Source organism: Blastococcus sp. CT_GayMR20 (assembly GCF_004570345.1).
Genome location: NZ_SPQM01000027.1, coordinates 1 through 41,992, shown reverse-complemented (window position 1 = coordinate 41,992; position 41,992 = coordinate 1). Strand labels below are relative to the sequence as shown.

At 73.4% G+C, this 41,992-nt stretch carries 44 protein-coding genes, 1 tRNA gene and 2 pseudogenes; 12 read left to right on the top strand and 35 right to left on the bottom strand.

The annotated features are described in order from the left end of the window. From E4P40_RS09180 to E4P40_RS09165, 4 genes are all read right to left on the bottom strand, one after another. Nucleotides 1-970: glycine--tRNA ligase (locus tag E4P40_RS09180; protein WP_245160224.1), on the bottom strand; the 970-nt coding region annotated here is incomplete at its 3' end. Nucleotides 971-1,052: 82 nt separating this feature from the next. Then, nucleotides 1,053-1,406: an HNH endonuclease signature motif containing protein gene (locus E4P40_RS09175; protein ID WP_245160223.1), complete on the bottom strand. Its 354-nt coding sequence runs from the start codon at nucleotides 1,404-1,406 to the stop codon at nucleotides 1,053-1,055. Between the two features lie 59 nt (nucleotides 1,407-1,465). Beyond that, a complete protein-coding gene (locus E4P40_RS09170) occupies nucleotides 1,466-1,912 on the bottom strand; it encodes a hypothetical protein (protein ID WP_167762163.1) in 447 nt (148 codons plus the stop codon). A 60-nt stretch (nucleotides 1,913-1,972) separates the two neighbouring features. Beyond that, nucleotides 1,973-2,278, bottom strand: coding sequence for an antibiotic biosynthesis monooxygenase (locus E4P40_RS09165; RefSeq protein ID WP_245160222.1), 306 nt, complete (start codon nucleotides 2,276-2,278; stop codon nucleotides 1,973-1,975). Between the two features lie 66 nt (nucleotides 2,279-2,344). Here E4P40_RS09165 and E4P40_RS09160 point away from each other — a divergent pair, with 66 nt between their 5' ends. Beyond that, nucleotides 2,345-2,776 carry a Fur family transcriptional regulator gene (locus tag E4P40_RS09160; protein WP_135158362.1) on the top strand — a complete coding sequence of 144 codons (432 nt, stop codon included), beginning with the start codon at nucleotides 2,345-2,347 and terminating at the stop codon, nucleotides 2,774-2,776. A 10-nt stretch (nucleotides 2,777-2,786) separates the two neighbouring features. Here the strand turns inward: E4P40_RS09160 and E4P40_RS09155 are convergent, their stop codons facing one another. The 4 genes from E4P40_RS09155 to era all read right to left on the bottom strand — a co-directional run bounded on the left by E4P40_RS09155 (nucleotide 2,787) and on the right by era (nucleotide 6,221). Further along, on the bottom strand, nucleotides 2,787-3,581 hold the full coding sequence (locus E4P40_RS09155) for a hypothetical protein (protein ID WP_135158361.1): 795 nt from the start codon (nucleotides 3,579-3,581) through the stop codon (nucleotides 2,787-2,789). A 105-nt stretch (nucleotides 3,582-3,686) separates the two neighbouring features. Continuing rightward, nucleotides 3,687-4,451, bottom strand: coding sequence for an isoprenyl transferase (locus tag E4P40_RS09150; RefSeq protein ID WP_135158360.1), 765 nt, complete (start codon nucleotides 4,449-4,451; stop codon nucleotides 3,687-3,689). 103 nt (nucleotides 4,452-4,554) lie between these two features. Beyond that, nucleotides 4,555-5,301, bottom strand: a complete 747-nt coding sequence (gene recO / locus E4P40_RS09145) for a DNA repair protein RecO (protein WP_135158359.1) — start codon at nucleotides 5,299-5,301, stop codon at nucleotides 4,555-4,557. Further along, nucleotides 5,301-6,221, bottom strand: coding sequence for a GTPase Era (gene era / locus E4P40_RS09140; RefSeq protein WP_135158358.1), 921 nt, complete (start codon nucleotides 6,219-6,221; stop codon nucleotides 5,301-5,303). The genes recO and era overlap by 1 nt, the downstream gene beginning before the upstream one ends. A gap of 69 nt (nucleotides 6,222-6,290) precedes the next feature. Between era and E4P40_RS09135 the strand changes: the two genes are divergently transcribed. Further along, a complete protein-coding gene (locus tag E4P40_RS09135) occupies nucleotides 6,291-6,881 on the top strand; it encodes a hypothetical protein (protein WP_135158357.1) in 591 nt (196 codons plus the stop codon). Between the two features lie 113 nt (nucleotides 6,882-6,994). On the opposite strand, the gene E4P40_RS09130 is transcribed toward E4P40_RS09135, so the two are convergent. The 6 genes from E4P40_RS09130 to E4P40_RS09105 all read right to left on the bottom strand — a co-directional run bounded on the left by E4P40_RS09130 (nucleotide 6,995) and on the right by E4P40_RS09105 (nucleotide 11,689). Next, nucleotides 6,995-7,327 (bottom strand): cytidine deaminase, encoded by a 333-nt coding sequence (locus tag E4P40_RS09130; RefSeq protein WP_135158356.1) that lies wholly within the window; start codon nucleotides 7,325-7,327, stop codon nucleotides 6,995-6,997. Nucleotides 7,328-7,333: 6 nt separating this feature from the next. Next, complete coding sequence (locus tag E4P40_RS09125) at nucleotides 7,334-8,692, bottom strand: hemolysin family protein (RefSeq protein WP_135158355.1); 1,359 nt, start codon at nucleotides 8,690-8,692, stop codon at nucleotides 7,334-7,336. After that, the gene (gene ybeY, locus E4P40_RS09120) at nucleotides 8,692-9,192 is read right to left on the bottom strand and encodes an rRNA maturation RNase YbeY (protein ID WP_135158354.1); all 501 of its coding nucleotides are present in this window, start codon (nucleotides 9,190-9,192) and stop codon (nucleotides 8,692-8,694) included. Before ybeY ends, E4P40_RS09125 begins: the two co-directional genes overlap by 1 nt. A gap of 5 nt (nucleotides 9,193-9,197) precedes the next feature. After that, nucleotides 9,198-10,304, bottom strand: a complete 1,107-nt coding sequence (locus E4P40_RS09115; RefSeq protein ID WP_209305234.1) for a PhoH family protein — start codon at nucleotides 10,302-10,304, stop codon at nucleotides 9,198-9,200. 173 nt (nucleotides 10,305-10,477) lie between these two features. Then, nucleotides 10,478-11,299 (bottom strand): enoyl-CoA hydratase/isomerase family protein, encoded by an 822-nt coding sequence (locus E4P40_RS09110; protein WP_135158353.1) that lies wholly within the window; start codon nucleotides 11,297-11,299, stop codon nucleotides 10,478-10,480. 30 nt (nucleotides 11,300-11,329) lie between these two features. Beyond that, the gene (locus E4P40_RS09105; RefSeq protein ID WP_245160220.1) at nucleotides 11,330-11,689 is read right to left on the bottom strand and encodes a histidine triad nucleotide-binding protein; all 360 of its coding nucleotides are present in this window, start codon (nucleotides 11,687-11,689) and stop codon (nucleotides 11,330-11,332) included. A 141-nt stretch (nucleotides 11,690-11,830) separates the two neighbouring features. Here E4P40_RS09105 and E4P40_RS09100 point away from each other — a divergent pair, with 141 nt between their 5' ends. Together E4P40_RS09100 and E4P40_RS09095 are read left to right on the top strand one after the other, a co-directional pair. Continuing rightward, a complete protein-coding gene (locus E4P40_RS09100; protein WP_135158351.1) occupies nucleotides 11,831-14,047 on the top strand; it encodes a carbon starvation CstA family protein in 2,217 nt (738 codons plus the stop codon). Further along, a complete protein-coding gene (locus E4P40_RS09095) occupies nucleotides 14,044-14,232 on the top strand; it encodes a YbdD/YjiX family protein (protein ID WP_135158350.1) in 189 nt (62 codons plus the stop codon). Before E4P40_RS09100 ends, E4P40_RS09095 begins: the two co-directional genes overlap by 4 nt. Before the next feature lie 95 nt (nucleotides 14,233-14,327). Here E4P40_RS09095 and E4P40_RS09090 read toward each other — a convergent pair whose 3' ends face one another. From E4P40_RS09090 to hrcA, 3 genes are read right to left on the bottom strand one after another with little or no spacing between them, the layout of a single operon-like run. Further along, complete coding sequence (locus E4P40_RS09090) at nucleotides 14,328-15,092, bottom strand: 16S rRNA (uracil(1498)-N(3))-methyltransferase (protein WP_209305233.1); 765 nt, start codon at nucleotides 15,090-15,092, stop codon at nucleotides 14,328-14,330. A gap of 1 nt (nucleotide 15,093) precedes the next feature. Further along, nucleotides 15,094-16,227 carry a molecular chaperone DnaJ gene (gene dnaJ / locus E4P40_RS09085; RefSeq protein WP_135158349.1) on the bottom strand — a complete coding sequence of 378 codons (1,134 nt, stop codon included), beginning with the start codon at nucleotides 16,225-16,227 and terminating at the stop codon, nucleotides 15,094-15,096. Nucleotides 16,228-16,242: 15 nt separating this feature from the next. Then, nucleotides 16,243-17,265 carry a heat-inducible transcriptional repressor HrcA gene (gene hrcA / locus E4P40_RS09080; RefSeq protein WP_135158348.1) on the bottom strand — a complete coding sequence of 341 codons (1,023 nt, stop codon included), beginning with the start codon at nucleotides 17,263-17,265 and terminating at the stop codon, nucleotides 16,243-16,245. 331 nt (nucleotides 17,266-17,596) lie between these two features. Here hrcA and E4P40_RS09075 point away from each other — a divergent pair. Further along, nucleotides 17,597-17,887 (top strand): annotated as a pseudogene (locus E4P40_RS09075) (type II toxin-antitoxin system VapB family antitoxin); the annotation flags it as partial. A gap of 184 nt (nucleotides 17,888-18,071) precedes the next feature. Beyond that, nucleotides 18,072-18,452 carry a DUF4267 domain-containing protein gene (locus tag E4P40_RS09070; RefSeq protein ID WP_135158346.1) on the top strand — a complete coding sequence of 127 codons (381 nt, stop codon included), beginning with the start codon at nucleotides 18,072-18,074 and terminating at the stop codon, nucleotides 18,450-18,452. A 20-nt stretch (nucleotides 18,453-18,472) separates the two neighbouring features. Here the strand turns inward: E4P40_RS09070 and E4P40_RS09065 are convergent, their stop codons facing one another. The 8 genes from E4P40_RS09065 to hemW form a co-directional block, all read right to left on the bottom strand. Next, nucleotides 18,473-19,078 carry a response regulator transcription factor gene (locus E4P40_RS09065; protein WP_135158345.1) on the bottom strand — a complete coding sequence of 202 codons (606 nt, stop codon included), beginning with the start codon at nucleotides 19,076-19,078 and terminating at the stop codon, nucleotides 18,473-18,475. After that, nucleotides 19,075-20,184: a histidine kinase gene (locus tag E4P40_RS09060; protein WP_135158344.1), complete on the bottom strand. Its 1,110-nt coding sequence runs from the start codon at nucleotides 20,182-20,184 to the stop codon at nucleotides 19,075-19,077. The genes E4P40_RS09065 and E4P40_RS09060 overlap by 4 nt, the downstream gene beginning before the upstream one ends. A gap of 20 nt (nucleotides 20,185-20,204) precedes the next feature. Further along, a complete protein-coding gene (locus E4P40_RS09055; protein ID WP_135158343.1) occupies nucleotides 20,205-20,951 on the bottom strand; it encodes an ABC transporter permease in 747 nt (248 codons plus the stop codon). Continuing rightward, complete coding sequence (locus E4P40_RS09050) at nucleotides 20,948-21,856, bottom strand: ABC transporter ATP-binding protein (RefSeq protein WP_135158342.1); 909 nt, start codon at nucleotides 21,854-21,856, stop codon at nucleotides 20,948-20,950. Before E4P40_RS09050 ends, E4P40_RS09055 begins: the two co-directional genes overlap by 4 nt. A gap of 82 nt (nucleotides 21,857-21,938) precedes the next feature. Beyond that, the gene (locus E4P40_RS09045) at nucleotides 21,939-22,238 is read right to left on the bottom strand and encodes a TraR/DksA C4-type zinc finger protein (protein ID WP_135158341.1); all 300 of its coding nucleotides are present in this window, start codon (nucleotides 22,236-22,238) and stop codon (nucleotides 21,939-21,941) included. Nucleotides 22,239-22,322: 84 nt separating this feature from the next. Next, nucleotides 22,323-22,496: a hypothetical protein gene (locus tag E4P40_RS28010; protein WP_167762162.1), complete on the bottom strand. Its 174-nt coding sequence runs from the start codon at nucleotides 22,494-22,496 to the stop codon at nucleotides 22,323-22,325. Between the two features lie 55 nt (nucleotides 22,497-22,551). Beyond that, nucleotides 22,552-23,487 (bottom strand): oxygenase MpaB family protein, encoded by a 936-nt coding sequence (locus tag E4P40_RS09040; protein ID WP_135158340.1) that lies wholly within the window; start codon nucleotides 23,485-23,487, stop codon nucleotides 22,552-22,554. Nucleotides 23,488-23,525: 38 nt separating this feature from the next. Further along, the gene (gene hemW, locus E4P40_RS09035) at nucleotides 23,526-24,764 is read right to left on the bottom strand and encodes a radical SAM family heme chaperone HemW (RefSeq protein ID WP_135158339.1); all 1,239 of its coding nucleotides are present in this window, start codon (nucleotides 24,762-24,764) and stop codon (nucleotides 23,526-23,528) included. 47 nt (nucleotides 24,765-24,811) lie between these two features. Between hemW and E4P40_RS09030 the strand changes: the two genes are divergently transcribed. Next, entirely contained in the window at nucleotides 24,812-25,582 is a 771-nt protein-coding gene (locus E4P40_RS09030; protein WP_135158338.1) for an enoyl-CoA hydratase-related protein, read from the top strand. 26 nt (nucleotides 25,583-25,608) lie between these two features. Here the strand turns inward: E4P40_RS09030 and E4P40_RS09025 are convergent, their stop codons facing one another. The 6 genes and pseudogenes from E4P40_RS09025 to E4P40_RS28005 form a co-directional block, all read right to left on the bottom strand. Beyond that, nucleotides 25,609-28,149 carry a bifunctional diguanylate cyclase/phosphodiesterase gene (locus E4P40_RS09025; RefSeq protein ID WP_135158337.1) on the bottom strand — a complete coding sequence of 847 codons (2,541 nt, stop codon included), beginning with the start codon at nucleotides 28,147-28,149 and terminating at the stop codon, nucleotides 25,609-25,611. A 124-nt stretch (nucleotides 28,150-28,273) separates the two neighbouring features. Further along, nucleotides 28,274-29,842 carry a S8 family serine peptidase gene (locus E4P40_RS09020; protein ID WP_167762161.1) on the bottom strand — a complete coding sequence of 523 codons (1,569 nt, stop codon included), beginning with the start codon at nucleotides 29,840-29,842 and terminating at the stop codon, nucleotides 28,274-28,276. 317 nt (nucleotides 29,843-30,159) lie between these two features. Continuing rightward, nucleotides 30,160-30,255, bottom strand: a pseudogene (locus tag E4P40_RS29520) (type II toxin-antitoxin system YoeB family toxin); the annotation flags it as partial. 97 nt (nucleotides 30,256-30,352) lie between these two features. Continuing rightward, nucleotides 30,353-32,098 (bottom strand): selenocysteine-specific translation elongation factor, encoded by a 1,746-nt coding sequence (gene selB, locus E4P40_RS09010; RefSeq protein ID WP_135158335.1) that lies wholly within the window; start codon nucleotides 32,096-32,098, stop codon nucleotides 30,353-30,355. Between the two features lie 5 nt (nucleotides 32,099-32,103). Continuing rightward, complete coding sequence (gene selA / locus E4P40_RS09005; RefSeq protein WP_135158334.1) at nucleotides 32,104-33,411, bottom strand: L-seryl-tRNA(Sec) selenium transferase; 1,308 nt, start codon at nucleotides 33,409-33,411, stop codon at nucleotides 32,104-32,106. Nucleotides 33,412-33,451: 40 nt separating this feature from the next. Further along, nucleotides 33,452-33,547, bottom strand: a tRNA-OTHER gene (locus E4P40_RS28005). 64 nt (nucleotides 33,548-33,611) lie between these two features. Here E4P40_RS28005 and E4P40_RS09000 point away from each other — a divergent pair. Beyond that, on the top strand, nucleotides 33,612-34,196 hold the full coding sequence (locus E4P40_RS09000) for a WYL domain-containing protein (RefSeq protein WP_135158333.1): 585 nt from the start codon (nucleotides 33,612-33,614) through the stop codon (nucleotides 34,194-34,196). A gap of 63 nt (nucleotides 34,197-34,259) precedes the next feature. Here E4P40_RS09000 and E4P40_RS08995 read toward each other — a convergent pair whose 3' ends face one another. Beyond that, nucleotides 34,260-34,844 (bottom strand): DUF6624 domain-containing protein, encoded by a 585-nt coding sequence (locus tag E4P40_RS08995; protein ID WP_135158332.1) that lies wholly within the window; start codon nucleotides 34,842-34,844, stop codon nucleotides 34,260-34,262. Between the two features lie 63 nt (nucleotides 34,845-34,907). Between E4P40_RS08995 and selD the strand changes: the two genes are divergently transcribed. From selD to E4P40_RS08975, 4 genes are all read left to right on the top strand, one after another. Next, on the top strand, nucleotides 34,908-35,915 hold the full coding sequence (gene selD / locus E4P40_RS08990) for a selenide, water dikinase SelD (RefSeq protein WP_209305232.1): 1,008 nt from the start codon (nucleotides 34,908-34,910) through the stop codon (nucleotides 35,913-35,915). Between the two features lie 9 nt (nucleotides 35,916-35,924). Then, nucleotides 35,925-36,890, top strand: a complete 966-nt coding sequence (locus tag E4P40_RS08985; protein ID WP_135158331.1) for a zinc-binding dehydrogenase — start codon at nucleotides 35,925-35,927, stop codon at nucleotides 36,888-36,890. 134 nt (nucleotides 36,891-37,024) lie between these two features. Further along, nucleotides 37,025-37,258: a helix-turn-helix domain-containing protein gene (locus tag E4P40_RS08980; RefSeq protein ID WP_135158330.1), complete on the top strand. Its 234-nt coding sequence runs from the start codon at nucleotides 37,025-37,027 to the stop codon at nucleotides 37,256-37,258. A gap of 1 nt (nucleotide 37,259) precedes the next feature. Then, nucleotides 37,260-37,799: a Clp protease N-terminal domain-containing protein gene (locus E4P40_RS08975; protein WP_135158329.1), complete on the top strand. Its 540-nt coding sequence runs from the start codon at nucleotides 37,260-37,262 to the stop codon at nucleotides 37,797-37,799. Nucleotides 37,800-37,808: 9 nt separating this feature from the next. On the opposite strand, the gene E4P40_RS08970 is transcribed toward E4P40_RS08975, so the two are convergent. The 3 genes from E4P40_RS08970 to E4P40_RS08960 all read right to left on the bottom strand — a co-directional run. Then, nucleotides 37,809-39,206 (bottom strand): FAD-binding oxidoreductase, encoded by a 1,398-nt coding sequence (locus E4P40_RS08970; protein ID WP_135158328.1) that lies wholly within the window; start codon nucleotides 39,204-39,206, stop codon nucleotides 37,809-37,811. A gap of 88 nt (nucleotides 39,207-39,294) precedes the next feature. After that, entirely contained in the window at nucleotides 39,295-40,701 is a 1,407-nt protein-coding gene (locus E4P40_RS08965) for an FAD-binding oxidoreductase (RefSeq protein ID WP_245160219.1), read from the bottom strand. Continuing rightward, the coding region (locus E4P40_RS08960; protein WP_167762160.1) for a helix-turn-helix domain-containing protein at nucleotides 40,698-41,992 on the bottom strand (1,295 nt) is incomplete at its 5' end. The genes E4P40_RS08965 and E4P40_RS08960, both read right to left, overlap by 4 nt.

Genomic DNA, 41,992 nt, shown 5'->3' with positions numbered 1-41,992 from the left:
GCGTCCAGCGGGTGTTGGTCGCCTGGTCGAAGTACGACAGGTCCGTGCCCGAGTGCTCGGAGTGCGTCGACAGGTCGAAGTCGGTGCGGTTGGCGATGCCCTCGAGCTCGCCCCACTCCGAGCCCTGGAAGCCGAAGCGGTACTCGATGTCGACGGTTCGCTTCGAGTAGTGCGACAGCTTCTCCTTCGGGTGCTCGAAGTGCCGCAGGTTCTCCCGGTCGATGCCGAGGTCGGTGTACCAGGACGTCCTCTGGTCGATCCAGTACTGGTGCCATTCCTCGTCGGTGCCGGGCTCGACGAAGAACTCCATCTCCATCTGCTCGAACTCGCGCGTGCGGAAGATGAAGTTGCCCGGCGTGATCTCGTTGCGGAACGACTTGCCGATCTGGCCGATGCCGAACGGCGGCTTCTTCCGCGCCGCACCCATGACGTTGGCGAAGTTCACGAAGATGCCCTGGGCGGTCTCGGGCCGCAGGTAGTGCAGACCCGACTCGTCCTCGACCGGGCCGAGATAGGTCTTCAGCATCATGTTGAAGTCGCGCGGCTCGGTCCACGCGCCCTTCGTGCCGCAGTTCGGGCAGGAGATGTCGGCCAGGCCGTTCTCCGGCGGCCGGCCCTTCCGCGCCTCGAACTCCTCCTCGAGGTGGTCGGCCCGGAAGCGCTTGTGGCAGCTCTGGCACTCCGTCAGCGGGTCGGTGAAGACCCCCACGTGCCCGGAGGCCACCCAGGTCTGGCGCGGCAGGATGACCGAGGAGTCCAGGCCGACGATGTCGTCCCGGCTCTGGACGACGGTGCGCCACCACTGCTTCTTGATGTTGTCCTTGAGCTCGACGCCGAGCGGCCCGTAGTCCCAGGCGGAGCGCGTACCGCCGTAGATCTCGCCGGACGGGAAGACGAACCCCCGGCGCTTGCAGAGGTTCACCACCTTGTCGAGGCGGGCGGGGTCGTGCTTGGCGGTGCTGTCGCTCACGGCGAGGGGCTCCATCCGGCTGGCGGTCGGCGGTCGAGGAGCCCACGGTAGTTGGCCTCGGCCGCGCGCCGGCCGGGCGGGCTCAGCCGGTGAGGAACCGATCGGCGAGCGCCGCCCTGATCTCGGCGTGCCGCACCAGGAAGGCGCGTTCGTCGAGCCGCTTGCGCCGCAGCCAGCCGGTCACCTCGTCGTTGCACTTGCTGGCGTTGCAGGAGCCGCAGGCCGGCGCGATGTTGTCGAGCGTGTACCGGCCGCCCCGGGAGATGGGGAGCACGCAGTCCCGCTGCAGCGGTGTGCCGGTCGCGCCGCAGTACGCGCAGCCACCCCAGGCCGATCGGAGCGCCGTCCACTGCTCAGAGCTGAGGTCGTGCTCGACCCGCTCCATCCGGCGCTTGCGCTTCCGAGCGCTCCTGGACCTCCGGGTTCCGCTGACCACGGCGGCAGCGTATGGCTGTCGCCGTGCGATCCGGCCGGGGCACGCGGACGGGCGACGGCTCAGCTGCGCAGCAGCAGGACGAGGGCGATGCCGGCTCCGGCGATGATCAGGATCGGCACGATGGTGAGGACGAACCAGGGCCACCGGCGCGGTGCCCGGCCGACGTGCACCGGGTCGACCGGCCGCCGGCCCATCTCCGGGGCGCTGAACGCCAGCGTCCGCTCGGGCGGCCGGACACGCAGGCGGGGCGAGCCCACCTTGTCCGTGGGCTGGTCGGGCAGCCGCGGGTCCTCCCCGGGAACGGCCCGCAGCGTCGGTGCGTCCGCAGCGGTCGCCCCGGCCGTCGGCGGGGCGGCGTCGGACGGCGCCGGCACGTCGGGACGCGGCGCCAGGTCCGCCCACTCCCTCGGCAGCGCCGGCGGCGGCCGGTCCGGCAGTGGCGGAAGCGTGATGTCACGTGTCCGGTCGTCGTGCAGGCGCGGGTCGTCCTGCGGACGATCGCTCATCTGTTCTCCTCCGGGCAGCGACTTCGGACAGCGGTGCAGGGGTGCCCGCCCGAGCCCGACCTACGCGTCGCGAGCGCCGAAAGCGACGTCCTCCTGCGGCAGGTAGACGCTCGGCTCGTCGACGGCGTGCACCCAGACGGGGGCGCCGGTGATCTTCACCTCGGCCGCGGAGAGGGCGCGGCGGTAGGAGCCGACGCCGTCCCAGCGGGTGATCAAGGCCCACAGTCCGGGGTCGTCGGCGGAGCGACCGAGCTCGCCGTCCCGGAATCCGGGTCGGGCGGCGAGGGCGGCCAGCAGCGGCGCCACGGCCGCGGCGAGCGCCTCGCCGTCCTCCCCCTGCGCCCGTAGGCGCGTCACTGCGAACACTGGGACCTCCCGGCGCGACCGACGACGTCCGCAGACGTTGCCATGCCGACCTGGGACCATGGAGGCATGGTCCGCATCACCCGCCAGCGCGCCGCCGTCCGTGCTGTGTTCCAGGACCTGGACGGTTTCCAGAGCGCGCAGGACGTGCACGCCCGGCTGCGCGACTCCGGCGATCCGATCGGGCTGTCCACGGTCTACCGGGCGGTCCAGTCGCTGGCCGACGACGGCGAGCTCGACTCGATCCGCACCGACACCGGCGAGGCGCTGTACCGGCGGTGCAGCCCGGCGCACCACCACCACCTCGTCTGCCGCGAGTGCGGGCTCACCGTCGAGGTGGCCGGCCCGGCGGTGGAGCGGTGGGCCGACCGGGTGGCCGACGAGCACGGCTTCGCCGACGTCAGTCACACCCTGGAGATCTTCGGCACCTGTGCCGGCTGCCGCGGCACGGTCCATTCGACGGATCAGGCGGACGTGCCGCCGGAGCGCACGTCCGCCTGACCGGGTCGGCTCAGAAGAAGTCGCAGACCGTCAGGTCCGGACCGACGTAGACCAGCAGCGTGAAGGTGTTGCCGTCGTCCAGATGCAGCGTGAACGAGGCCATGTCCTGGTTCGAGGCCTCCTGGTAGGTGACGCTGTCGAACGTCCCCTCGGTGAAGCCGACGCCGCCCAGGGTGTCCTCGTAGAAGTAGGTGGCCAGCTCCCAGGCGGGGTCCTCGGTGCCACCGACCGACGCAGCCGCGGCCGCATCCTGCACCTCGGCGCAGGACATGTCGTAGGCGTCCTGGAAGTTGCCGTCGGCCAGCGCCTGGACCCAGGCGAGGGCGACGTCACCGGAACCCTCGAACTGGCCGCCGCCGTCGTCCTCGGGCACGACGACCTGGGCGCCACCGGGCAGATCGCCGTGGGCGGAGTCGTGGCTGTTGTCCGCCGATTCCGAGGTGGCCGGTGACGACGAGCTGGAGGACGTCGAGGTGGCGGCCTGGTTGTCGGCCGGGCGCTCGTCGTCCTTGCCGGTCAGCAGGAACACGAGCGCCACACCGACCCCGGAGACGAGCACCGCGACCCCGACGATGATCCAGGGCAGCAGGCCCTTCTTCTTCTCCGGCGGCTGAGGCGGCCGGCCGTAGCCGCCGGGCGGGTAGCCGCCGGGCCCCTGCGGAGGCGGTCCGTAGGCGGGCGGCGGGCCGTACGGAGCGGGCCGGCCGTACGGACCGGGCTGGCTCTGCGGCGGGTACGGGTTGCTCGGGCGGTGGGGCTCGGCGGGCTGGCCGTAGGGACCGTACGGACCGGGGGGCTGGCTCATGACTCTCGGACTTCCTCGGAGGGCATCGTCGGGCCGTGCCGGCCCGGGCTGACGGCAACGTAGTGAGGAGGAGGCCTTCTGCCTACCGGATACGGCGCGGCCCGTTCAGGCGCTGCCGAAGCGCCGCTGCCGCGATGCGTACTCCTCGCACGCCGCCCACAGGTGCCGGCGGTCGAAGTCGGGCCAGAGCGTGTCGAGGAAGACGAACTCGGCGTAGGCCGACTGCCACAGCAGGAAGTTGCTGGTGCGGTGCTCCCCAGAACTCCGCACGAACAGGTCGACGTCGGCCATGTCCGGCTCGTCGAGGAACCGCGCGACGGTGGACTCGTCGATCTTGTCGGGATTCAGCCGGCCGGCCGCCACCTCGCGGCCGATGGCCGCGGCGGCGTCGGCGATCTCGGCCCGGCCGCCGTAGTTCACGCACATGGTCAGCGTGAGGACGTCGTTGTCGCGGGTCAGCTCCTCGGCGATCTCGAGCTCCTTGATCACCGACCGCCACAGCCGGGGACGACGACCCGCCCACCGCACCCGCACCCCCAGCTCGTGCATCTCGTCGCGCCGCCGGCGGATGACGTCGCGGTTGAAGCCCATCAGGAAGCGGACCTCGTCGGGGCTGCGCCGCCAGTTCTCCGTGGAGAACGCGTAGGCGCTGATCGCCCCGATGCCGAGCTCGATGGCTCCCTCGACGCAGTCGAACAGCGAGGACTCCCCCGCCTCGTGCCCGGCGGTGCGGGGCAGGCCGCGCGACTTCGCCCAGCGGCCGTTGCCGTCCATGACGATCGCGACGTGCTTCGGCACCTTGTCGGCGGGGATCCGCGGCGGGCGGGCGCCGGACGGGTGGGGGTTCGGCGCCTTGACCTCCCGCCTCACGAACGGCTCCCGGGGCGGATCCGCGCCGAGATGCGCACGGCGGCGGTATCAGCGGCCCCGATGACCGCCGGGATGCGCATCCCGGCGTGAACCAGCGACGGGATCACGAGCGGTCCACCAGGGCCAGCGATCGCAGTCCGCGCTCCAGGTGCCACTGCAGCAGCGCCGCCACCAGCCCGCTCGCCTCCCGGCGGTTGGTGCCCTGGCTCGCCTCGGCGAGGTCCCACTCACCGGTCAGCAGGGCGTCGAGCAACTCGATGGTGACCGGGTTCGGCATCGCCGACCCGGTGGGGCGGCAGGCGGGGCAGACGCTGCCACCGGCCGGCACCGAGAAGTGCCGGTGCGGCCCGGGCTCGGCGCAGCGTGCGCAGTCCGACAGCGCCGGCTCCCAGCCGGCCACCGACATGGCCCGCAACAGGAAGGCGTCGAGCACGAGCCCCGCCGGATGGGTGCGGTCGGCCAGGGACCGGAGCGCGCCGACGACCAGGAGGAACAGCCGCAGCGACGGCTCCTTCTCCTCCGACGTCAGCCGGTCGGCGGTCTCGAGGACCGCGGTGCCGGCGGTGTAGGCCGGGTAGTCGTCGACGACGTCGTTGCCGTAGGACCGGATCGACTCCGCCTGGTTGACGATGTCGAGGTTGCGGCCGGTGTAGAGCTGCAGGTCGACGTGGCTGAACGGTTCGAGCCGCGAGCCGAACTTGCTCTTCGTCCGGCGCACGCCCTTGGCGACCGCGCGCACCTTGCCGTGCCGCCGGGTGAGCACGGTGATGATGCGGTCGGCCTCGCCCAGCTTCTGGGTGCGCAGGACGATGCCCTCGTCCCGGTACAGCGACTTGGGCGTGAGGCTCATCAGTAGCCCAGCCGGTTGAGCTTCTTCGGGTCGTCCTGCCACTCGCCGAGCACCGTGACGTGCAGCTCCAGGTGCACGCGTGCACCGAGCAGCGTCTCCATGCCGACCCGCGCCTCGCTGCCGATGGCCTTGATGATCTGCCCGCCCTTGCCCAGCAGCATCGGCTTCTGGCTCTGCCGCTCGACGTGCAGCAGCGCGTGCACCTCGACGAGCTCGCCCCCGCCGCGCTTGGAGTCCGGGCGGCGGATCATCTCCTCGATGGTGACCGCGAGGGAGTGCGGAACCTCCTGGCGCACCTTCTCCAGCGCCGCCTCGCGGATCAGCTCCGCGATCTGGCGCTCGGTGTCCTCGTCGGTGGTCTGCTCCTCCGGGTACAGCGGCGGGCCCTCGGGCAGGAGCTTGATCAGCAGGTCCTCGAGCAGCTCGACCTGGTCGCCGCTGACCGCGCTCACCGGCACCACCTCGGCGGCTCCCTCGATCAGCTTGCTCACGGCGACCAGCTGCTCGAAGACCTGCTTCTTCGAGGCGGCGTCGGTCTTGGTGACGACGACGACGATCGGCGCCTTCACCTCCCGCAACTGCCGGGCGATGAACGCGTCGCCCGTGCCGACCGGCTGGTCGGCCGGGATGCAGAACACGATCACGTCGACGTCGGAGAGCGTGTCCCGGACGACGTCGTTGAGCCGCTTGCCCAGCAGGCTCTTCGGCTTGTGCAGGCCGGGGGTGTCGACGAGGACGATCTGGCCCGACGGCTTGTGCACCACCCCACGGATCGCGTGCCGCGTGGTCTGGGGGCGGTTGCTGACGATGCCGACCTTCTCGCCGACCAGGGCGTTGGTCAGCGTCGTCTTGCCGGCGTTGGGGCGGCCCACCAGCGCGACGAAGCCGCTGCGGTGCGGCGACTGCTCGGGGAGGCTCACGCCGCCAGTCTCCCACCGGGTGCCGACGTCGCCCGCCACCACTCGCGAAGCGGCTGGGATGATCGGGACATGGCGCGGCATCCGGGACTCGCAGGGCGTGCGGCCAAGGAGCGCACCCTGCACCAGCAGCAGCTCCGCGGCTACGCCTTCCTGGCCGGCCACGGTCCCCGCCGCTCCGCCACTCCCGTGCCGGCACCGTTGCGGTACTGGCAGTACGACCCGCCGCGCCCGACGCCGATCGCCGTCGTCGTCGTCATCGTCGGGCTCTGGCTAGGGGCCTTCGCATGGGGCGGCGGCTGGACGGCCGTGGTCGACGAGGCGCCCCTCGCGCTCGGCCTCGGGCTCCTCGTGCTGCTGTTCAACATCGGCCGCTTCACCGTGACCGACCACGGCCTGTCCGCCGACGTACCGGCGACGCGTACCCGGACGTCAGCCATCGTCCCGCTCGCGTTCGTCCGCGAGGTGCAGGTGGGCGACGTCCCGGCGGACTGGCCCCGGCCCGCACGACGCGGTGGATGGCTGCCGGGTCGCAGGCGGGTCGCCGTCCGGCACCTGGCCGACGACGCCGTGACCGAGCTGGCGTTCACCCGCTGGATCCGCGACCCCGCGGCTTTCGCGGCCGCGCTCGACACTCCCCTCCATCGGCAGTCGCGGAGCTAGCTCCCCCGCTGTACGCGGCCTCGACAGGGCGCCTCGGGCGCCACGGCGTCGATGCAGCGGCTGTAGCGAGCTGCTCAGCACTCAGGGCCGAGGGCGGGGCCCGGTGATGGTGATCAGGCCGAGGTCCGCAGGGCTCCGTCGGGGCCGGCGAGGTGCACGGGGGCGGACGGCGTGAGGTCGTGGACGGCAGCGAGGCCCTCCTGCTCCACCGCGTCGGCGGCCGAGACGATCGCGGCGGCCTCCAGCCCCTCGACCCCGCTGGAGACGGCGGCGGCGACCGCTGCCTGCAGAGCGGAGAGTTTCAGTGACGGCAGCGAGACCGTGGCCGCGACGTACGTGCGGCCGTCGGTGTCCCGCACCGCCGCCCCCTCCGGCGCACCGGTGCGGCCACGGGCCGAGCGGGCGAGGGTGATGAGCTTGGCGTCCTCGGGCTGGAGTTCAGACACGGGACGTCAGCTTTCCACCGGGGCCGGCTCCTCGTAGCGGGTGGCCCCCTTGCCCGACGATCCGCGCGGCTCCTCGGCGGCGTCGGCCTCGGGCATCTGCTCGACGCGGCACACGAGCAGGGTGTCGATCCGGTTGCGTCGTCCGCCGGTGCTCTCGGCGACCAGCCGCAGCCCGCCGACCTCGGCCGACGCGCCCTCGATCGGCACCCGGCCCAGTTCGCGGGCGAGCAGGCCGCCGACTGTCTCGACGTCGTCGTCCTCCGGCAGCTCGACGTCGAACAGCTCGGCGAGGTCCTCGACCGGCAGCCGGGCGGTGACCCGCATCGAGCCGTCGGCCAGCTCCTCGACGGGGGGCCGCTGGAACGCGTCGTGCTCGTCGGCGATCTCGCCGACGATCTCCTCGAGGATGTCCTCGATGGTGACCAGTCCCGCGAACCCGCCGTACTCGTCGACCACGATCGCGATGTGCACGCGCTGCGCCTGCATGTCGCGCAGCAGCTCGTCGACCGGCTTGGACTCCGGGACGAACGTCGGCGGGCGCATCAGTTCGTCGACCCGCGGACCGCGCTGGTCCGTGGAGTTCTGCGACCGGCGCACCAGGTCCTTGAGGTAGACGACGCCGACGACGTCGTCGACGTTCTCGCCGATCACCGGCAGCCGGCTGAAGCCGCTGCGCAGGGCCAGCGCCAGTGCCTGGCGGACGGTCTTGGTGCGCTCGATCCAGACGACGTCGGTGCGCGGCACCATGACCTCGCGGGCGATGGTGTCGCCCAGCTCGAAGACCGAGTGGATCATCTGGCGCTCGCCGGACTCCACGACGCCGCGTTCCTCGGCCAGGTCGACCAGCTCGCGCAGCTCGACCTCGGAGGAGAACGGGCCGTCCCGGAAGCCGCGCCCGGGCGTGATCATGTTGCCGATCAGGATCAGCAGGGTGGCCACGGGGCCGAGCACCCGGCCGAGCAGGCGCACGACACCCGCGGTGGCCAGCGCCGTCCCGTAGGCGTGCTGCCGGCCGAGGGTCCGCGGACCGACGCCCACGAGCACGTAGCTGACCACGATCATCACGCCGGCCGCCGTGAGGACGGTCTTCCAGCTGTTGCCCCACAGGTCGTAGAAAAGGACGGTCACCAGGACCGCGGCGAGCATCTCGCAGACGATCCGCAGCAGGAGCAGCAGGGCGACGTGCCGGGCCCGCTCCTCCACGACCTCCTCGAGCGCGCCGGCCCGCTTCACGCCGTCCCGGCGCATCTCCTCCACGCGCGCCTTGGACACCCGCTGGATCGCCGCGTCCATGGCCCCGAAGAGGCCGGCCAGCGGCACCAGGAGGATGGCGACCACGAGCATCGTGATCTCACCGGAGCTCATCAGGCGCGGGGCTCCCGGTTCGCGGGTTCGCCGGTCACCGGCTCACGCGGTGCCGAGCGCCAGCCCTCGAGAAGCTTCTGCTGGAGACCGAACATCTCCTTCTCCTCGTCGGGCTCCATGTGGTCGTAGCCGAGGAGGTGCAGCACCCCGTGCGTGGCGAGAAGGACGAGCTCGTCGTCCATGGAGTGGCCGGCGGCCCGCGCCTGCCGGACGGCGACGGCCGGGCACAGGACGACGTCCCCGAGCAGCGCGGGTCCGGGATCGGGGTCGTCCGGGCGGCCGGAATCGAGCTCGTCCATGGGGAAGGCCAGCACGTCGGTCGGGCCCTTCTCGCCCATCCACCGCTCGTGCAGCGTGCTCATGTACTCGACGTCGACGCACAGCACCGACAACTCGGCCAGCGGGTTGACCTGCATCTCGCCGAGCACGAACCGGCACACGCCGGCCAACTCGGCCTCGTCGACGGCGATCTCGGACTCGTTGGCGACCTCGACGGGCACGCCGTTCAGCTCCCCTGCCGGCGCGGCCGGGCGCCCCGGGACGGCGCACCCGTGGCCGATCGCGACCCCGCGGGCTGCCGGGTGGCGTCCCAGCGCTCGTAGGCGTCGACGATGTCGCCGACCAGGCGATGGCGGACGACGTCGGAGCTGGTCAGGTTGGCGAAGTGCACGTCCTCGACGCCGTCCAGGATCTCTCGGACGATCTTCAGCCCGCTCTGCGCACCGCCGGGCAGGTCGATCTGCGTGACGTCGCCGGTGACCACGATCTTCGAGCCGAACCCGAGCCGGGTGAGGAACATCTTCATCTGCTCGGCCGTCGTGTTCTGCGCCTCGTCGAGGATCACGAACGCGTCGTTGAGCGTGCGGCCGCGCATGTAGGCCAGCGGCGCGACCTCGATCGTGCCGGCCGCCATCAGACGTGGAATGGACTCCGGGTCCACCATGTCGTGCAGGGCGTCGTAGAGCGGCCGCAGGTAGGGGTCGATCTTCTCCGACAGCGTTCCGGGCAGGTAGCCCAGGCGCTCGCCGGCCTCGACGGCAGGCCGGGTCAGGATGATGCGGTTGACCTGCTTGGTCTGCAGCGCCTGCACCGCCTTGGCCATGGCCAGGTACGTCTTCCCGGTACCGGCGGGGCCGATGCCGAAGACGATCGTGTGCTGGTCGATCGCGTCGACGTAGCGCTTCTGGTTCAGCGTCTTGGGCCGGATCGTGCGGCCGCGGCGACTGATGATGTCGAGGCTCAGGACGTCGGCGGGACGCTCGGAGCCACCGCTCTTCAGCATCGCGATGACCCGGCGGACCGAGTCCGGCCGGAGTCCCTGGCCGGTGCCGAGCAGCGCGATGAGCTCGTCGAAGACCCGGACGGCGAAGGCGTTGTCGGCCGGCTGCCCGGTCACGGCGATCTCGTTGCCGCGCACGTGGACGTCGGCGTCGACCTCGGCCTCGACCAGGCGGAGGAGCTCGTCGGCCGACCCCAGGAGGGCGACCATCGAGACGGAGTCGGGAACGGTGATGGTGGTCCGGACGGGCGGAGCCGATCCGGCTGAGCGAGCGGGCGTTCCGGCCGAGGCGCTGTCCGCGGCGGCGGCTTGCGCCGAGGCCTCACGGGACATGTGGGCGCCCGGCGCGGATGCGCCTGGGGAGGTGTCGGGCAAGAACCCTCGACCCTGCCTTCCTGCTACGGGCTGGATGCCCTGTGGGTGCACTGCGGACCGGTCGAGTCTACCCGCGTCCGCACCCACGAATCCCGGCTTCGCGCCCTCACCTCCCCCCACCCTCCCGGGGGTCACCGTCCCGAGAACGTCGCCTTCCCCGGCCCGTCGGAGAGGAACGACGCCACCGCCCCGCGGAGATCGGCGGTCGCGAACAGCGCTCCGGAGACCTCGGGGACCAGGACGTCGGCAGCGCGGGCGCCGTCCCGGACGGACGTGGCCACCAGCCGCTTGGTCGCGGCGTGCGCGAGGGTGGGCCCCGCGGCGACCTGGTGCGCGTACGCGCGGGCCGCCTCGGCGAAGCCCTCGTCCGGCAGGACGCGGTTGACCACGTTCCACCGCTCGAGGACGGCGGCCGGGTAGCGCTGCCCGCTGAAGACCAGCTCCCGGGCCCGCGCCGGACCGGCGCGCTCGGCCAGCCGCTGCGGCCCGCCTATCGACGGCGTGAGCCCGACGACGATCTCGACCAGGCCGAACGACGCCTTCTCCGCCGCCAGCAGGATGTCGCAGCACAACGAGATTTCGAACGCGACGGTCAGCGCGAGCCCGTGGGCGGCGAACACGGTGGGCACCGGGAGGTCCTCGATCGCCTGACCGACCCGCAGCAGCTGCGCCCAGAGCTCGCCGCCCCGGGCGACGGGATCGGGGCCCTCGGCGATGTCGCGGAAGAAGGTGACGTCGACCCCCGCGGACACGACCTTGCCGCGGGCCTCGAACAGCACTGCACGGGCACGGTCGTCCCGCCCGGGGTCGGTCAGGGCGACGAGTTCGCGCACCGCGGTGTCCAGCGCCGTGAACACCGCCGGCGTGAACAGGTTCAGCGGCGGGTTGTCGAGGACGACGACGGCCACGTCGCCGTCCCGCTCGATGCGGACGGGGGCTCGGGCCTCGCTCATGGGCGCCAGCCTCGCATCCCGCCGTCCCGGTCAGCCGGGCGGCCAGCCCAGGCCGCGGCCACCGAGGACGTGCAGGTGGATGTGGTCGACCGACTGCCCTGCCATCGGGCCGGTGTTGGTGACCACGCGGTAGCCCGGCTCGATGCCGCCGTCGGTGACCAGCCCTTCCTGGAGGGCGACCGCGTGCGCCGCGGAGACGACCTCGCCGAGCAGCGCGGGATCCGCCGCGGCCAGGGCACCGATGTTCCGGTGGTGCTCCTTGGGGATCACCAGCACGTGGGTCGGCGCCTGCGGTTTGATGTCGCGGAAGGCGAACACCCGGTCGGTCTGGTGGACGACGTCGGCCGGGATCTCACCGGCGACCATGCGGCAGAACAGGCAGTCGGACACGGGCCCGACCCTAGAGCCCGCAGCACCCGCCCACCCCGTCATAACGGTTCGGATCCTCCGGGCGCCGGACCTCCGCCGCGTACCTATGCTGCGAAACGGCCGGCGTCTCCGGGACGCTGACGGGAGTGCGAGGGGGCGCTCATGTCCGGAACGATCACCAGGGACGCCGGTGGCGGGAGCTCGCCGTCCGGCCAGGCGGCCGGCAGCGGCCGGTCGCTGAAGTCGGTGCTGATCTGGTCGGCGGTGGCCGTCGTCGGCGCGATCTGCTGGGGCGTGCTGGCCCTGGCCCGCGGCGAGACGATCTCGGCGTTGTGGCTGCTCTTCGCCGCGCTGTGCTCGTATGCGATCGCCTACCGCTTCTACTCGCGGTTCATCACCTACAAGGTGCTCCGGGCCGACGACAAGCGGGCCACCCCGGCCGAGCGCCTGGAGAACGGCGTCGACTTCGACGTCACGGACCGCCGGGTGCTCTTCGGCCACCACTTCGCCGCGATCGCGGGCGCCGGACCGCTCGTCGGCCCGGTGCTCGCCGCCCAGATGGGATATCTGCCCGGCACCATCTGGATCGTCGTCGGCGTGATCTTCGCCGGGGCGGTCCAGGACCTGACGGTCATGTTCTTCTCGATGCGCCGCAACGGGAAGAGCCTCGGCCAGATGATCCGCGAGGAGATCGGCATCGTCGGCGGCGTCGCCGCCCTGATCGCCGTCTTCGCCATCATGATCATCATCCTGGCGGTGCTCGCACTGATCGTGGTGAATGCGCTCGCCGAGTCCCCCTGGGGTGTCTTCTCGATCGGCCTGACCATCCCCATCGCGCTCTTCATGGGTATCTACCTGCGCCGGCTGCGCCCGGGCAGGGTGCTCGAGGCCACCGGCATCGGCGTCGCCCTGCTGCTGCTGGCGATCGTGGCCGGCGGCTGGATCGAGGACACCGGCCTCGGTGACGCGCTGACCCTGTCCAAGGAGTGGCTGGTCCTCGCCCTGGTCGTCTACGGCTTCGTCGCCTCGGTGCTGCCGGTCTGGCTGCTGCTGACCCCGCGCGACTACCTGTCGACGTTCATGAAGATCGGCGTGATCGTCCTGCTGGCGGTCAGCCTGATCATCGCCCGCCCGGTGCTGCAGGCCGAGGCGGTCACCGACTTCGCCCGGGAAGGCACCGGCCCGGTGTTCGCCGGATCGCTCTTCCCGTTCGTCTTCATCACGATCGCCTGCGGGGCCCTGTCCGGGTTCCACGCGCTCATCTCCTCCGGGACGACGCCGAAGATGGTGGCCAAGGAGAGCCAGGTCCGCCTGATCGGCTACGGCGGCATGCTGATGGAGTCCTTCGTCGCCGTCAGCGCGCTGATCGCCGCCGTCGTCATCGACCAGGGTCTCTACTTCGCGATGAACAGCCCGGCCGGTGCCACCGGCGGGACCGTCGAGTCGGCCGCCGCGTTCGTCAACGGGCTCGGCTTCGACACCTCCGCGCAGGACCTGGCCGCCGCCTCGGCCGCCGTCCAGGAGGAGACGCTCATCTCGCGGACCGGCGGCGCTCCTGCGCTCGCCGTGGGCCTCGCGCAGGTGTTCAGCCAGGCGTTCGGCGGGGGTGGCCAGGCGTTCTGGTACCACTTCGCGATCATGTTCGAGGCGCTGTTCATCCTCACCGCCGTGGACGCCGGCACCCGCGTGGGCCGCTTCATGCTGCAGGACACGGTCGGCAACGTCTGGAAGCGCTTCGGTGACCTGTCGTGGCGGCCGGGCAACATCATCGCCAGCGCGGTGGTCGTCGGCCTCTGGGGCTCGGTCCTCTACATCGGCGTCACCGACCCGCTGGGCGGGGTCAACCAGCTCTTCCCGCTGTTCGGCATCGCCAACCAGTTGCTCGCCGCGATCGCGCTCACGCTCTGCACGGTGCTGCTGATCAAGCACGGGAAGCTCCGCTACGCCTGGGTCACCGGGATCCCGCTGGCCTGGGACCTCGTCGTCACGATGACCGCGAGCTGGCAGAAGGTCTTCTCCGGCGACCCGAGGGTCGGCTACTTCACCCAGGCGCAGGTGTACCGCGACGCCCAGAACGCCGGGGAGGTCCTGGCGCCCGCCCAGGACCAGGGGCAGATGGACCAGGTCATCTTCAACTCCACCCTCAACGGCATCCTGCAGTCCGTCTTCGCACTGCTGACGCTCGTCGTGGTCGCCAACGCCCTCGTGGTGATCATGCGGGCGATCCGGGCGGGCCAGCTGCCGACGACGGAGGAACCGCCGACGCCGTCCAACCTCGTCGAGCCGGCAGGGCTCTTCCCGACTCCTGAGGAGAAGCGCGCCATCGCCGAGCACGAGCGGCTGGTCGGCTCCGGCGCGGGCGGGAGGCCGCAACCGTGACGGCGGGGGTCGGCCGCGCCTGGCAGGGCGTGCGCTGGTACCTGCGCGAGTTCACCGGAGAGGCGAACTGGGACCGGTACCTGGAGCACTGCGCGGAGCACGGGCACCCGCCGATGAGTCGCTACGACTTCGAGCGACAGCGGACCGACGCCGCGGAGAAGAACCCGATCGCACGGTGCTGCTGAGGCGGTCCTGGCTCACCCTGTGTGGTCCTGGCTCAGCGTCGACGGTGAGCCAGGACCCCTGGTGATCAGGTCACCTGATCACCAGGGGGCGGCGGCTACTTCCAGCGGGTGGACGACGACAGGGCGGCGAGGGCGGCGGCACCTGCCGTGGAGGTGCGCAGCACCTCGGCGCCCAGACGCACGGCCTGCGCGCCGGCGGCGCGGAAGGCCACCACCTCGCCGTCGGTGAGCCCGCCCTCGGGGCCGACGACGATCGCCACGGTCCCCGACGTCGGGATGTCCAGCTCCGCGAGGGGACGACGGGCCTGCTCGTGCAGGACCAGCGCGAGGTCGACGTCGGCCAGCAGCCCGCACACCTCGCGGGTGGTCATGAGGTCGGTGACCTCCGGGACGTGCGGACGGCGGGACTGCTTGCTGGCCGCGTGCGCCGCCGCCCGCCACTTCGCCACGCCCTTGGCGATCCGGTCGTCGCGCCAGCGGGTCACGCAGCGCGAGGCGGCCCACGGCACGATCCGGTCCACGCCGAGCTCGGTGGCCAGGTCGACCGCAAGCGGACCGCGGTCGCCCTTCGGCAGCGCCTGCACCAGCACGAACTCCGGATCCGGTGCCGGCACCTCGAACCGCTGCACCACGGCCACGCGCAGACCGTCGGCACCGGCGCTGAGGACCTCGCTGTCGGCGACCGTGCCCTGGCCGTCGCCGACCCGGACCCGCTCCCCCGGCGAGAGCCGCAGCACCTCGACCGCGTGCCGGCCCTCGGCGCCGTCGACGAGCAGCTCGTCGGACTCCGCGAGGCCGGGGACGATGAACATGGGTGCGCCGCCCAGCTCGGGGACGGCGGCCGCGCCGGGACTGGTCATCTCAGCGCCCGTTGAACGCGTCGCGGACCCGGGAGAACAGCCCGCCCTGGGCCTCGCGGTGGGAGTCGGCCTGGTCCTCGCCGCGCAGCGCCGCCAGCTCCCGCAGCAGCTTCTCCTGCTCGGCGTCCAGGCGGGTGGGCGTGGAGACCTCGATGTGCACGACCAGGTTGCCCCGGCCGGTGCCTCGCAGCCGCGGGGCACCGTGCGCGCGCAGCGTCAGGACGCTGCCGGACTGGGTGCCGGGGCGGATGTCGAGGTCCTCCTCGCCGTCCAGGGTCTTGAGGCTCAGCGTCGTCCCCAGGGCGGCCGAGGTCATCGGCAGCGTGACCCGGCAGTGCAGGTCCTCGCCGTCACGGGTGAAGACGTCGTGCGGCCGCTCGTGGATCTCGACGTACAGGTCGCCGGCGGGGCCGCCCCCGGGGCCGACCTCGCCCTGGCCGGTGAGCCGGATCCGCATGCCGTCCTCGACGCCGGCGGGCACCTTCACCTGCAGCGTGCGGCGCGAGCGGACGCGGCCGTCGCCGGCGCACTCGGGGCAGGGCTCGGGGATGACCTGGCCGGTGCCGGCGCAGGTGGGGCAGACGCGGCTGGAGACGACCTGTCCGAGGAAACCGCGCTGGACGCTCTGCACCTCACCACGGCCGGAGCAGGTGGTGCAGGTCGTCGGGTGCGTGCCGGGTGCAGTGCCTGCGCCGGTGCAGACGGTGCACAGGACTGCCGTGTCGACGGTGATGTCCTTCGTCGTCCCGAAGACCGTCTCGTCGAGCTCCAGCTCGATCGGGATGAGGGCGTCGCGCCCGGCGCGGGTGCGACTGCGCGGGCCGCGCGTCGCCGCACCGCCGAAGAACGCGTCCATGATGTCGCCGAGGCCACCGAAACCGGCCGTCCCGAAGCCCCCCGCTCCCCCGCCGCCGGCGGTGTCGAACGGGTCGCCGCCGAGGTCGACGATGCGGCGCTTCTCGGGGTCGGTCAGCGCCTCGTACGCACGGGTGACCTCCTGGAAGCGCTCCTTGGCGCCGGGATCGGGGTTGACGTCCGGGTGCAGGTCGCGCGCCAGCTTCCGGTAGGCGCGCTTGATGTCGCTGTCGCTGGCACCGCGGGCAACGCCCAGCACGCCGAAGTAGTCGGTTGCCATGAAGAAGTCTCAGCCTCAGCTCTCGGCCAGCAGGTGGCCGACGTAGCGGGCCACGGCGCGAACCGCGGCCATGTTCGTCGGATAGTCCATGCGGGTGGGCCCGACGACCCCGAGCCCACCGAGGGCGCGGTTGTCGGAGCCGTACCCGACGGACACGAAGGATGCCCCGGTGAGCGCCTCGTGGGCGTTCTCCTCACCGATCCGGACGAGCACCGTGCTCGCGTCCACCTGAGCCATCAACCGCAGGACCACGACCTGTTCTTCCAGGGCCTCCAGCAGGGGGCGCACCGTGCCGGGGAAGTCGAGGGCGTTGCCGCGGGCGAGGTTGGCCGTGCCGCCGATGACCAGCCGGTCCTCACCGGGCTCGACCAGCGTCTCCAGCAGGGTGGCGCTGACGGTGGCGACAAGGCCCCGCAGGTGCTCCGGCGCGGTGTCGAGCAGGTCGGGCACCTTGCCCCCGGCGTCGATCAGCTTCACGTTGTGGAACGCGGAGTTCAGCAACGTGCGCAGCTCGGCGACGGCCTCGGCGTCGACGTCCACGGGACAGTCCACGACCCGCTGCTCGACGCGGCCGGTATCGGTGATGAGCACCAGCATCAGCCGCGCGGCCGCGACCTGCACGACCTCGAGGTGGCGGACGGCGCTGCGCGACAGCGTCGGGTACTGGACGACGGCCACCTGCCGGGTCAGCTGGGCGAGCAGCCGCACGCTGCGGCCGAGCACGTCGTGCAGGTCGACGGCGCCGTCGAGGAACCGCTCGATCGCCCGGCGCTCGGCCACTGACAGCGGCTTGACGGCGGACAGCTTGTCGACGAACAGCCGGTAGCCCTTGTCGGTGGGCACCCGCCCCGCGCTGGTGTGCGGCTGGGTGATGTAGCCCTGCTCCTCCAGCACCGCCATGTCGTTGCGGATGGTGGCCGGTGACACGCCGAGGTCGTGGCGCTCGGCGAGGGCCTTGCTGCCTACCGGGTCGTTGGTCGAGACATAGTCCTGGACGATGGCCCGGAGGACTTCCAGGCGGCGTTCGTCGTGCGCCACGGTGACACCTCCCCGTACCGGTCGACGTGCCGTGCGGCGCCTCCGGGACACGCCCGGATCTGGCACTCGCACGGACCGAGTGCCAAGCCAGCATACGTCCGGGACGGCGCCTCGTCGCGTGGCTCGCGGATCGAGGACCCCCGGAAGGACCTCGCTGCCCCCACCACTCGCGGGCTCGCGGGAGGATCCTGCACCGAGGCCATCGGACCGCTCGCAAGCTCGCGGCGAGCCTCTGGACGGGGCCGTACGGGGCATGGGCACCGCACAGTTCCGGCGGTTAGGGTGGACCGGTCGGCGCCTCCCCGCGGGGCAGAGAGCGGAGGTCGGTTCCCTGATCTTCAAATCGGTTCGTGACGGCCGCCCCTATCCCGATCACGGCCTGTCCACGCGCGACTGGGCGATGATCCCGCCCCGCCAGGTGCGGATGGACACGCTGACGACGACGAAGAAGGAACTGGCGCTCGACGCGCTGCTCGCCGACGACTCCACCTTCTACGGCGACCTGTTCCCCCACGCGGTGCAGTGGCACGGCGAGCTCTACCTCGAGGACGGCCTGCACCGCGCACTCCGGGCGGCGCTGCAGCAGCGCAACGTGATCCACGTCCGGGTGCTCGACCTCGACTCGCTGACCCCTGTCGAGGCGCCGTCCGGGCCGGCCACCGCGTCGATCCCCACCCAGCCGCCGGTCCCCAACCCCCGCCGGGTCTGAACCTCGCCGCTTCGCGGCGGAGCACCTGTACGGCCGGCGCCATCGAGAGCACCCTGCTTCGAGGACCGGGGCAGTTCGGGCGGCAGAGGGGATCGAGATGGCATCGACAGCGCTGGGTATGTCGAGGGGGACGCTGGTGCAGGCACTCACCGGAGGCGCCGTCGTCTTCGGGGCCGCCGGCGTCCTGGCGCCTCGGGCGCTGGGTGCCACCTATGGCGTCCCGCCGACGCCGCACACCACACAGCTGCTCCGCCTGTTCGGGAGCCGGATGCTCGCGCTCGCCGCCTGGTCCTCCACCGCACGGACGAGGGAGGAGACCGACCGGATGCTGGCCGTGTCGGCGGGGATGAACGTCGTGGACACGCTGACCGCCCTCGGATCAGCGCAGGCCATCGGCCGAGCGACTGCGATGCGGGCCGCGGCGACCAGCGCGTTCTTCGCCGCCTTCTCACTGGTCGTGCGCTCGCTGGAGGACTGACTCGTCGGGCTGCAGCCGACCTAGAGCCAGCCCTTCTCCTCGGCCACGCGGGCGGCCTCCACCCGGGTGCGGGCGCCGGTCTTGCCGATCGCCGAGGAGAGGTAGTTGCGCACCGTCCCCTCCGACAGGAACAGCCGACCGGCGATGTCGGCGACCGTGGCACCGCCCGCGGCCGCCCGCAGGACGTCGGCCTCGCGAGTGGACAACGGGGTGGCGCCGATCGCCAGCGCGGCGGCGGCGAGGTCGCGGTCGATGACCCGCTCCCCCGCCATCACCGCGCGGATGCCCTGGGCGAGTTCGGCCACCGGCGCGTCCTTCACCAGGAAGCCCGCGGCGCCGACCTCCATCGCCCGGCGCAGGAACCCCGGCCGCCCGAAGGTCGTGAGGATGACCGCCCGGCACTCCGGGACGGCGGTGGCCAGCGCGCGGGCCGCCTCGATGCCGTCACCGCCGGGCATCTCGATGTCCAGCAGCGCCACGTCCGGGCGGTGCTCGCGGGCGGCGTCGACCACGGCGTCCCCTCGGCCGACCTCGGCGACGACCTCGACGTCGTCCTCCAGCTCGAGCAGGGCCCGCAGCGCACCCCGGACGAGGGACTGGTCCTCGGCGATGAGCACCCGGATCATCGCCTCACCGCCGCTTCCGTGGCGCTGAGCGGCAGCCGGGCGGCCAGCCGGAACCCGCGGCCGGCGGCAGGCCCCGCGTCGAGGTGTCCGCCCAGGGCCGTCACCCGCTCGGTGAGGCCGGACAGCCCAGCGCCCGCGGTACCGGCGCCGCCCCGGCCGTCGTCGGACACGGTGAGGACCACGCCCCGGTCGTCCGTCGAGACCTCGACGGTGACCTCGCGCGCGCCGCTGTGCCGCAGCACGTTGGTCGTGGCCTCGCGCACGACCCAGCCCAGCACCGCGTCGACGGCCGCGGGCAGGGGCTCTCCCGGAGGCGGCGTCCGCAGCGTGATCCCGGCGGCCGACAGGGCCGACCGTGCCTCCGCCAGCGCCTGGGCGAGGCTCACCTGCCGGTAGCCGCTGACGGCGTCCCGGACCTCCGCGAGGGCCCGCCGGGCGGCCGCCTCGACGTCGGCCATCTCCTGCCGCGCGCGCACCGGGTCCCGCTCGGCCAGCCGACCGGCGAGCTCGCTCTTCAGCGCGATGAGCGACAGGCTGTGCCCGAGCAGGTCGTGCAGGTCGCGGGCGAACCGCATCCGCTCCTCGGCGACCGCGCTCCGGGCGAGTTCGTCGCGGGCCTCGACGAGCTCGGAGTTGACCGACACGAGGTGCCGCGTCCCCTGGATGGCGAACCCGGTCAGCAGGCAGAGCACCGGGAGCACGAAGACGTCGCCGAGGAGGTCGTGGGCGGCGAGGACGGCGGTGCAGACGCCCGCGGCGCCGACGACCGCGGGCCACACCCACCGCTCGGGCAGCCCTGCGGCCGCGGCCGACGAGAGGTAGATCATCAAGCCGGCCCAGCCCGGTCCGAGCCAGGCAGCGAGGGCGATGCCGAGCACCGCGAGAAGGACGAACTCGGCCCAGGGACGGGCGCGGACCGGACCGGACCCGAACGAGCGGCCGAAGACGGACAGGTAGGCGGCGGTGAACACCAGCAGGCCGGCGCCGGCGACGACGCGCACCAGTGCCGGCCGGTCCGTGGTCACCAGGTCGGCGATCGGAAAGGCCTGGAACAGCAGCCACGGCAGCGCCCAACCGACGCGCCGCCACCGGATCGACGGGTTCACGCCGCGGACCGTAACGCTCCTCATCCGGCGACGGCGTACAGCGGACGCCTGACCGCGACGAGGGCGGCCAGCGCGGCGAAGACCGCCGTGAACCCGGCCAGCACCAGCACGGCCTGCGCCGTCGGGCCGGCGCCCGCGGCCACGTCCCGTCCCAACTCGGCGTACCAGTAGGAGGGCATGGCGTGCGCGAGGGTCCGCATCGAGTCGGGGAACACCTCGACCGGCGCCCACAGGCCGCCCAGCGCGGCGAGCACGACGCCCACGAAGCCCATCGCGCCGCCCGCCGCCCGCTCCTCCAGCGCCAGCCCGAGGAGCAGCCCCAGCGCGACGAAGGTGATGGCCCCCGCCCAGAGGACGCCGACGAGGGCCAGCCAGGTGCCGAGGCCCAGCTGGACGTCGTTGACGAAGCGGCCGACCAGGGCGACGGTCACCAGGCTCGGCAGCGTGAGGAGCGCCCCCACGGCGACGTCGACGGCGAGCACCCGGCTCTGCGGCACCGGCGTGATCCGCAGCTGGCGGAGCCAGCCCGACGCCCGGTCGAAGGACAGCCGGATCGTCGCGCCCAGGGCGGCACCCAGCCCGCCGTAGGCCATCATCGAGACCATGTAGCGGGTGGCCTCCTCCTGGTAGCCCGCGGGCCCCGAGGCCAGGCCACCGAAGATCTTCGTGAAGAAGACCGTGAACAGCGCCGGAAGCAGCACGGTGAACAGCAGGTACTGACGGTTGCGGCCGACGCGGCGCAGCTGGAAGGCGAGCAGGGGCTTCATCGCGGAACTCCGTTCGAGGACGAGCGGCCGGTCGAGACGAGCGCGAGGACGGCGTCCTCCAGGCTGGCGCCCCGCACCTCGAGGTCGGGCAGCCGGCCGCCGTCGGCCAGCAGGGCGCGGAGGGTGAGATCGGCGTCGGCGGTGGTGAGCGTCAGCGTGCCGCCCTGCCGGCTCGTCGCCGTCACCGCCGGCAGGTCGTCGAAGCGGCGATCCGGCACAGCCGTGAAGCTGATCCGGCGCGCCGCGGTCGCCTTGACGTCGGCCGCGGAACCGTCGGCGATCACCCGGCCCCCGGCGACGACGACCACCCGGTCGGCGACCGCGTCGGCCTCTTCGAGGTGGTGGGTGGCGAAGACGACGGTGTGCCCGCGGTCGGCCAGCCCGCGCATCGTCGTCCAGAAGGCCCGGCGGCCCTCGACGTCCATGGCCGAGGTCGGCTCGTCCAGGAGCAGCAGCGGCGGCGCGCCCGCCAGGGCGAGTGCCAGGAGGACCCGCTGGCGCTGGCCGCCGGAGAGCGCCTCGACCGGCCGGCCGAGCAGGCCGTCGATGCCGGCCGTGGCGACCAGGTCGTCCAGCGGCCAGGAGGTCGGGAAGCTGCGGGCGACGAGGTCGAGCACCTCGCCGACGCGCGCCTCGCTGGGCAGGCCGCCGTGCTGCAGCATCGCGCCGACGCTGCCGGCGCGGACGGCATCGGCCGGCCGGCGGCCGAGGATGCGGACGCTGCCGGCAGCGGTCGGAAGGAGGCCGAGGACGGCGTTGACGATCGTGGACTTCCCGGCCCCGTTCGGGCCGAGCAGGGCCACCGTGGAACCGGCGGGGATGGCGAGGTCCAGACCGTGGACGGCGACGGTGTCGCCGTAGCGGACGGTCAGGCCGGAGATCTCGAGGGCAGGCGGTCGGGTCACGCGATCAGCGTGGTCCGGCCGCCCGCCCGCGAGTAGTGCGGAACGTTGCGATGAGCACCTGACAGCTGTCAGGTGGGTGGGGTCAGCGGGCGCTGGTGCAGGCGACGCAGCGGCTGGCGAAGGGGCGCAGCTCCAGCCGCTCCTCCGGGATCTGGCTGCCGCACTGGGTGCACGCCCCGTACGTGCCGGCCTCGATGCGGGCGAGGGCGGCGTCGATCTCGCCGAGGGTGACCTGGAGGTCGGCGGCACGACGCTGCGCGACCGGGTCGGGCACGGACTGCGCGCACTCGGCGAGGGCCTCCTCGCGCTGGTGCGCGCAGCCGGCGCGCTGGCTCTCCAGCAGGGCGCGGAAGCGGGACGAGGTGTCGAGGCTGGCGGACATGCAGATCTCCTTGGGGCAACGCGGGAAGACGCGGTCACCGGTGGTGGCGCGTCAGGACGGGCGGGTCGCGGACTCCGGAGGGAGTCAGGAGAACTGCGGCGGGGCCCTGTCCTGGCTGCGGCGGAGGACGTCGAGTCCTCTCAGGCCGCGGGCGCGCCGGTTCATCGCCAGCGCGAGCAGCATGCCGCCCGACAGCGCGGGAACGGCTTTGCGGAGACCTGGCGGAAAGCCCACGGCGCGGAACACTGCTGCGTCCACCGTCGACCACCCCCACCGATCACCCCGGCGCCGTTGCCGGAACGAGGACCCTAGCTCACGAGAGGCGATCCGGAACCGCCCATTCGGATGAGGCCGGGGCTTTCTCGCGCTCGGCGCCCCGGGGATGGGGCACGGGGCAGCCCGGCGGGAAGGTGCCGAGACCGGCCACGTCGTAACCATCGGGATAGCTGCGGATCTGTGGCAGCTGACGGGCGAAGAACGGGTCGCGGCGGGGCGGCAGGAACCGGACGACGCGTCCCCGCGCCCGCAGTCCCGTGCGGACGACGCGGCGGAGCGTGCGGCCCGGCTGAGGGAAGTCGAACGCGTCGAGCAGCGACGGGTCCATGGTGGCGAGGGAGATCCGCCGCACGAGGCCTTCCGGGAGCAGGTGGTTCGGCGGGAAGGTGGCCAGCAGCGCGAGGGTCGCGTCGGCCACCGTCCGGGCGCCCGGATCGAAGCCGAAGTGCTCGCGCTCGTAGGTGTCCAGCAGCCGGGCGAACGCCTGCCAGGTGGCCGGGATCCCCCGGATGCCCATGCGCCGGCCGAGGGCGCGGTAGTAGTTGGCGCTCGCGATCCGCTCCACCTCGGTCATCCGGCGCCAGCCGTACGCGTCCACCCACCGGATCGGCGTCACCACGAAGGTGGCCAGCACGTAGCGCAGGTCGTCGTTGCCGATGTCGTGGGCGCGGTGCATCTGGTTCATCCGGCGGATCGCCGTCCGGCCCTCGGGGCTGTCCATCCCGTGCTCGATGACCGCGTCCAGGATCAGCACCGTGTCGTCGTAGCGCTTCTGCGGGCGGGCGGTGAGTTCGCCGGTCTGCGCCAGGATCGCCCCGATGCTCGGGACGGCGTAGGTGCGGAAGAGCGCGAAGCTCAGCGCCTGGGTCATGTCCCACGGGAACTCGTAGGAGCCCATCAACCGGTAGATCTCGACGAAGTCGCGTGCCGGGTCCAGCCGCTCGATGCGGCGCAGCACGTCGAACCGTCCCATGCCACCGAGCCTGCCCGTCCGGCACTGGGAACGGAAGGCTAGTCCGTGAGGTCGCGGACGACGGCATCGGCGAGCAGCCGGCCGCGGTCGGTGAGGACGGCGCGGCCCGCCTCGTGGGCGCTCGGTTCGAGCAGTCCGCGCGCGACGGAGTCCCTCGCGCGGTCGCGACCGGTCTCCGACAGCGCCGTCAGCGGCAGGCCGTCGCGGAGCCGGAGCCCGAGCATGATCGTCTCCAGCGCGCGGTCGGCGTCGTCCAGGACCTCGGCGTCCTGGGCGGGGCTCAGCCCGGCCGCGAGGCGGTCGGCGTAGGCCGCCGGGTGCTTGACGTTCCACCAGCGGACGCCGCCGACGTGGCTGTGTGCCCCCGGCCCGACGCCCCACCAGTTGGCGTTGGCCCAGTACAGCTCGTTGTGCCGGCACCGGGCGGCGTCACCGGTCGCCCAGTTCGACACCTCGTACCACGCGAGGCCGGCCTTCGTCAGGGTCGCGTCGGCCTGCACGTAGCGGTCGGCGAGGACGTCGTCGTCGGGCATCGGCAGCTCGCCGCGGCTGATCCGCCGCGCAAGCCGGGTGCCGTCCTCGACGATCAGCGCGTACGCGCTGACGTGGTCGACCGGGCTCGCGAGGACGGCGTCGAGCGTGGCGGCCCAGTCGTCGTCGGTCTCCCCCGGCGTCCCGTAGATCAGGTCGAGGTTGACGTGCTCGAAGCCGGCGGCCCGGGCCTCGTGCGCGGCCTCGACGGCCCGGCCCGGGGTGTGCCGCCGGTCGAGGACGGCGAGCACGTGCTCGGCGGCGGACTGCATGCCCAGGCTCACCCGCGTGAAGCCGGCCTCGCGCAACCGCGAGAGCGACTGCGGGCCCACCGTCTCGGGGTTCGCCTCGGTGGTCACCTCGACGTCGTCGGTCACCGGGAACAGGTCCCGGATCTCGCCCAGGACGGCGGCCAGGTCGTCGGCGGGCAGCAGGGTCGGGGTGCCGCCGCCGACGAACACCGTGGAGACGGTCGGCAGGTCCGGGCCGAGGGTCGCGGCGGCGCGGCGCAGCTCGGTGATCGCGGTGCCGGCGTACTCCGACCGGTTCGCCCCGGGGCCCAGCTCGTCGGAGGTGTAGGTGTTGAAGTCGCAGTAACCGCAGCGGGTCGCGCAGAACGGCACGTGCACGTAGAGGCCGAACGGCGTGGTCGTCAGCCCGGTCCGGGCGCGGTCGGGCAGCGCGTCGGGTCCGGGCGACCCGGCCGGCACGCCGGGGGCCGGCAGCAGCGGCAGGACGGTGTTCATCTGCTCCAGTGTCCCGCGCCGGCGCCGCGGCCCGGCAGGATGCCGCTGTGACCTCCGACCGTGTGGTGCAGGTGAAGGTGGCGCGCGGCGTCGCGACGCTGACGATGGACTCCCCCGCCAACCGCAACGCGCTCTCCCGGGCTCTCCGGGCCGAGCTGGGCGCGGCGCTGCGCGACGCGCTCGCCGACGACGCCGTGCGAGTGGTCGTCCTCGACCACACCGGCCGGGTGTTCTGCTCCGGGATGGACCTCGCCGAGGCGGCCGGCGGCGGGGTGCAGGACCAGGGCGTGCGCGAGTTCCCCGAGTTGCTCGAGGCGATCTGGAAGGCGTCGAAGCCGGTGGTCGCGGTGGTCCGCGGACCGGCGCGCGCGGGCGGGGTCGGCCTGCTGGCCGCCTGCGACGTCGTCGTGGCCGGCGCGGCGGCGACCTTCGCGTTCTCCGAGGTGCGGATCGGGGTCGTCCCGGCCGTCATCTCGGCCGTCGTCCTCCCCCGGATGGTGCCGCACATCGCGCACCGGCTGATGCTCACCGGCCAGGTCTTCGACGCCGAGACGGCCGCGGCGGGCGGGCTGGTCGACCTCGTCGTCCCCGACGCCGACGTGGATGGCGAGGTGCGCGCGCAGCTGGTGCACCTGACCGCCGGAGCGCCTGCCGCGCTGGCCGAGACCAAGCGGCTGCTGCGGGCACGGACGCCGGCGCTGCAGTTCGACTCGCTGCTGGAGCTCTCGGCCCGGTTCTTCGCCAGCGAGGAGGGACAGGAGGGCATCGCGTCCTTCCGCGAGAAGCGCCCTGCGCGATGGGTGCCCACGACGGACTGAGCAGCGGGATCCGGCACAAGGCGCTGTCAGAGGGCGTGGAGCGCGGGGCGCGACGCAGTGCCCGCGTGTGCCCTCATCCATGGGACGAGCTCGTCCACCGGCATGGGGCGGGCGAGGTGCCAACCCTGCACGAGGTCGCACCCCATCGAGGCGAGAAGGTCCCAGGTCGGACGGTCCTCGACGCCCTCCGCGACGACCTCCAGGCCGAGATGCCGGCCCAGGTCCACGATCGCCCGGACGATGGCGACGTCTTCGCTCTGGTTGCTGAGGCCGGTGACGAAGCTGCGGTCGATCTTGACCTCTTGGACCGGCAGGCTCTTGAGGTAGGACAGCGACGAGTAGCCCGTGCCGAAGTCGTCTACGGAGAGGCGGACCCCGAGCGCCCGCAACTGGTGCAGCAGCGCGATCGCCCGCGTCGGGTCGGCCATGACCGAGCTCTCGGTCACCTCGAGGGTCAGCCGCGACGCGGGGACGCCGTGCCGGCGGAGGAGACGGGACACCTCGTCGACCAGGTCGGTGTCCTGCAGGCTGCGGGCCGACAGGTTGACCGCGATGCCGAGCTCCACGCCGTGCCGCTGCCAGTCGGCCACGGCGGCGAGGGAGGCGTCGAGGACCCGCGTCGTGATCAGGCCGACGAGCCCGCTGCGCTCGGCGATCGGGATGAACTCGTCGGGCGGGATGGGACCGAGGTCGGCGTGGTTCCACCGGACCAGCGCCTCGACGCTGACGGTCTTCCCGGTCGACAGTGCTGCCTGGGGCTGGACGTGCACCTCGATCCGGCCCTGGTTGAGCGCCGTGCGCAGCTCGGACACGAGCATGAGCCGGCGGGGGTTGTCCGAGTCCGGGTCGGGCTCGTAGAGCCGGAGTCCACCGGTGGACGCCTTGGCGTCGTACATCGCCATGTCGGCGCGCTTGAGCAACCCGGCCGGGTCCGAGGCGTGTACGGGGGCCATGGCCACGCCGAGCGAACCGCCCACCTCGATCTCGAGCCCGTCGAGCGACACCGGCTGCTCCAGGGAGCGCAGCAGTCGTCGGCCCACCCGGATGGCGCGGTCCTCGTCGTCCATGCCGCTCAGCAGGACGGCGAACTCGTCACCGCCCAGCCGCGCGACGAAGCCGGCGGGGCCGGCCGCGGTGCTCAGGCGCGCACCGACCTCGATGAGGAGCTGGTCGCCGTGCTGGTGACCCAGGGTGTCGTTGACCTCCTTGAAGCTGTCGAGGTCGAGGATCATGACCGCGGCACCGGGCGAACGGCCGTCGGCCACCTCCTCCAGCGCAGCCGCCAGCTGGCGCTGGAGGGCGGTCCGGTTCGGCAGCCCGGTCAGCGCGTCGTGGATCGCCTCGTGCCGCAGCTGGTCCATCAGCTTGCCGTTCTGCAGCGCCACGCTGGCGTGGCTGGCCACCGTCTCGAGCAGCCGTACGTCGTCGTCGGCGAAGGTGCGGACGTCCCCGATCCGGTCGGTCGCGATGAGGACGCCGAGGATGCCGGTCCCGCCGCGCAGGGGCACCGCTACCGCCTCGCGGGCGACCTGGGCGTCGAGCCACCGCCGTTCGACGGCGTCCCGGGTCCCGCGGCTGATCAGCAGCGGTTCCCCCTCGCCGACGACGCGCGAGATCAGCCACTGGTCCGCCGGCGCGGGAGGCTCCGAGGAGCGTCCGAGGCGCCCGGTGGCACCGAGCCGCACGTGCGCGACGTCCCCGCCGTCGGAGGCCACGAAGGCGACCTCGGCGCGCTCGGCGCGCAACAGCTCTTTGGCCTCCTGCAGCAGCTTGCGCAGGGTCTCGTCGACCTCCGGGGCGCTGGTGACGGCCTGGGCGAAGCGGTACAGCCGCTCGGTGCCCAGGTGCCGGTTGGCGAGCGAGGCATAGGCCCGATAGCCGAGCAGCAGGCCGGTACCGGTGACCAGCAGCAGCCATGCGCTGTGCCGGGCGGCCGAGAGGCTCATCACCGCGATCAGCGCGAGGGTGACCACGAACGGTGCGAAGGGCTCGCCCTTCACCATGTCGTCGAGGATCGGACGGATGCGCAGGTCGCGCTCGTAGATCGCGATGACGAGAGCGAGGGCGATGCTGGCGACGCAGTTGGCGGCGATCGCCCCGGCGTAGGCACCGAGCCAGACCAGCGGGCTGCTCACCTCCCGGCCGTCGGCGAGGAGGTGGAACAGGGCGACGGCTACGGCGGTCTGCAGGCTGACGAGCGCGAGATTCCACGTCGTCTTCAACACCGGGGCGCCCCGGTGGATCACGAAGACCGCGACCGACCCGGCCAGGCGGCCGAGCAGCAGCTGCGCCGGCGAGGCGAGGAACAGACCGAGGACGAGCGGCAGCTCGCTGATCGAGACCGTCCGTGCCTCCCGCTTGGTCTGCAGGTAGAAGACGCATGCCTCGGTGGCGGCGAACCCGACGCCCAACGCCCACCAGGGCAGGTTCGCGAACCCGAGGTAGGGCCCCAGCCCCACGAACGGGTGCCCGACGAGCAGGGTGAGGGACAGCAGCGCGGCGATCATCGCGACGACGAGCACCGTCTGCCGCGCCGGTCGCAGGGCCGTACGCAGACCTGGCACCATTTCCTCACCTCCTCCCTGACCAGGACGGCAGAGCGGGGTGGGACGTTGAGTCCCACCCCGCTCTGCCTCACCCCACCGGGTCAGTCGAGGAGGACGTGCCGTTTCGACGTCCCCGGCGGCCCGGTCACGACCAGTTCTCGCTGCTCCAGGTCTTGGCCGACCACGTGTCGCCGCTCCACGTCTTCGCCGACCACGTGTCGCCGCTCCACGTCTTCGCCGACCACGTGTCGCCGCTCCACGTCTTCGCCGACCACGACCCGTTGCTCCACGTCTTCGCCGACCAGGCGTCGGCAGTCCAGCTGGCGCCGGTCCAGTCGGTGGCGGGCCAGGAGGCGGTCGGCCAGCTGTGGTCCTGCCAGCCGTCGCCGGTCATGCGCTGCCCGAGCCAGGCGCCGTAGTTCCAGACGGAGCCGCCGGAGGCCTGCCGCGTCCAGGTGTAGCCGCTCCAGGCACGGCCGAAGATGTCGATCTCGCCCCGGAGCTCCGTCGCACCCGCGCCCACGTGGAAGCTGCCGCGCGCCTTCTCCAGCGAACCCGTGCCCGACCCCCAGCGCTTGGTGCCGAGGGAGTCCAGCAGCCCGCCGACGGTTCCAAGGAGGGAGTTGACGGGGTTGAACAGCACCGCCCGGAGGTTGACCAGACCGCTGCCGCTCAAGATCGGCAGCGAGGAGAGGATGCCGCTGGCGGTGGTCGTCATCAGCTGCTTCACCTGGTCCGGTGCGAGCCAGGGGTACTTCTGCAGGATCAGCGCCGCCTCACCGGCGGCGACGGCGGTTGCCTGCGACGTGCCCGAGGCGCGTGCGAACCGTTCCCCGACCCGGGCCTGCGGGTTGTTCGAGTCCGACACGCCACCGGGCACGCGCAGCCCGAGCACCGAGACGCCAGGGGCGACGACGTCGACGTGCCGGGCATCGGTGCCCCGCGTCGACCAGTTCGGGACGGTGTCGTCGGAGGAGCTCACCGTGCCGGCACTGTCCATCGCGCCGACGGCGAGCACGTGCGGGTCGTAGGCCGGGTTTGCCAGCGTCTTGTCCGGCCGGCCGTCGTTCCCGCCCGCGGCGACGACGACGATGCCCTTCCTCCAGGCGTTCTCGACGGCGTAGGCGAGGGGGTCGACCGTGCTGCTCTGCAACGAGTCGGTGCCGTAGGCCAGCGTGATCACGCGGATGTTGAGCCCTGGGTCCTTCGCGTGCTCGACGACCCAGTCGATGGCCGCGATGACCTGGGTGACGTCCACCGCCCCGTTGCTCGCCCCGACCTTGACGTTCACCAGGGTGGCGTCGGGCGCGATCCCGGTGAAGCGGCCGGGGTCGAGGTAGGACGACGGAGTCCCCGCGGCATCCCGGCCGGCGATGATCGACGCCATGTGGGTGCCGTGGCCGAAGGCGTCGAGATGCGCCATCCCGTCCAGCTGGCTGTCGAACGACAGGTCCGGTCCGTTGACGACGTTGCCGCTCGTCAGGCCGGGCACAGGGGCGACGCCGGTGTCGATCAGCGCCACGCCGACGCCCTTGCCCGTGAGCCCCTTGCGGTAGGCGTCGTGGGCGCCGACGACTTCGGCGATGTTGAACAGGGAACCCTTGTTCGCGATCGCGTCGTAGCCCAGCGCAGGGTCCACCTCGGCGTGGGCGACACCGAGCCCGGAGCCGGCGAGCAGGGCACCCAACGTCGAGACGGCGACGCCGCGGAGCATGCGCTTGCTCGTGCGTCCGCGCCTGGGCGAGGATCCGAATCCTGGTGACATTGCGTGACCTGTTCTTCCGCGTTCGTGAGGAATCGCGCTGACCCCGTGGCCGAGCTGCACAGTAAGTAACCCTCCCGATGCGCAGCGTGTCAGCAGCTGGGCGGCTCAGGGCACTCCAAGGGATGACCCACGGCTCCGTCGCGGGGCTGCTCAGACGAGCCCCGCAAGCAAGGCGGAGTCGACGGATGTTGTCCGGGCAGCCGTACCCTCACGCCCCCGCTGGGTACCGACCGGCGACCGGGGAGAGGGGGCGCCACCCACAGGACTCAGTAGTGGTAGCGAGCCTGCAGCACGACGAGCTGTTCCCCTGGGACCGTGTAGACCAGCCGGTGCTCCTGGTCGATCCGGCGCGACCAGCAACCTGAGAGATCACCACTCGGCGTTGACCTCCTCGATCAGCGGGAAGAGCCGCTGACGAGCCTCGCTGGCGGTGACGGACACACGACCTCCATCGGCGCTTCAGCGCAGGCGGCGGGTGTTGTCCGGCAGCCGGACTGTCACACCCTGGGCGTCGAGCCATTCCATCAGCGGCACGGCGACCCGGCGGCTGGTTCCCCAGGCCCGGCGCGCCTGGCTCACGCTGAACGGCTGGTCGAGGGGGACCAGCCGCTTCCGCGCCTCCTCGGCCACGCCGGGGGCGAGGTGGACGCCGCCGGCGATCCGCACCAACTGGCCGCTGCGCACCGCCGCCGCCAGCTCGCGCGGGCCGAGGCCCGCGGCCTGGAGGTCTCCTGCCTCGGGTGCGGCGAACGGGTCCCCGGCCAGCCGGGCGCGGACGTCGTCCACCGCACGCTGGACCTGCGGCGGCAGTTCCGCCGCCGCGTGGACCACGCGGCCGTCCCGCAGCACGAGCGGCGGCCGGACGACGCCGGCCACCAGGTCGGCGTCCGGCAGGTCGAGCGCCCGGCGCACGACCTCCACCGGCGGGCCCGGCTCGAGCGGCCGCAGCCTGCGGAAACGCACGACGACGTCCGGCACGCGGCCGGCGAGCTCGTCGGCCAGCCCGCCGGCCATCAGCCACGGGCCGTGCAGGGTGGCCCCGGGCGGCACCGGCCAGCCCATGGCGGCGAAATCCCCGGCCCGCACGACTCTCCGCCGGGCGAGATCGGCCGCGGCACCGGCGGTGCCATGGGGCTGGGCGGCGAGCTCGGCGGCCCGCTGCCGGGCCGCGCCCCGACGGCGGAGCTCCGGCGGGTCGACGTCCCGCACGTCGGCGCCGAGCACCCGGCGGGTGCCGGGGTCGCGCAGCAGCAGCCGGTCGCCGATCCGCAGGGGCAGCGGCGCGTTCAGCCGGAGCCGGACGACCGTCCCGTCCAGCGGCCGGACGCGGGCGCCCACCGTGGCCGAGCCGACGTGCACCACCGCCTCCGCGGGCAGCCGGTCCTCCGGTGCGCGGGCCAGGGTGACGTCGACGGTGGCGGTGGAGCGGAACGCGCCGGGCGTCAGCAGGGCGTCCCCCCGCGAGAGGTCCTCGACGGCGACGCCGCGCAGGTTGAGGGCCACCCGCGCGGTCGCGACGGCGCGGTCGACCGGCTCGCCGAGCGACTGCACCCCGCGCACCACCACCTTGCGGTCGCCGAGCTGCAGCCGGTCCTCGCCGTCGACGGCGCCCGCGGCGAGCGTGCCGGTGACCACGGTGCCCGCGCCGCGGATGGTGAAGGCGCGGTCGATCCAGAGCCGCACCGGTGCGGCCGGGTCCGGGGACGGCAGGCCGGCCAGGAGCTGCTCGAGACCCGCGGTCAGATCGGGCAGGCCGGCACCGGTGAGGGCACTCACCGCCATCCCCGGGACGTCGCCCATGGACGTGCGGCGGAGCCTCTCCCCGACGTCGGCCAGCACGGGGTCCGGGTCGGCGAGGTCGGCCTTGCTCACCGCGAGCAGGGCGTGCCGGACCCCGAGGGCGTCGAGGACGGCCACGTGCTCGGCGGTCTGGGCCGACCAGCCGTCGTCCGCGGCGACCACGAGCAGCGCCGCCGGCACCGACCCGACGCCGGCCAGCATGTTGCCGACGAACCGCTCGTGCCCGGGGACGTCGACCACCGCGATCCGTCGTCCCGACGGCAGCGTCGTCCAGGCGAAGCCGAGGTCGATGGTGAGGCCCCGGCGGCGCTCCTCGGCCCAGCGGTCGGGCTCCATCCCGGTGAGCGCTCGTACCAGGGCCGACTTGCCGTGGTCGACGTGGCCGGCGGTGGCGATCACGTGCATGGAGCTCACTGCGCGGCGACCGCCAGCACGGCCGCGGCGAGGTCGTCGTCCGCCGAGGGCAGGAGGCTGCGCAGGTTCAGCAGCGTGCGGTCGCCGTCCAGGTAGCCGACGACCGGCGGGGCGCCCCGCCGCAGGGGTTCGGCGAAGGAGGCGGGCAGCGAGACGGCCGCGCTGGGCAGCGGGTGCTCAGGCGCCCCTCCCCCGCCGACCCGCGCCTCGGCGTCGACGGCCGCGGCGTCGACACCCTGCGCTGCCAGATGGGCGGCCAGCCTGCGGGCACGCACCCGAAGGCCGTCGACATCTGCGGCGAGCATCTCCTGGACGGGCGCCAGCGGCCCGCGCAGCGTGGCCTCGAGCGCGGCGAGCGTCGTCTTGTCGACCCGCAGCGCCCGGTACAGCGGGTGCCGGCGGAGACGCTGGACGAGCTCTGCCCGGCCCAGGACCAGGCCGGCCTGCGGTCCCCCGAGCAGCTTGTCCCCGCTCGCCAGGACCAGGTCGGCGCCCGCCGCGAGGGTGCCCTGCGCGTCCGGCTCCTCGGGGAGCCGCGGATGCGGCTGGAGGAGCCCGGACCCGATGTCGGCGACCAGTGGGGTGCCGGTGCCGTCGAGCGCTCCTGCCAGGTCGGCGACATCGACCTCCCGGGTGAAACCGCGGACGACGAAGTTCGACGGGTGCACCTTGAGGACGGCGCCGGTCTCCGGGCCCAGGGCGCCGCGGTAGTCGGCGAGCGTGACCCGGTTGGTCGTCCCGACCTCGTGCAGGCGGGCGCCGGTGGAGACGAGCAGGTCGGGGATGCGGAAGCCGTCGCCGATCTCGACCAGCTCACCGCGAGCGAGGACGAGCTCGCGCCCCTGACCGAGCACGGTCGCGACCAGGGCGAGGGCCGCCGCGCAGTTGTTGACCACGATCGCCGCCTCGGCGGCCGGGACGGCGGCCAGGAGCGCGGCGATCGCCGCCTCCCCGCGGGGGCCGCGCCGGCCGGTGGCCAGGTCGAGCTCGACGTCGGTCGTGCCGCTCGCCGCGACCACGGCCTCGACGGCGGCCGCGGACAGTGGCGACCGGCCGAGGTTGGTGTGCACCAGCACGCCGGTCGCGTTCAGGACGGGCCGCAGGCTGCTCGCCGTGCTCGGGAGCGCGGCGAGGACGGCGTCCACCGCGTGGGGCGGGGAGACCTCGCCGTCACGGATGCGCTGCTGCACGCGCTGGACGACGTCCTTCACCAGGCCGAGGCCGAGCCGCTCGCCGGCGGCCGCGAGTTGCGGGTCGGCGAGCAGGGTGTCGGTGCGGGGCACCTGCCGGCGGGGATCGCTCATCGCTACTCAGCGTAGGCGGCGCCCGGGCGACGAGGCGGGATGGCGGAGGCGGACGGGAATCGAACCCGCCTGACCGAGCTGCTCGGCCACGTCGGCTTTAGAGGCCGCGGGGGTCACCAGACACCCTGACGCCTCCGTCCGGCAGCCTACGTGGCGGGCGCTCCGCAGAAACTGTCAGAGGGGCTCGTCACCATCCCCGCATGACCCGCACCGAGCCCCGCCCCGCCGCCACGCTGCCGCCGGTCACCCTCACGCCCGAGGAGGCAGCGGCGGTCGCGGTGGCGCTCGCCGCTCAGCCGGACGGCCCGTTCAGCGCGGACGGGCGGTCGGCCCTGGAGAAGGTCCTCGGCGCACTCGAGCCCGACCCGGGTCGCCGGTCCCAGCTGCTGGCGACCAGCCTGTGGGTCAGTGCGGAGGCCGGTCACTCCGCGGAGATCCGGTCGGTCGTCGAGCAGGCGGTGACGCGCCGCCGCGTGCTGGTGGTCCGGTACCGGGACAGCAAGGGCACGACCTCCCGTCGCGAGGTCGAGCCGCAGCTGCTGGCCAAGAGCGGCCGGCACTGGTTCCTGGTCGCGTGGTGCCGCGAGCGGGATGCGATGCGCTGGTTCCGCGAGGACCGCATCGAGAGCGTCGAGCTCACCTCCGAGACGGCGCCGCGGCGGGACCTCACCGACTTCGGCACCCCTCCGGCCGACGGGCACCCCGCCGGGCGGGCGCTCGGCCGGACGGCGGCACCGGCGGCGAAGGCACCGCGGCTCGTCGTCCTGCCCGGAGGGCGCCTCTGAGCGTGGCTCTCCTGCAGAGGCCCGCGGCGAGCGTGCGAGCGGGGGGGGCAGGCGGGTCCTTTCTCAGTCCTCGGCGCAGATCGCCGCCATCTCGGCGAGGTACTCGGCCATCGGTGCCAGCCCCACCTCCGCGCGGCGTGCGTCGACGGCGGAAGGGACGGCGAGCGGCGCGGGCACCGGCCCGTCGGGTCCGCAGCCGACCTGGGTGCCGTAGGTCTGCGGCTCGCCGGCGCCCGCCGCGATCCGGTCGGTGAGGTAGGCGAGGTTGCCCGGCGAGCCCTGCGCCTGAGCGACCGCCGCGCGCAGCAGCTCGAGCGCCTCCCGCTGGAAGGCCGGGTCCTGGTCGGAGTGCTGGACGATCGCCCACGCCGCGTCCTCGCCGTCCGTCCCGACGAGGTCGAAGGTCGGCCAGCCGTGCTCGGCGAGAATTTCCTTCATCCGTTCCGTCCGGGCGGCATCGCCCTCGGCGTCCGACCCGCCGGTGCGGCCGCTCTGGTCGCGCTCGAGCATGGCGATCAACTCGTCGTGCAGTGCCTGGTCGAAGCCTTCCGGCGCCGCGGAGGCGGACGACGCCGTCGCTGCGGGCTCCGCATCCGGGCCCGAGCAGCCGGCGAGCAGCAGCAGGACGGCGAGCAGCAGGACGCGCACGGGGCCTCCTCGTGGACCCGCTCATGATCACGCGCCACCGCCGGCGCGGCTACCGTCGTCGGGGTGACGACTGCACCGGCCCGGATCCGCCTCACCCAGTTCGCACACGGCGGCGGCTGTGCCTGCAAGATCCCACCCGGCGAGCTCGAGGCGGTGGTGGCCGGCCTGACCGCGACCGGTCCCGCTGCTCCCAACGCCGAACTGGTGGTCGGGCTGGACGACGGGGACGACGCGGCCGTGGTGCGCATCGCCGGCAACCAGGGGCTGGTGCTCACCACCGACTTCTTCACCCCCGTCGTCGACGACGCGTACACCTTCGGCCGGATCGCGGCCGCCAACGCGCTGTCGGACGTCTACGCGATGGGCGGCACCCCGGTCGTCGCCGTGAACCTGCTCGGCTGGCCCCGCGACGTGCTGCCCGCCGAGCTGGCCGCCGAGGTGCTGCGCGGCGGTCTCGAGGTGGCCCAGGAGGCCGGCTGCCACGTCGGCGGCGGCCACTCGATCGACGACCCCGAACCCAAGTACGGCATGGCCGTGACCGGCCTGGTCGACCTCGACCGGATCATCCGCAACGACGCGGCCGTCGCCGGGACGGCGGTGTCGCTGACCAAGCCGCTCGGCGTCGGGGTGCTCAACAGCCGGATGAAGGCGACGGGCGAGGTCTCCGAGGAGGCGGTCGCCTCGATGACGGCGCTCAACCGCGAGGCCGGCCGGGCAGCGGTGGCCGCGGGGATCCGCGCCGGCACCGACGTCACCGGCTTCGGCCTGCTGGGCCACCTCTACAAGATGGCGCGCGCGAGCGGGGTCACGGCGGTGGTCGACGCCGCCGCCGTCCCCTACCTGGTGGGGGCGCGCGAGGCCCTGGCCGACGGCTTCGTCTCCGGCGGGACACGGCGCAACCTCGACTGGGTGCGCCCGCACACCGACCTGTCGGCCGTGTCGGAGGACGAGGCGCTGCTCCTCGCCGACGCGCAGACCTCCGGCGGACTACTGCTGGGCGGCGAGGTCCCCGGGGCGCCGGTGATCGGCGAGTTGGTACCCCGGCAGGACGCCGTCGTGATCGTTCGTTAGCTTCCCTGCATGCTCGCCGCCTTCGTATCGACGCCTGCGCCCGAGGACCCGCTGTCAGTCCTGGAGGTCGGTGACCGGCCCGAGCCCGAGGCGCCCGACGGCTGGACGACGGTCGAGGTCAAGGCGGTCTCCCTGAACCACCACGACCTGTTCAGCCTGCAGGGCATCGGCCTGCCGCAGGAGCGCATGCCGATGATCCTCGGCACCGACGCCGCCGGGCTCGACCCCGACGGCAACGAGGTCGTCGTCCACGGCGTCGTCGCCAGCCCCGGGTGGACCGGAGACGAGACGCTGGACCCGAAGCGCTCGCTGTTCTCCGAGCTGCACCAGGGGACGATGGCCGAGAAGGTCGTCGTCCCGAAGGGCAACCTGCTGCCCAAGCCGTCGGAGCTGTCGTTCGCCGAGGCCGCCTGCCTGCCCACCGCCTGGCTGACCGCCTACCGGATGCTGTTCGTGAAGTCGGGCCTGCGCCCCGGGCAGACGGTGCTCGTGCAGGGCGCCAGCGGCGGCGTCGCCACCGCGCTGATCGTGCTGGGGCGGGCCGCCGGCTACCGGATGTGGGTGACCGGGCGCAGCGAGGAGAAGCGCGCCGCCGCGCTCGCGCTCGGTGCCGAGCAGGCGTTCGAGACCGGGGCGCGGCTGCCCGAGCGGGTGGACGGCGTCATGGAGACCGTCGGCGACGCCACCTGGTCGCACAGCATCAAGTCGCTCAAGCCCGGCGGCGTCGTGGTCACCTCCGGCGCGACGACCGGCTTCAACCCCGGCGCCGAGCTCAACCGGGTGTTCTTCACCCAGCTGTCCGTCATCGGCTCGACGATGGGCACCCGGGCGGAGCTCGAGTCGCTGATCCAGATGTGCAGCGTGACCGGGATCCGGCCGGAGATCGACGTCGAGCTGCCGCTGTCCCAGGCGCGCGAGGGCTTCGAGCGGATGCTCGAGGGCCGCACCGCCGGCAAGATCGTCTTCACGCTGTAGACCCAGGACGTCCACGCCGCCCACGTCGAGCGGAGCGGGGGCGCGCCGTACCGAGCGCGCTCCGAGGGCGGGTGCCTGCCGAGCGCTGTCAACCACAGTTGACAATCCGGTGGAAGCAACCTAGGTTGACAGCCATGGCAGACACAGCGCAGGTGGCCACCGCCGCCAGCAGCCGGGACCCCGCCATCGGGCTGAAAGCGGTCCGCTCGCTCCGGGTCCTGGTCGAGCGGCTCGAGGCCCTCCAGGTCGGCAGCGCCCGCGAGCAGGGCTGGACGTGGGACCAGATCGCCCAGCTCCTCGGCGTCACCCGGCAGGCAGTGCACAAGAAGTACGCGAGCGGCCGCGGGCCGCTCCGGCGGAAGGACTGACATGTTCGAACGCTTCACCGCCGAGGCCCGCGAGGTCGTCGTCGGCGCGCAGCACGAGGCACGGCGGCTGCACCACGGTCGCATCGGCACCGAGCACCTGCTGCTCAGCCTGCTGGGTCAGCGGACGCCGAGCGCGGCGGTCCTGGCCCGGCACGGGCTCACCAGGGACGAGGTCGCCGACGCGGTGGTCCGCTACGTCGGCGACGGCGACCTGGACGCCGAGGCGCTGACCGCCCTGGGCATCGACCTGGACGCCGTCCGCAGCAGTGTCGAGGCGACCTTCGGAGCCGGCGCCCTGGACCGGGCACCGTCCGGCCCGCGCGACGTGCCGGGTCACCTCCCGTTCACCCCGCGGGCCAAGAAGGTCCTGGAGCTCTCGCTCCGGGAGGCCCTCGCGCTGAAGTCGAAGAGCATCGCCGACGGGCACATCGCCCTCGGGCTGCTCCGCGAGGGCCAGGGGCTGGCGGCGAAGGTGCTGGCCGACCGAGGCGCCGATGTCGTCGAGCTGCGCCGCGACCTCACGGCGGCCCTCACCGCGTGACGCAGGGCGTCACGACCGGGTGTAGGCCCCTGCCTGCAGGACGCCCTGCGGGTCGTAGGTCTCGACGACCTGGCGGAGCCGGGCCAGGGTGGCCGCGTCGTAGGACCGCAGGGCCGAGGCGCGGTCGTGCGGGATCCCGAAGTTCGGCCACACCCCACCGGTGTCCCAGTCCCCCAGCGCCGCGAACAGTTGGTCGGCGTGGGCCAGCGCGCCGGCGGCCATGCCCGCGTCCGCAGCGACGCCGAGGGTCAGCACGCTGAACTTCGCCGCCCGGTGGCTGAAGGCGCTGGGGTGCGCGCCGTCGCGGGCGTAGGCGCCGCCGAGGTGCCGCACCTCGACCATGACCTGCGGCGAGCCCGAGCCGGGGCCGGCCACCTGCAGCAGCCGCCCGGCCGCCTCGGCCGGGAAGCCGTTCAGCAGGATCGCCGGGTCGGTCACCGGCATCGGCTCGACCGGGTCCGCGTGGACCGCGTCGATCTCGGCGTACGGCCGTTGGCGGGCGTCGTCCAGGATGACCGGTGCCACCGCCCGCATCTCGTCGAGCAGGCGGGCGCCCTCGTCGGGGTCCCCGGTCCACACGAACCGGATCCCGAGGGTCATCCGCCCGGCGAGCGGTGGCGGGATCTCCGGCAGCGGCGGCAGCTGGAAGATCACGAAGGACGTCGTCCCCAGGTCCGGGAGGGCGTCGGCCCAGCCCCGCCACCGGTCGATGACCGCGGCCGCGTCCTCGGCGTCGAAGTAGACCGCCCCGCCGTAGAACGACGGGAGGTCGACGAGGTCGAACTCGATCGCGGTCACGATGCCGGCGGCCCCCTTGCCCCCGCGCAGGGCGAAGAACAGGTCCGGGTGCTGGGTCGGGGTGACCCGCCGGAAGACGCCGTCCCCGGTGACGACCTCGAAGGCGCGCACGCGGTCGGCGGCCAGGCCGTAGGTCCGGGCGAGCGGGCCGACGCCGCCGCCGGTCGTGTAGCCGACGATGCCGACGTCCGTGGTGGAGCCGTTGAGGCCGGCGAAGCCGTAGGGCGTCGCTGCGGCGACCAGCTTCGACCACTTCACGCCGGCGCCGACGCGGGCCCAGCCCTCGGGGTGGACGGTGACCTCGTCCAGGCCGCGGGTGACGATCAGCAGGTGGCCGGCCAGCGAGGAGTGGGCTCCGTGGCCGGTGGCCTGCACGCCGGTGGTGAAGCCGTGGGCGCCGGCGAAGCGCACCGTCTCGACGACGTCCTCGGCGGTACGGACGGCGACGACGGCCGCCGGCCGCATGTCCACGGCGAGGTTCCACGGGGAGACGAGCGCGTCGTACTCCGGGCCGTACGGGGTGTGCACGGACCCGGTCAGCCGGGCGCGCAGGTCGTCGAAGGAGATCTCCGAGTCGACGGCGTAGTGGGCGTCGAGGATGAGGGCCACGGGGTTCCTCCTGGGTGGATCCGACTGATGGAGGAACCGTGCGCTCCCGACCTTGACGGGGGGCTGTGGCCGCCTTGAGGCGACCGCCTCAAGCGTTCTCAGGTCGGGCGTGCTCGGGGTGCGGGGCCAGGAAGAGGTCGCCCGGGTCGGCGGCGCGGCGGATGGCCGACAGCCGTGCGTGCACGCCGGGCGGGAAGACCTTCCGGGTGTCGGTGCGGTCGTCGAGCATCGGCAGGTACTGCCGCCCGGTGGCCCAGGGCTCCACCGCGGCGAGGTAGCGGGCGGCGTCGGCCCGCTGACGTTCCCAGTCCTGGTCGCTGCCCCCGCCGATGCCGAGGCCGAGCGCGAGGTACGCGCCGTCGAGGAACGAGAGGGCTCCGCCGTCGGGATCGGGCCGGGACAGCGCCCCACCGAGCTGCCGCAGCTCCGCGGCGGCCAGCCGCGTCCCGGACCCGGGCCCGACGGCCTCCAGGATCCCGGCGATGGCCGCGTCGGGGAGGTCGGACACCAGGGTGCTGCTGGCGTAGGCCGGGGTCGGTCCCTCGGGGTCGAGGTGCAGGCGCACCAGGGACGCCGCCGGCACCCGCGCCACCGTGTCGAACTGCGGCCGCAGGGCCCGCAGGGGCGCGAGCACCTCGCGCGCGAACGCGTCGTCGCCCAGCACCGCCCCGTCGACCATGACGATCTGCCGCCCGTGGAGCTCGGGCGGGATCGGTTCCATCGCCGGGACGTCGATCATCCGCAGGGAGGTCGTCGCCTCCTCGGGCACGTCGGCGCACCAGGCCACCCACGCCGGCAGGACCTGCTCGACGTCCGCCCAGTCCCAGGCGAGCGCACCGGCGACCACCGTCTCCAGGGGGAACAACTCGAACTCCAGCGCGGTCACCACGCCCAGCGGTGCCGCTCCCCCGCGCAGCGCCCAGAACAGGTCCGCGTCGCGGTCGGCGGAAGCACGGACGAACGTCCCGTCGGCGAGGACCAGCTCGACGGCGGTGATCGCGTTGCACTGCAGGCCCAGCCGCCGGGCGTACCAGCCGATCCCCCCGCCCAGGGAGTAGCCCACGACACCGACGTCCGGGGACGACGGATGCCGCGACGCCAGCCCGCACCGGCCCGCGGTGTCGGCGAGGTCGCCCCACAGGACGCCGGCCCCGGCGCGGACGGTGCGCCGGTCGGCGTCGACCTCGAGCTCCGTCATGGCCGACGTGCGCAGCAGCACCGCGTCGTCCAGCCGGCCTTCCAGTGGTGGGGCGCCGTGGCCGGTGCCCTGCGCCGCGACCTGCAGCCCGGCAGCACCCGCGGCGCGCAGCACCTCGGCCACCTCGTCGGGGAACGCCGGGTAGCACACGGCCGCCGGGTAGTCGCGCATCTGCAGGTTCCAGGGCGAGCGGGCCATGTCGTAGGCCGGGTCGCCGGGCAGCTGCACGGACCCGCCGCACAGCCCGCGCAGCGACTCCGCGCGGAGCACGGCCGGCGGCGTCGCCTGCTGCGTCACGGCGTCCTCCCGGTGCTCACCGACCCAGGATCCGTCGGCGGACTTGCGGCGAACTTGAAGCCGTTCCCGGACGTCGACTCCAGCACCGCCTGCACCGTGCCCGGCGTCAGGAACAGCTGCTGCGCCACGTCACGGACGCCGAGGCCCGCCGCGGCGAGCTCGACGATGCGGCGCTCGGTCGAGGTGGGGCACCGCTGCGCGTCCCGGCCGCTCTCGTCCGGCCGGCCGCGACGGGCCAGGGCGGCGCGGGCGCGCCGGGTGATGCCGACGGCTCCCCGGTCGAGCGCCGTCTCCAGCGCCGCGTGCAGCAGCCCGACCGCCTCGTCGTCCGGCACCTGCGGGCTGCTGCCCAGCACGCACCGCGCCCGCGCGAGCTCCACCGCGGCATACGTCGGCGTGAGCACGTCGACCGCCTCGCGCACGTCGTCGAGGCCGTCGTCCCTCCGCAGCTGGCCGAGGCCGCACAGCGCCGTCCCGAGGTAGCTCGGCGCGCCCCACCGCCGCAGCCGGTCCACCTCCTCCTGCATGAGGGTCACCGCCTCCCCGGTGCGGCCCAGGCGGTCGAGCGAGATCGCCGCGGTGGTCAGCCAGGGGTTCCACGCCGGATTGCGGACCGGCACCGGCATCGGGATGGCGTCGAGCATGGCCAGGGCCTCGGCGGGGCGGCCCTCGACGGCGAGCAGCCGGGCGATCGCGTGCTCCATGAGGCGGGCGCCCTCGCCGGCGGCCGGCCCCTTCAGCGCCGCGTCGGCCACCTCCCGGGCGGCCGCGACGTCGCCCCGGTCGAGGTGGCAGCCGATCTGGAACGACCGCGTGTAGGGCTCGCCGATGCCGGATCCGCCCCACATCCGGTCCTGGTCGAGGGCCGCGGTCAGGCAGGCCAGGGCCTCGTCCAGCTCGCCGCGCCGCCAGCGCCAGTAGCCCTCCCAGAGGCTGGTCGACATCGCCATGAACAACGAACCCTGGGCGTGCGCCTGGGCGCGGGCCCGCGCCCAGAAGTCCCCGAGCTCGTCGTCGGCGACCATCCGGACGAGGGCCGCCACCACCCAGAACAGCCCGTTGTCGACCGACCAGAGCCGGTCCTCGTCGAGGGAGAACCGTGCCAGTTCGACGGCGCGCTCGCGGTCGGTGCCCTCGATCATCGTCTCGAAGGCGAGGGTGGCGGCCAGCATCCGGGCGCCGTGTCCGGTCCCGTCCGGCTCCGGCGGGTCCGTCCGCCCCCACACGTCGCGTTCGAGACCGTGCATGTAACCGCCGGTCCGCCCGATCGCCAGCAGGGCCTGGCGGTGGT

Bases quoted from the DNA above. Each gene is read 5' to 3' on its own strand.
- E4P40_RS08980 (WP_135158330.1), top strand. From the start codon at position 37,025: ATGGCAGACACAGCGCAGGTGGCCACCGCCGCCAGCAGCCGGGACCCC.
- E4P40_RS09135 (WP_135158357.1), top strand. From the start codon at position 6,291: ATGGCGCGGCATCCGGGACTCGCAGGGCGTGCGGCCAAGGAGCGCACC.
- E4P40_RS09160 (WP_135158362.1), top strand. From the start codon at position 2,345: ATGGTCCGCATCACCCGCCAGCGCGCCGCCGTCCGTGCTGTGTTCCAG.
- recO (WP_135158359.1), bottom strand. From the start codon at position 5,301: ATGAGCCTCACGCCCAAGTCGCTGTACCGGGACGAGGGCATCGTCCTG.
- E4P40_RS09025 (WP_135158337.1), bottom strand. From the start codon at position 28,149: ATGGTGCCAGGTCTGCGTACGGCCCTGCGACCGGCGCGGCAGACGGTG.
- E4P40_RS09040 (WP_135158340.1), bottom strand. From the start codon at position 23,487: ATGGGACGGTTCGACGTGCTGCGCCGCATCGAGCGGCTGGACCCGGCA.
- selB (WP_135158335.1), bottom strand. From the start codon at position 32,098: ATGCACGTGATCGCCACCGCCGGCCACGTCGACCACGGCAAGTCGGCC.
- E4P40_RS09070 (WP_135158346.1), top strand. From the start codon at position 18,072: ATGGCATCGACAGCGCTGGGTATGTCGAGGGGGACGCTGGTGCAGGCA.
- E4P40_RS09125 (WP_135158355.1), bottom strand. From the start codon at position 8,692: ATGAGCTCCGGTGAGATCACGATGCTCGTGGTCGCCATCCTCCTGGTG.
- E4P40_RS09115 (WP_209305234.1), bottom strand. From the start codon at position 10,304: ATGTCCCGTGAGGCCTCGGCGCAAGCCGCCGCCGCGGACAGCGCCTCG.
- dnaJ (WP_135158349.1), bottom strand. From the start codon at position 16,227: ATGGCAACCGACTACTTCGGCGTGCTGGGCGTTGCCCGCGGTGCCAGC.
- E4P40_RS09100 (WP_135158351.1), top strand. From the start codon at position 11,831: ATGTCCGGAACGATCACCAGGGACGCCGGTGGCGGGAGCTCGCCGTCC.
- E4P40_RS09020 (WP_167762161.1), bottom strand. From the start codon at position 29,842: ATGCTCCGCGGCGTCGCCGTCTCGACGTTGGGTGCCCTGCTCGCCGGC.
- E4P40_RS09065 (WP_135158345.1), bottom strand. From the start codon at position 19,078: ATGATCCGGGTGCTCATCGCCGAGGACCAGTCCCTCGTCCGGGGTGCG.
- E4P40_RS09055 (WP_135158343.1), bottom strand. From the start codon at position 20,951: ATGAAGCCCCTGCTCGCCTTCCAGCTGCGCCGCGTCGGCCGCAACCGT.
- E4P40_RS08975 (WP_135158329.1), top strand. From the start codon at position 37,260: ATGTTCGAACGCTTCACCGCCGAGGCCCGCGAGGTCGTCGTCGGCGCG.
- E4P40_RS09090 (WP_209305233.1), bottom strand. From the start codon at position 15,092: ATGACCAGTCCCGGCGCGGCCGCCGTCCCCGAGCTGGGCGGCGCACCC.
- E4P40_RS09000 (WP_135158333.1), top strand. From the start codon at position 33,612: ATGACCCGCACCGAGCCCCGCCCCGCCGCCACGCTGCCGCCGGTCACC.
- E4P40_RS09170 (WP_167762163.1), bottom strand. From the start codon at position 1,912: ATGAGCGATCGTCCGCAGGACGACCCGCGCCTGCACGACGACCGGACA.
- E4P40_RS09045 (WP_135158341.1), bottom strand. From the start codon at position 22,238: ATGTCCGCCAGCCTCGACACCTCGTCCCGCTTCCGCGCCCTGCTGGAG.
- selA (WP_135158334.1), bottom strand. From the start codon at position 33,411: ATGAGCGATCCCCGCCGGCAGGTGCCCCGCACCGACACCCTGCTCGCC.
- E4P40_RS08985 (WP_135158331.1), top strand. From the start codon at position 35,925: ATGCTCGCCGCCTTCGTATCGACGCCTGCGCCCGAGGACCCGCTGTCA.
- E4P40_RS09110 (WP_135158353.1), bottom strand. From the start codon at position 11,299: ATGAGCGAGGCCCGAGCCCCCGTCCGCATCGAGCGGGACGGCGACGTG.
- E4P40_RS09155 (WP_135158361.1), bottom strand. From the start codon at position 3,581: ATGAGCCAGCCCCCCGGTCCGTACGGTCCCTACGGCCAGCCCGCCGAG.
- hemW (WP_135158339.1), bottom strand. From the start codon at position 24,764: ATGAACACCGTCCTGCCGCTGCTGCCGGCCCCCGGCGTGCCGGCCGGG.